Raw genomic sequence first — 53,780 nt, 5'->3', positions numbered from 1 at the left:
CTCATAGTTTAGGGTTAGGTTTGGTTAAAGATTGAAGGCACCATCAAAACGTTTGATGGTGCCTTCTACTTTATATGTGTTGTGTGATTCTGTTTTTGATGACCATAGCCCATAGGCCCCATGCGAAATCTATTTATTGCCAATATATGGGCAACGGTGACAATGAAGTGACCATATAATGACATACCCGTTCTCCCCTGAATCATTTAAGTGCGTACGGGTTTTGCTATATATCTGTTGGTTCGCAGGCATGATGTGTTTGAAGGGCTTGTTATAAAATGGATCAGTATTTTTTTTACAGGTAAAACAGCAGTTGTTAATTAAAACAATCAGGAGGGTTGGAAGGCGGATTTTGTATTTGTGCATGATTCTGTTCATGATTTTGTTCATGATTCTGTTCGTAATCGTAATACTTTATTATTACTTCCAAACTTCTGCTAACACCGTTAAAATTCTCAGGGTTTTTTGGTTCTATTTCTATCCTAATTTGTTGGGTTGTTCCAAGACTTATCCGAATATCGGTCGAGTAATTGTCCTTAGCATTATCCCATAGAACTATATTTTTGTCAGGTCTGATAATTTTCACTCGAATATCTCCGGGTAAATCTTCCTTGTTTAGATTGATATTGTATGCCCTTCCGCTATAAAAAACCTGAGCAATGTTTAGTTTCTCGTAAGGTTTAATCGTGTAACTTCGGCCGAACGATTGATTGTTAAATACACCGCCGTAGGACTGGGAATAAATTTGGCCACTGAAAAAAAGAAGAACCCCGATAAGGAACGCGTATGCGTTGTGTGTTCTTTTTGTTGTTTGCTCCATGTGATATGTGTTATGAGTTATAAATAATGCCATGCTTGGCTCAGTTGAGTTTGGATTTATTTCTTATTTGGTTGGTTTAATAAAACTGTATGCTTTTTGTAAAAGATGTTTGCCTAAATATATTTTTAAGCTCAGCGGTGATTCGGTGATTGTTGTAATATGTCTCAATATTCAATGGTATAGTATTGATTTTAAATATCTGCTAGCCATATGGTAGTTGGAAATGATCACGCATATTCTGAATGTGATATCGGTTGTGATAAGATTCAACGAATGCTTGATGTTCCATCAGTGAATTTATTGTGCTCCGCTGGCATGGTTTGCTGGTAACATTTTCCTCTTGTGTCGAGGTATATTTATCCTGCACTAATTTGTACATTTGTAGATAGCCCGAATACAATAGGACGCCTAGAAAAGATAGGAGAAAAAAAATAAATGCGATTAGAATACCTGCTGATATTCTGTTGTGTTGGATATTTAATTTTATTAGTTGCTCCACTTTTCTTGTTCTTTGTCTAACTTGCTCTTGAACCGCTGACAGTTCTTCTTTTTCTATTTTTTCCAGCGTAAGAAAGTGTTCTGCTAATCGGTCCAATTCTATTGATAATCTGCTATTGTAACCCGTGCTCCTTGAAAACTTTAAATCATGAATCAACCTTATTGATTTGTGGATGTCAGAGAGGATCCTGTCGTTCAATTTGTTTTCGTTTTCTTTAAAGCTGCCTGTTTCGTAACGCGTTGCGTTAATGGCTTCAGGTTTAACTATCTTGTTTTTTAAGGTGGCAATGGAATCTATTGTATTCAATAAAAAAAATGTACTCGTTGTTATACCCAGTAAACACCAAACAATGCCTATGGATAATAATATTAATCGGCTTTTGAACTTTAATGCTTTCATCTTCAGTTACTTTCTTTTGCCTCTGTTTGTTTTTGTATCAGCTATTTGAAGCAAAATTCATGTTTTCATAGACAGCATTTAGTGTGCCAATGTAGACAATGTAATGGTATTCAGAAGAATATGAGATTCAATAAAAGAGAAGGAGGGTTTTGGTGACCAAATGTTGACAGTAAACTAAATGTAGCGTGTTTTTTAGTTGTTGTTCATTTATTTTTTATTCAAACACATTTACGGGGTAATTTTTATTGCGCAGCCAACATTATAACCAACGCATTGTCTATTAGCCAGGATAAGTTGTATATGGAAATACCGTAAGGCATTAAAAAACACCTTCATGTTGCCAGGTAAAAGCCATCCCGATTCTTGTTGGGATGGAAAACCATACAATATTTTAAGGGACTAAATACTTAAACCCGGATTATGCATTAGAACTTCGTCGTGAACATTGAAAGTGCAATAAAACAAGGCTTTACTGAAATGAGGCATCACTTGTCCCGATTACTTTCGGGAGCATCGTTATGAAGAGTTGAAGTGAAGCAGCGAAGTGTCTTGTTTTGAAACAATTTCAATGTGTAATAGATTTTCTAATGCATATTGCGGGTTAAATCCGATTTTCCGGAACTGGAAGCTAGCTGATCGTTTTTTGGCAGTCTGATAATAAATTCGGAACCCTTTCCTTTTTGAGAATTAACCTCTATTGTTCCATAGTGGTTTTCAATGACCTGGTAAGATATGTATAATCCTAATCCGGTACCTTTGCCAACATTTTTTGTTGTAAAAAAAGGATTAAATATTTTATCTTTAATCTTTTCAGGTATGCCTGTTCCATTGTCTTTGATACTTATAATAAAAGTATCGTCATTCTCTTCCCACCAGGTTTTAATGGTAATGTTCCCACGCCCATCAATAGAGTCAATGGCATTGGATATTATGTTCATGAATACCTGATTCAGTTTGGTGGGTAGTCCATACACGCTGTCTTTGTTATGGTAGTTTTTTATTATTTTGATGTTGTTTTTATATTTGCTGTATAAAATAAGTAGTGTGGAATCCAGTAATTTGTTAATGTTCACTTCTATGAAATGGTTGGATGCATCCCGCGAAAAATTACTGATGCTTTCAATAATATTTACCACTCTGGATATTCCCTTTTCTATACTGTCAATCATAATTTGTGCAGAATCTATAGTTTGTGCAATATCCTTTGGGTTGCTTTGGGGACTATTATTTTTCTCAGTGTCTTTGATGAGATAATGGGTTAGTTTTTGAATGCATTTTTTTAACCCGGCAATACCACCGCTTATATAGTTAATGGGATTGTTGATTTCGTGAGCAATGCCGGCAGTCAGAATACCCATTGATGCCATTTTTTCAGACTGTACCAATTGATTCTGGGTTTCTTTCAGGTGCAGTCTTGCTTTCACTAGCTCCTCATTGTAATTTTCTAATTTAGTTACATAATGATTTAGCCATAACTGATCCTGTTCTATTTTTTCTTTGGCATCTGCCAATTCTGTAATATCCGTTGTTATGCCCAGCAGGCCATATATTTTGTTATTGTGGTCAAACAGCGGGATTTTTTCAGTTATAGTGGTTTTTGTTATCTCATCAGGGAATTCGTTTTTTACGGTGAGTTTTTGTGGTGACTTTTGGGCCAATGTTTTCTTGTCATTATTGTCGATTTGTTCCGCGACATCTTTGGGGAATAAATCAAAAGCACTTTTTCCAATCAACTCGCCCGGGCCAACAAGCATACTCTTTTCTGCATATTTGTTGTTCATTATATATTTAAGGTCGGTATTTTTAATAAACACAGAACTGTTGAGGTTGTCAAGAACAATGTTCAGCCACTTTTGGGATTCTACTAGTTGGATTTCATGTTCTTTATATTGAGATATATCGACAATAGTGCCTATCTTCCTTTCTACCTCACCCGATTTGTTGCGGATTACATGGCACGTATCCTTAACCCATTTAATGGTTCCGTCAATATGTTGTATTCTATATTCGGTTTCATAGATATTTACACCTGCAATAATATTTTCGTTCCATTTGTTTATGGTTTGTTCTCTGTCTTCGGGAAATATAAAATTTAAATATTCCTCCGTGGTGATTGGCATCTTGTCGGTTTCAATGCCGAATAATTCTTTAGAATATTTGCCACGGACAAAATTATTTTCATGGTTAGAATGAACGGAATATAAAATCATCTTATGAATATCCAGAATTAAACTATCTGTATTTGGAACTTCTTTCATTGTCGTATTCAATATTATCTGTAAACATTGAGCTGCTTATAACAAACTGAGCGTCTATATTAATTTCTGTTTTTTTTTTGAGTGCGAAAATCATTGGATTTCAGACAAAAGTATTATTTTTTTTTATTTGTTGAATCGAACAAGTATAGCGTTTATTGCGTTAGTGGTTATTCTAAAGCCTGCATAAAGCGAAATATAAAAATATAGGAAATTTTGAAAATTCCACTTGTGCAGTTATTGCTGACTAATGGACTGAAATACCAAAATGTTTTAATTTACGCTAAAAAAATCAAACAAAATAGTATGTTTAACTTTTAATATCTTTTTTTGTTCTAGAATTTTTCTGTAAGCAATCGAAAATGGCCATACGGTAATTCGATGAAAAGCATATTGTACATAGATGGCGAAAGGGCAAATCTTGATGTTTTTAAGCTTATTTCGGATAATGTGGATTTTGAGGTGCGAATTAAAATTGAAATGTCATTATATTGACAAATTCGATTCCGGCGTGATGAAATAACGACACTATTATTGGTGTTATAGCTAAAAGAATTTTATAAGATGTAGATTAACAAGCATCTGTGAAGTTGGCGTGGTATTTGTTAATCTGTTTTTTTTTGACCGGAATTCCTAAAGCTGGTTTTAAGAAAAACAGTACCAAATTAGAACATTTATATTCTTGTTTAGCAAAAAGGCGCTAACCTGGATGATTTTGACAAATTGAATTGCAATGAGAAGTGTATTGTACATAGATGACGAAAAGGCAAATCTTGATGTTTTTAGGGTTTGTTTTGGTGATGATTTAACTATTTATACCGCCACCTCCACAAAGGAGGGGTATGAAGTTTTATTGAGCAGGGATGTACAGGTAGTTCTTGTTGATCAAAGGATGCCGGGAGAAACCGGGATTGATTTTATATTAAGGGTAAAAGATGAGTTTCCGCATACCGTTTTTATGGTTGTTTCGGGTTATGCGGATTTTGATGTGGTGAAGCAGGCCATTGAAACGGGCAGGGTATATCGGTATTTGTCGAAGCCTTGGAATGAGGAAAAATTACGACTGGATATTCTTAATGCCATCGATAAATATAATGATGAACATAGAAACAGGCAGCTTTTACATGAGTTGGAAAAACGGAACAAGGAACTGGAATTATTGCAGCAAAGGTTGAAAGATGAAGTTGTTTATTTAAGAAAGGAATTGAAAGTCAAGCATGGTATCAGCAATATTGTTACCTGTGACTATCGTTTCCAATTGCTGTTAAGTAAGGTTAAGACCATAGGGCTGACCAAAGCACCGGTATTGATAACCGGAGAAACGGGGACCGGTAAAGAGTTGGTAGCTCGGGCAATTCATGAAAAAAGCAACAGGCCTGGAGCATTTGTGTCCATAAATTGCGCCGCGATTCCTGAAAATCTGATTGAAAGTGAATTGTTCGGACACGAAAAAGGGGCGTTTACGGGAGCTGTTAATCTGCGGAAAGGTAAATTCGAAATTGCCGATAACGGAACCCTTTTTTTGGATGAAATTGGAGAGATGCCCATGGCTATTCAGCCCAAGTTGCTGAGGGTCCTTCAGGAAGGGACAGTAGAGCGGGTAGGGGGCAGCAAAACAATGAAGTTGAACGTAAGGATTGTTGCGGCGACAAACCGGGTTTTAAGCGATGAGATAGCTAATGGCAATTTCCGATCAGACCTCTATTACAGGATTAACGTCATAGAGCTGGCTATACCCCCCCTTCGGGAAAGGAAAAAAGATATCCCCTTGTTGGTTAGTTTCTTTCTGAAAAAATATAACCGTATATATGGTAAAAAAGTTAAATCCATCTCGGCTTCGAGTTTAGATTGTTTGCAGCGGTACGAATGGCCTGGGAATGCGAGAGAATTGGAAAATGTAGTGGAACGGGGCGTGATAATTTCGAGTTCGGAAACCTTAAGCGTTGACCTCCTGGGTGATCATCATGCAGCAGAGGAGAAGGACAAACACCCTTACCGGCATGAGGAGGGCAAGAGCCTTTACCTGCATGAGGTGGAGAAGCGGCACATTGAACATGTGCTTGAGCGCACTTCGTGGAAGATAGGCGGAGATGCTGGCGCGGCCGAATTGTTGGGTTTAAAAAGAACCACACTGTTGGCGAAAATGAAGAAATTAAATATTGAAAAAGTATAAGTAGAGATATAGGTGCCACGTTCCCATTGGATGTGAATAATACAGTTCATGGGTGTGGTTTAACCTTCTGATCAACTACACGTTGCAGCTTTGCCTCCTTTCCTACCTTTCCCACCTTCAACAAAACCAGCATGGGATCATATTTTATGGGCTGTTTGATGGAACAGGGCCCTTCACCTACTGTCGTATTTGCCCAATCACAATAGCACTTTGTTTTCAGTATGACTTTTAAGATAGGGATGTCGTTATAGTGGCACTTTCGGTTACGTTGTGACGGAATAATGACTAATTATTTCATGCTATGTTTAAACGTAATTTGTAAGAACAAGAATAACAATATATTGGAATATTAGGCACGGTGTTTGACATTCTCGTTTTGAAATTGAAAACGAACGGCTAAAAAATAGTCAAATGATGTTGAATATTTTGTAGCAAAAAGCAACTTAAATGATAAATATAGATATTGACATATTGCTGGATTATATTGAAAACAGAACAGATGAAATATGTTATCAGAACGTTAAAGAGAATGAAGCGTTAGGCAAATGCAATCAGGATATTTGCGGGTATAACATGGAAATTGTGGAAATAGTAATCCACAGTACCCTGAAGGCACAGTTAATTCAGAGTTTGATTTACATAACCAATGAAATCGTTGCCATAAAAATGAAGGCAATATCAAAAACTCAAATGGCGGATCAACTACACCGGTTATTTCGTCGATATATTTCTTATACAATCAAAGGTGTGTACAAATATGATAAGCTTCATCCATTTTGGGGGTTTTTGCCATTTGAACAATTGGTAATTAGTGAACTAACGAGACTTGGGAAGTTTGAGGAATTAGGAAGTATCCAAAAAGTACGCAATAAGGAATATGGTTTAAACAAAGGATCTTATTCCTTCCGACAGCAAGATTTAGGCATGCAATGAATTTAAAAAAAACAGGAAACGCGTTTCATTACTTAAAAAAGATGACGCAAACAATAAATCTATCAAACCCAAAAATTGGAAGGAATCATATCCATTATATGGATATTGTTATAAATAATTCATCTGTAGATGCCTTAGGTGGTTCACATGATGAACTATAGGTAAAAACATGATCAACCTACATGTACCAATGCAAAGTAATTCACAAAGTAATCGACAAAAGAATTATCCCAATACAATAGAAGCCGGTACAAAGAAACACTCCATTATCGCAAATGGTCCGGTTTCCAAATATATTAAAATGCTCGGGGAAGACGAAAGCTTGAATACTGTCCACGAAAACAACCGATGCAGGGAGGAAGACTTGGAAATCATAACGTTAGAAGCAGCTTTTGAATACAGTGCGAATGCGGTAATAATTTCTAACAAAGAGGGTATTGTAAAATATGTTAACCCAAAGTTTACCGAGACTACGGGTTATTGCCCGCATGAAACAATAGGAAAAAATCTGCGATTACTGCTTGCCGGAAAAGATGCAGAACAGAAATATAATGCGATTGGAGATACCATGATGTCAGGGGACATTTGGAGGGGTGAGTTGAACACAAGGAAGAAAAATGGCGAATATTTTTGGGAACGCGTGACGATCACGCCCATAAAAAGCAGGCAAAACGTAATCACCGCTTTTCTTGTCGTAAAAGAAGATGTCACAACGCAGAAAGAAATGGAGCGAAAATTAAAGGTACAGGCCCAACAGCTGATTGAAACAAAGCTAAAGGCAGGGGAAAGTGATAGGTTAAAATCGGTTTTCCTATCCAATATAAATCATGAAATTCGGACGCCCATGAATGGAATATTAGGTTTTTCGAACTTGCTAAAAATCCCGGAGCTTTCAGGTGAAGAAATTGAAGATTATACTGATGCCATAATAACTAGTGGAGAACGATTGCTTAATGTCGTTAATAACCTGATTGATATTTCAAGAATAGAATCAGAGCAGGTTAGCGTTGTTAATGAAGAAATAGAAATATGCCAGCAAATGCGCACTGTTTACAACTATTTTAAGCCGGAAGCTGAACAAAAAGGTTTGCGCTTAATTTATGAGAAGAACATAGCCTCAGATAAATTAATCATAAATACAGATTTTGATAAAATATTTTCAGTTCTTACAAACCTTATACATAACGCGATTAAATTTGGTGACAAGGGCAATGTTACATTTGGATTCAGCAAGATGAACAATTGCCTTGAGTTTTATGTAAAGGATAATGGAATAGGTATAAGTGAAAAAAATAAGAGAGTGATTTTTAATCGGTTTAGACAAAGTTCTGAAACATTTACCAGGGAATATGAAGGAACAGGCTTGGGTTTGGCTATATCCCAGGCTTATGTGAAAATGCTGGATGGAAAAATTTGGGTGGAAAGCGAAGAAGGGGTAGGTTCAACTTTCTTTTTTACTATTCCTTATACTGCATCAGATGAAATAAATAAAATGGATATTGCTTATTTGAATCAATAAATGTTATTGATTCAAGATGTTTTTTTTAATGAGAAGAGTTAGAAGGGGTAAGAGTATCGGATTAATGACCAATATAATTTAGTGATGGAAACCTATAATGTACAAAACAAACAACCCGGTAACCAATCGGATGATCTAATGGCAAATTACAATCGGAAACTTAATAAAGAAATACATTTGATTTATGATAGGTTAATCCAACTGAAGAGGGAGCTTGAAATGGACCATTTAACGCCAAAGGTAAGGGAATACCATCATGTCAGAATCGATGAGCTGCAAACACTATTGAACCTATTGGGAATGTAAGCGTTTAGTAGGGTATGTGAACTGGGGAATGTAAGCTGAGCTCTGTCCTGTGATTTTGTTTATTATTTCAAATTAAATTATTTTTTTCTTTGAACCAATTTCTAAAAGCACAATTGGGAAGCTTTCAGGTTCTATCAAGGGCAGCTGAGGTACCAAGCCGTTTATAAACCCTTGACGGGTTCTGCAAGCGACTCACCTTCGCCTTTAGATTTAGGGGCATTAGCTTATTTCACTTCAGCCTGGCCAGTTCTTTCTTCACGTTTTCCTTTTCTTTCTTAATCCTCGAAATTTCTTGCAGAACAAAAGAAATCTCATATCCGTCGGCAATAGCGTCTTTATCGAACTTTTCCATGACAATGTAGTAGTGTTTTTTGCCAATAAACTGCACTTTTAAAGGTTTGTCCGTGTTTTGGGCAATAAAATCAATAATGCCGTTGTCGGCTCCTTTTTTGTAATTGACCACTTCCCAATACGTTCCCTGGTCTTCGAATTTTCTATTATCAAAGCCATCTTCGGGTATTTCTTCGCTCATAACGGATTGGCCCTTGTCGTACACTTTTATTTTTTTGTGGTAGATATAGTAATCGCCGGAATATCTGCTCGAGATGTAGAAATTACCTTCCATATCCAGGTGGGCTCTTAGGTAGGTTCTGTTGTATGAGTTTTGCGGTTTCTGGCGTTTGTGAATCAGAATCTGTTTTTTACCATATTCGTCGGACACAATAAAATTCTTCATTAAAACCTTAAGTTCATTTTCTTTAGCCACCAAGGCACTGTCGAAAAAGACCAGGTTCCGTTCTTGCTCGCCTATTTTAATGGTTCTCATCAGGTCTTCTGCCCGAGCTACAAATTCAATTTCCTTGGGAAACTCATCCAGAATTGAATCCAGGACCACTTTGGCATCGTTAAACTGATCTTGACTAAACAGGTGTGTTGCCCTGTCCAACTTCTCTTTGGCCATTTCTTGGGGAGTAGGCCCACAGGCATATACCATAAATATAAAAGCAACAATAAATAGGTGTTTGGCTTTTGCGCAACAAGGTGTTTTCATGCAGTTTTATAATATTCGTTTTGATTCCCGATATTGTGAATAATGTGCAATAGTACAAAAATAAAAAAACCGACAATAAATGCCGGTTTTCATGTCAATAAGTTGTGTAATATTTAATTTAAAAACTCAAAATCTTTTACTGTCACCTCTAGTGTCGATTGAATTTCGCCATTTTTGTTTTGGTAACCAGAACTGTGTGGTTCGCCTTCAATCAGTACCTTTTTGCCTTTTTTAATGTATTCGGCAAATTTGGTGTCAGAATCTTTGCCGCGCCATATAGCTGCTCTCACCCACTCGGTTTTTTCTACCTTCTCACCTTTAGAGTTTTTGTAATTCTTTGAAACGGCAACATCAAAATTTATTACTTTACCGTTGTTGGTTTCTTTTACTGTGGCATCATTACCAACATTACCACTTAAGATTAGTTTTAACATATCGAGTAATTTGTTTGATTAATACTAAAACCAATTTACCTTAATTTTAACAGAATGTCAATAGTGTTCTAAAAATATTGCTAGCTGCATATTTATTTGTTGCACTAGGTTAAATCACGCTGCTTGCCACGTAGAGGCAGGATCGCCACTTAATTTTGTTGAAATCTGTCCCAAAAGTCAAAATATTTCAATGTCCACTTGCAATTTTCGGATAAGTCAAGATTGTACACCGGGAGGTTTCAGGCTTGATGTTAGCTGCACCCCTAATATGTTGTAACCTTTGGTTGGTTTATGCTCCTATTAGATATATGTAGATTATGGATTTACATATTTAGCAATAAATTCCTGAGGAACTGGAACAGGGCGATTTTTTGCTTCGTTGATCATCACAACCAAAGTGTCGCCAACGGCATATACCTCATTACTATGTTTGTTTTTAAACGTGTAACTCACATTAAATTGAACCGCCCTTACCATGGTAAAAACCATTTCGCATAGCACACAATCTCCCAGCCGTATAGGATTTTTATATTTGCAAGAGGTTTCGGAAATCACAAAAGTCAATCCCTGTTCCCTGCAGCGCAAAAATTCGTTCATCAATAATTCCGTACGTGCATTCTCCATATAGGTAAAATACACCGAATTATTTACGTGATGGTTCATATCTATATCGAAGAACCTAATATTTACAGGTTGTGTGAATTTTTTCATGCCATATGTATTTTTTTCTGCAACAAATATACGCTGTTATTAAAACAAGCGTGTTGCCAAAGTAAGCTCAAACATAAAAGAAATACTACCTTTGCAAATAATTAAGGAATGTATTATAGGCAAGTGAAGGATATGGTAAAAGAGGCACTGTTTGGAAAAACATTAAAAGAACTGCAGGAAATTGTCAAAGAGCTTGGGTTTCCGGCGTTTACCGCAAAACAAATTGCAGACTGGCTTTACAAAAAGAAGGTGAATAGTATTGACGACATGTTGAACCTTTCCAAAAAGAATCGGGAAATACTCAACAAAGCATATCATGTTGGATTGAGTCCATTTGATAATGTTCAGGAATCCATTGATGGCACCAGGAAATATCTATTCCGTACCAGTACCCAAAAATTTATCGAAGCGGCCTATATCCCTTCTGAAAACAGAAAGACTTTATGTGTTAGCTCACAGGTTGGATGTAAAATGGGATGCTTGTTCTGCATGACGGGAAAACAAGGGTTTCAGAAAAACCTTACCGCAGGAGAAATACTTAATCAAATGGTGAGCATTGACGAACGTGATGTGCTGACCAACCTGGTATACATGGGGATGGGTGAACCTATGGATAACATAGATGAAGTACTCAAAAGCCTGGAGATTATCACCTCGGATTGGGGTTTTGCCTGGAGTCCTCGAAGAATAAACGTATCCACCATTGGTGTTGTTCCCGCCATGCGCCGCTTTATTGAAGAAAGTGAATGCCATCTGGCGATCAGCATGCACAGTCCCTATAACGATCAGCGAAAGGAACTGATGCCTATCGAAAATGTATATCCTATCGAAGCCGTCATTGAGACGTTAAAAGAATATGATTTTGGACGCCAGAGAAGGATTTCATTTGAATACATTATGTTTGAAAAGGTAAATGATTCCACTGAACATGCCAAAGAATTAGTTAGATTGGTGGACGGGTTAAAGTCAAGGGTTAACCTGATTAAATTTCATCCCATACCAGATACCCCGCTGACAGGTTCTAAGCATAAAACCATGGAGGCATTTAAAGAAGTGTTGGAGAAGAAAGGGATTATTGCGACGATTCGTAAGTCGAGAGGTGAAGATATATATGCGGCATGCGGCCTGCTTAGCACAAAAAAATTATTAAAAGAGGACAAGGAGAAAGACTTTTAACCCGCATTGTTCAACTTATATTATATTTGGGCTTGTCAATTTACTAATAGAACAAGGGGTGCGATGTACTCATAAAGCATTTTCAAAGTGCATCCGAAGAACTGATGCTAAAAATATATTTCGGCCATTATATGGTCAAAGTCAACACCCTTGCTTAATACTATATCTCTCACGTCCACTACCATATCAGGATTGCCACAAAGGAAATACTTCATATCTTTGGGCAGTTGGTCTTGATCGTTAAGCCAATGTGTTAGTCTTCCTTCGATAACATCATCTCCGGTTTCCTGCGTGCAAAATCTAAGGTAATTATCGGCTAGTTTTTCTTTGAAAAAATCCTGAAACAGAAAACCATCTAGCGTTCTGGAGCCATGCAAGAACTTTTGAGGTAAGGATTGGCCAGATTCCAACACCGATATAAATGGGGCAATGCCCGTTCCGGTTGCTATCCACCATTCTTCTGTCGCTGAAGGAGTGAATTTTCCGAACGGCTCCGAAACCAGGACTATATCTCCGGGATTTGCGGCAGACAAGGGAGGTGTGAGAAGTCCTTCGGGATATACATCAAACAAGATGCGCATGTTCTCTTTTTGATTGCCACTGGCAATGCTGTAAAGTCGCGGGTCATCCTGTAAATTTAACGAAACGGCCACTACCTGACCAGGAATAAAATTAAATTTCCTTTCGAATTCCAGCGTAAAATAACCAGGTGTAATTTCATTGACAGAAGTAACTACGTGAGGAAACAGTTCTTTTCTTTTTCTTGCCATGGATCATTAGTTTTTCTCCCAAACACAAAAATTCCGCACTTTGTTTAGCGGCTTCTGTATAATACATGTTAATATATCATTCGAATCAAGGCTGTACTATGCTTCCACAAACATACAGCCTTGATTCGCATAAAAAATTATTATTCCTTTACGGGCATATACACTTCTGTAACCCATTTTCTTGAGTCAGGTTCTTCCATAGGGCTGTTTAAATACATCTCGTATGGCGGAATATCCTTATTCTCTTTTATTTTATGGGTTCTGGTATAAGTCATACCGGCAGCCCAGGCATTGCCTATATGCTTATAGTCTCCTAAGAATTTTATCTTCAGTGCTTTGGTAGTTGGTAGTTTACTTACGTAAAATGGTTCTTCGGCCTCATAACCTTCATTTATGGGAACTGCGGCCGAATATTCAATATTTCCTGTTATAAAATCAAATACATGGTAAATAGATAGTGCTTTCTCAAATTCAATGGAATGGTCCATGGCATAGCTGCTAAGTGCAGAAAACGATGATTTCATATTAGATTCGACATCGTCCATGTTACAAGCTACCTTCTGACCCACGTAGTTTATGGCGGGAGCGTCAACAATACCAATAATCTCAACATTTGAGGCAACATAACCTTTCTCGGCCAATTCTTTAATCATCTTTAATCCGCGTTCATAGTCCATGCCAATCCAAGGTTCCATCATCTTGGTCATAAAACGCAGATAAAAAGGCATCTCACCTTTCATTCCCCAGGTAAGCTTGGTAGTTGAATCATTTAAGCTGCTGAATTCCCAATAAACAAATGAGCTTGATTCCATGGGCTGTTTAAATACGATATCCTGTTCAATCGATTTGCCTGCTTCTATTTTAGTATGGCTAATCGTCCCTTCGCCAACCAGTTCGCCAGCCCAGGTGTAGGTATCGTTTACGGTATTGCCATGGCCCGTTACATCTACCTTAGCATCTGGTTCCATGCACAGCCATGGCGACCAGGCCGTCCAATTATTAAAATCTTGAACCAAATCAAAAACCTCCGCGTTTGAAGAATTTACAGTAATGGACCTCTTAACGTCATACGCACCTTCAAGCGTAGCAAGCCAAATAGCTGCCGCTCCAAGTGCAACAATAACAACCACAAGAATGGTAATCAGGAATTTCTTCATGATAATTGGTTTTAGTATTTAAAAAGTATATGTTTTTATTAGACTAGTTCAAAATAGGGAATATATTTTATTTGTTCAATGTTTATCCCGGATTTGTCTTTACATAAGCCAAATCAATCAAGTTAGCACCGGGGGATCTCCGCAAAGCAGAATGTAAACAAATACCTGACTGATAGCAGGCAGGCCGATGACTTGTTCAGAAGTATTATAAAGTATCCATGAATATTGAAAGGAACGTAGTGAAACCGGTACTAAAATCATTGAATGATTGGTATTGGTCAAAAAGGGTTAGAAAATTTGTAACCTTATGCCTAATTTTCTCGAACAAACAAAATACGTACCTATTACTCGCTTAAATATATGAACAAATCCTCTAAATATATTTTATTCGCATGTAATGTCTTGCTGATCACCGCGTGTCATTTTTTTAATCCCTCCGAAAAAATTCCGTCTGTTCCTTTGTTATATTTTAATTTTGATGGAGATAACACCTCTTCGGGTATCGAACCTTTCCGGATATACGGGAATCAGGAAATGTCGTACAGTCAGGGATTAAAAGATTCGTGTTTAAACCTTACCGTGAACTCATTCCACCGCAAACCTATCGTTATCGAAACGAAGGGTGACTTTATCCCTCGGCAACAAAACGCTTTTTCTGTAATGGTGTGGGTAAAGATGCAAGAAAATGATGGTGAAGTGTATGGGATTATTGGCAATAAAAGTATCGGTAGTGATACCGAAAGGGGATGGGCAATTTCAAGCACAGCTTCGGGATCGTGGCAGTTAGATGTTTCTGATGGTTTTCAGCTGCAAAAGTATACAGCTACGCCTGTTCGTCAAAAAATTAATGATGGAAAATGGCATCAACTCGGTTTTATGATGGACAAAAACGAACAGGTGGCCCGCACTTATTTCGATGGCAAATTGGTTGGGGTTTTAAGTTTAAATGGAATTCAAGGTTTCGATGCGGATTATAATTTGTACATAGGGTGTAACGCAGGCTCGATGGACTATGCTATGGATACTTTTAACGGGATGATTGATGAGGTAGGGATATGGTCGCAGAAATTGTCGGATAGACAGTTTGCAGATGCTTACTTAGGTATTAAAAAAGAGAGATTGACCATGGCCGAAGAGGCAGAAAGTCCCATTAGAATAATGACCTGGAATATTTGGAACGGGGGCAGGCAGCAGGGGAGAATAGTTGGATTGGACAGGATAGCGGGATGTATTGAAGAAAATGCCGCCGATATCATCGCCCTTCAGGAAGAATTTGGTTCAGGGGAATATTTGGCCGACAAACTGGATTTCTATTTTTACCGGAGAAGTCATAATCTGTGTTTGTTAAGTCGATATCCCTTAGGAAAGAGTTTTAATATCTATAAACCTATTAATGCAGGCGGTATTGAGGTGTTGTTAAACGAAAACAAACATCTGGTAGTGTGTCCGGTTTGGCTCAGCTTTAAGCCAAATATAAAAGGCCTGTTGATGAACGAAAATATAAGCACCGACACTATTCTGAAACTGGAAGATGCTACACGAGGAAACGAAGTTCGTTTTATTTTAAGCGAATTGGGGCAACTGAACAATGATTTTAATTCCAGTCCTTTGATTTTAGCTGGCGATTTTAACAGCGGCTCTCATCTAGACTGGACGGAAAATAACAAATACAACAAATACAACAGAGTTATTCCGTTTCCGGCAACCCAAAAAATGGAGCAAGAAGGCTTTAAAGATGCCTTCCGCGAAATTTGGTCCAACGCATCGGAAATATCCGGAAACACATATTCTCCAATCTTTAAGGAAGGTTACAACGACCGTATCGATTTTGTTTTTTACAAAGGTAACCACCTTAAAGCTATTGATGCAGCGGTTGTAGATAGTACTACTGCATTATTCCCTTCAGACCATGCTGCCGTATTAATTACTTTCCAATGGCAATAAAAAAATGTAATTTAGAATAGGGGTAAATAAGCATTTACTTTGTCTTATTATAAATGTATATACATGGATGCGGCAAAAAACAGGTAAATATAACGACCAATTGCTTTTCGCACAGGTAAAAAAAGGTGATGAAAAAGCGTTTGAACAAATTTTTAGGCGATACTATGTGGGTCTTACGGCATTTGCGAAAACTTTTGTTCATGATATTGATATGTCGGAAAGTGTTGTGCAAAACGTTTTTGTAAAGCTGTGGGAAAAAAGGAAGCAGTACGAAATTACCTCGTTAAAATCGTATTTAATGATTGCGGTCAGAAACAGCTGCCATAACGAAATTAAGAGGGTACAGCACGAGAGGGACTTTAAAAAAGCAGTTCAATCCGAAGAGGCTATTGAAACGGTGAACTATCCTGATTCGGGTGCGATGGAAAGAATTGCTCAAACGATTGAACGGTTACCGGAGCAACGAAAAAGGATCTTTAAATTGAATAGATTAGAAGGACTAAAGTATCGGGAAATTGCCGAAAAACTTAATATCTCTCCCAAAACGGTTGAAACTCAAATGGGAAAAGCATTGAAGTTTTTAAGAGAGAATTTGTTAGAATTAAAAAAGCAAGTGTATAACATATTGCTATAACATGAAGATGATGAAGAACAGACAAAATATAAACTGGGATTTGGCAGCAAGGGTGTATTCCGGGGAAGCATCACAAAAGGAAGTGAATGACTTTGAGAAGTGGTTGGAAAAAACAGACCACAAAGCAGAGTGGATTAAAATTTCCGAAAGCTTGAACAAAGTGGACCATGCATTGCTATCGGACAGGGTGGATGTTAACCAAGCCTGGGATAGCGTAAGGAATAAAACCATTGGCCAGAACAAAGCAGGAATAAGGATGCTGTATGTTGGCTATGTGGCGGCGGCGGCATGTATAATTGTTGCCATAATGCTGTTCCTGAATCCTTTCCAAGAAAATGTAGTTGACGATTCACTGGTACTTGCGCAGAGCGAAAACTTAATTGAGCAAATTGATTTAAACGATGGTTCTGTCATCGATCTAAACAGAAACAGCAGTATCGAGTATCCTAAATCATTTGCCAGTGGTTCCCGGTTGGTTTCGTTAAAAGGAGAAGCCTTTTTTGATATTGCGGCTGATAAAACACGTCCGTTCGTTGTCAACACCAACCAAATTCAAATAAAGGTTGTTGGAACCTCCTTTAATGTCAAAGCTTTTCCCGATGCCAACCTGAACGAGGTAAATGTAAGCTCCGGGATTGTTGAAGTATCATCCTTGTCTAACCCAAACAACAAGGTGGTGCTAAATGCTGGAGATAAGGCTGTATTTAATGCGGAAGATCATTCGTTGGTGAAGAAGCAAGTGTCCAGCAATAATTTTATGGCATGGAAAACTAAAGAATTTGAGTTTAAACGGGACAAGCTGACTCAAGCCATTGCTTTAATTGAGGAGGTTTACGACGTAACCATCGAAATACCAGTAGGTTTTGATGTAGAAGACAATGTAATCAGTTCCACTTTCGATAAATATACCATCGAACATATTATTATCGTTTTAAATGGCCTTTATGGGGTCGATTTCCAGTATCAGGAGAATTAGATCCATTAAATTTGTTATATTAGTGTTTGTACAGAAAGAAACTCTTTTTGTTATTGTCTTTGGCAAGAGAAGCTTTGATGCAGCGTAATGATACGGTTGCGTTTGGCACATTACGTAAAAGACTGTTTGTCAGAACAACCATGACTAAATGAGAGCCACAAAGCGACTAATAAACATTTTAATAATTATACTCCTAAGTACTTATTGCTATTCACAGGATGAGGTATTGGACGAAAAAATTGATGTTAAGTATAAGTCCATTAAAATTGAGGCGTTGCTCGATTCTATTCATCTAACGTACGATTTTGATTTTTCCTATGATCCTTCCGATTTGCCTGTTGATTCAGTGATACATATTTATTACGAGCAACATTCCCTTTTTACCATCCTGCAAGACATCTTCAAGAACTACGATTTGAGTTTTAAAGGCGTTGGCAGACAGATTATCATTTCGCATCAAAAGCGGGAATTGGCGCTGCGTAATTATATCACAATTCAAGGAACCGTTATTTCATCGGATAACGGACAAAAGCTTCCGCTGGTAAATATAGCCGTCAAAGGAGAACCCCTTGGAACTACTACCAACATGGAGGGGGAATTTACTTTTCTTGTACCTCGTAAATTTGTCGATTCGGAAATAAATATGTCTTCGATTGGATATAGTCCATCCAGTATTCACATTCCTCATTCGGATACCTCTGTTATTGTTTCGCTCAAACCACAAACCATCCAAATAAAGGAAATTAAAGTGCGATTTATCCGTCCTGATGAAATAATTCAGCGCTTGATTGAAAATAGAGCGCAAAATTATTTTACAAGCCCTATGTTGTTAACGGCATTTTTTAGGGAAACCATTAAACAGGATGGTAAATACATCGAAGTGTCTGAGGCTGTTCTGGATATTTATAAGAGCTCTTACCTTAATACTTTTGATAAAGAAGAAGCCCGTTTTGTAAAAGGTAGAAAAAAAGTGGAGGACGAAGATATTTCCGTGGCACGGTTAAAGCTTGCCGGGGGGCCGGCCTTGTTCTCAACAATAGATGTGGCCAAACATCTCGATTTTATCTCGGGAGAAGAGGGCAATAATTATTTTTATATGTACAAAGGGAAAGACATCGTTCACGACAGGGTGGTGTATAAAGTCGGGTTTAAGCCCATTGTTGAGATGGAGAGCATTTACTACGAAGGGGAGCTATATGTGGATGTGGAGACTTTTGCCCTTATTAGCGCTGATTTTAGCATGACCAAGAAAACATTGCGTAACAGCGATAAGTATTTGATCCGGAAAAATGCCAGAAAAGTGAAGTCGATACCTGTTTATACACGATATCAGGTGGATTATCGACCTTATGGTGACAAGTGGATTTTAAACAGTGTGCGGGGTGAGCTGACAATTAACATGCGGGATAAACGAAATAAAATCAAGTCGGAATACCATGCATCCGCCGATTTACTGATCACCAATGCCCAGCATGGGAAAGGCCTGCGTATCAGATATTCCGAAGCCTTTAAAACTAATTATGTGCTGGCCGATAAGATAGTAGGATACGATCCTATGTTTTGGAAAGATTTTAATGTGATCCATCCCGAGGAGGAATTGGTGAAAGTGTTTAAGTCAACACCCGTAGAGATTAACCTGGTGCCACAACCCAAAAAAACCAAGCCGTAAAGCTTGGTTCTTTGTTATTTATAATCTGACATTGAAATGTATTAAGCGCAATGTTTTTGTAGATATTCTATGGTTGAACCTACTGAATTAAGCATGGGCAATTCCGAGTTTTCTATCTCAACTTCAAACTTGGTTTCCAATAAGAACAGAAAACAAGTCAAATCAACTTCATCCATCAACAACTCTTCAGTAAGAGCAGCGTCCTCTACAATCTTGTTCCTTGGCACACCTGTTTTTCTTAAAACTTTGTATAAGTTTCTTCTAATTCTCTCTTGCTTCATGATATTAAATATTTGGGCTTTTCAAGCTCATTCCTATATAAGACAATCAACACGAATAATACACGTATAAAAAATATGAATTTTCTCTAATAAAGTTCGAACTTGTTTTTGTAATGCCTGTAAACAGATGTATATGAGATATTAACGAAAGAGCCAAGTTTGTGTTTTTTTTTAAAAAAATTAAAATTACCCTGTTTACTCTAAATAATCCGGGATTTTTAATTTACCTTATTATAATATAACCGCAAATATATCATGGATGATCAGATGATAAATTATCTATTAATTAGGCAGTCTTAAGTTGGTTGTTTTTTATTAGGTGAATTACGGATAAGAAATTTTCTAATGACAATTTTGGAATTATCTTTGCTTCCCTCAGAAAATAATCATTAAAAGATATATAATAATGAATACGTGGTTTGAATGTAAAGTGAAGTACGAAAAGATTGACGAGCAAACAGGGAAGCAGAAAAAAGTGAACCTTCCTTACCTGGTTGATGCCGTTTCATATACCGAGGCCGAAAGCAGAATACATGAAGAGATGGAGCAATACGTTTCGGGGGAGTTTTCTGTGCCTTCCATCAAAAAAGCCAATTATACCGATCTGTTTTTCTATGATGACGGAGATAAATGGTATAAGTGCAAGGTGATGTTTGTTACCATTGACGAAGAGGCTGGTAAGGAGAAAAAAGTAGCTAACCAAATGTTGGTATTGGCCAATGATTTGAAAGAGGCCCACGAAAGAATTGACGAATCGATGAGCGGAATGACTGTTGATTACGATATTGTAGCTATTATTGAAAGTAATATTGCCGATGTGTTCCCTTATTTTAAAGATGAGGTAAACGAACCTATTCCTGATAATTTGAAGCCCTTGGCTGAGTTTGAGCAAGAACAAAAGAATGAATTTGATGCTGTTGAAACGGAAGAATCCGACGAGATTAAAGAATCTTTTGAGTAAATGATAAAGGAACGGTTCTATATAAGCGCTCTTTGAAGCAGAACCGTTCCCTAAAGCTTATTAAAAGATGCACCCAAGCCTAATGAATCATTTAAATAAGCGAAAGGTGTTCGATGTTATCCTGTCGATTAGAATTAAGCACTTATAGGGCAACTATTAATACCATGTTAACATTGAAGTTAACACTTGGTATCCCGTCTGTCGCCGGACAGGTATGCCGATAGCCTTCCGCTGTCCTGCGGAACAGGTCGCCCCGAACTCGATTCGGGGATTAATGATAGCGTTGAATTCGGAGTATATGTTACACTCGTATCATTAACATATCGTCATAACTAATTATATACTACTCATTCTCTATTTCTATCCAAATTTCTTCAAATACCCATATTTAGCTATTTACTAAGTCATATATTTCTTCTAAATTTACCTTTGTTACTGCAAAACCGTAAACAAATTATCGCATTGTATTGTAGTAATATTAGTGCCTTTTTTATAATCTGGAAATATTGACAAAACATGATGTGTAAATTAAATATCAATTTGTTTACTTTTTTTAAGAAAAGATGTTTTACAACCTGTTTTTGTTTCAAATTGTAGATTTTGCAGGGGTTTTAGTGTTAATACCTAAAACAATTAAGGATTATTTCATATTCCAATGAAGAAAAATATCTTTAATTGATTATTTTTGGCAACCGTAAATAAGAAGTCTTATAAAATCGAATATAATGAAAGAGGAAGTATTCAATTTAAAACCAACCAAGAAGGATCGTAAGGATATGATCCAGTACATCAACCTTCAATTGGCTGCCCTTGGTCAACCTCTGTTCCACGACGAAACCGATGCAATGAAAAAACTTTCCAATGCAAGGTTTCTGGATTTAACAGAAAGCCTGATCAGCAGTTTTAGGGAAAAATCACGATTGTTGTCTGATCACCTTTCTCCGGTTGATACCAGAATACAGAATTTTATCGATGATTATCTTAAAGATGTTGAAATTGGTAAATCGCTTCGTATTCCTAACAACACATTTGTGCTGAACCAAAAGGGACTGGCACGAGAGATCAGTTTGCCACCCAATGGGGATACCTTTAAAAATAAATTGGTAACATCTTATCGCGTAAAACAAGGTGTTTTAAATAATCCACTGCATGATAAAAGAACCACTAAAGGTACTTTTCATATTGTAGAGGGTGGTTTGCCTGTGCCTTTAGATAAAAAGGAAGTGCCTAAGGTGGCCTTTGCGCACCTATTACATGCTGCGTTAAACCCGCCAGAAGAGTATAAAGTACTTCCCTTCACCTCGAATCAGGAAAAACAAGCAAAAGTGATGCTTTCGTTATTGATGCGTCCTATTGTTTGTCCGCAAGTAAAAGGGGTAATCGAGGAAAAAAGTATGGAGATCCGTTTTTTTGCTCCCGGGTGCCTGGCAAGTAACCTTGATTTTGTGGAAAGTATTTTTGGTAATGCCGGTGACCATAATCTGGCTGAGAACGATGCAGCGCTTGATGTTGAGCATTGGACCGGACATACCGGAACTGTAATTTTAGCTCCACAGCTAACTACATTAAAGAAGAAAGATATTGGTTTGCCTCATATTTCCGAAGCCACAGAACGTCAGAAAAATGACGGAATGTGCTGGGAAAATGAAGATGAACTGTATAACGATGGTGGAGCATTTAAAATAACATGCCGCGACGACAGAGGGGTGGTAGTTACGCTAATTGCCGATAACTATTACGGTTATTCTAAGAAGGAAGTAAAAACCCAAATCGGATATTCTGCAAATTTATACGGTTTGGTTGAAGAGGAGCACGCAGGTGGTGCCGTTGCTTATCCGCGCGGAATAATGGGTGAAAACGTATTTGGCAAAAATTTCTGCGATAAATTCGATACCAAGTATTCTTTTAAAGAGGCAATGGATTTGCTTGGCGATAAGGTAGATGTGAAGCCAGAGGGCTATGCCGTGGACAATAAGTATGCGAATATTGTTTACATACCTGAAACCGCCAATATCGACATACAAAAAAGTTCTGTAAGCTGGAATAACAATGGCAGTGAATTTAAGCTTAAACTCTCTCCGAAAAAGACCTATGTGTACCCAACCGGGGATAAATTCGATTTGGTTAAGCATCCGGCACAGCCGCTTTGGAGAATGATCCATACAAACGCTGAAGGCATGTTCTGCCATAAGCCCTGCACTGTTTCCGGTGGTGGTAAGTCAGAAATCTCCAAGTCTCTTCAAAATGCCATTAAATATGGTACGTTTAACATTCAAAATCTTCAAGAAGACTTCAAACTTGCCGACGAGATCATTAACAAGGATTATTCAAAACGTTGGAAAAATATCCGTCCCGATGCTGGTGTATCCCGTCCGTTCCTTAGTCCTGAAAGAACCTTGGGTTCGGCAGTGAAGCTTCTTACTCCTTCCGATCAGTATAGCGATGAGTACAACAAGTTCCTTAAAGATATGCCGGAACATATTCGTACTTTGGTTCTTTTTGTAAAGCGTTTGTACAGAAACGACACCGAAAAAGGAAACTGGAAAGATTATATGACCGTTGAAATTGTGAACGGTCGGGCAGGAACCACATTGATGTATAAAAATAACCCGGTTATCGGTAGTTACGTTCGTATCGGATTTAGCAAGGACCAAAACTGGTTGGTACATAAATTGCGCTCTGACTTTGTTCCCAGTCATAAAATTCAGATGGAAGATGATATCACAGCTTCTATCACTTTGCCCGCTGAAAAAATTAAACACCTTAACCCGGAATTTACCAATAAGAGTGTTAAGGTAACCAAAAACTGCGAAAGCCACTTGTTCCAGCGCCCTGATGAGGCTGTTATTAGAGGATATGACGTGGATGCAGAGTTTGATATTGTTCAAAACGGTACATTCTTAACTAACTATGAGCCGCTTCGCAAAGCCGACGCTATTGAGCTGGTTGAGGATGCCATGAGTTTTGATAGATACACGAAGCCGGTTAAGGATCTAATTACCAAGGTGGCCGATAGCGATAAGGACGGATATTTCGTTACGCCTTCGCATACCCGTATTGTAGAGGATGGACCCACTAAAAACCCGCGTTATTTACAGAAAAACATTTATGCCATTGAAACCAAAGATAGCTATTTGGCAGATGTAGGTGTTCGTTTACGCAGAAGAATAAAACCGGATGAACCCGTAATAACTACGGTTAACGCGGTATTGCCCGGGCGCAGAAATAACCCCGCGGACAAAAAAGCCGGGATTAGATCGTTGAGCGTTTATAACCCAATTCACTATCAGGAGTTGCCGGAGTTGTTCATGGACTTTATTTGTAGTTTAACCGGTAAGTCACCATCTACTACGGGTGCTGGTTCGGAGGGTGCGTTGACCAAGGGGCCTTTTAACATGTTGGCGCCAACGTCCGATTTGAACAATGCATTATTGTCTTATATTTTAACCGAATACCAAGGCTTTAGTTCCGCTGCGGGTTATGTTGGGCAGGATAGATTCGACCATGATATCAGTCTTCTTATTCCCGAAATATGGGCTCGCTTGGTACCTGAAGACAGAGATCCTAAATTATTGATAGAAACAGGGTGTCTTGAAAAATTGGAGGATTTTGAACACAAAGGGCAAAAAGTTCTTGCGAGCCGTTTAGGGTATAGGATTACTGAGAACTTTGCGTTCAGATGTATGAACCGTCTGTTTGATGAGCCTAAGGCGGTATTTAATGAGGAGATGTTGAAGCCTGAATTGCAAGGTATCGAAGACTTTGTCGACGGAGTAAATAATATTGTTGAAGCACAAAAGAAAGTGGCTTTGGCGTATTTTGCCGATGGAAGTGTTAATGCCGCTATTCCTCCTTTGAAAATCCTATTGAGCATTATGGCTTATGGCGAATATGAAGGAAAAGATATTAGCGATCCTGAATTGCGTAAATTCTTCAACAGGGATTACGTGATTGAAAGCGATTGGTACCAGGAACGATTGAAACGTAAGCAAACAAAGGAACTTGAGTTTACAACTAAGCAGTTGGCAGACCTTGAGGATTTTGCAAGTAAACCGGAAAATCAGCTTCTTGTGGAAGAAATGGATATTAACAACAGGATTAATGTAGCCAAAGAAAGATTGGGCTATGTTAAATCAGATGATTTTATCAATAACATAGTAGGAACAATTGGTTTAGATCCATTGTATAGAGGGTAATCGACTACTGTTATTTTGTGATATTATAGGCAGCTTCTACGGGGCTGCCTTTTTTTGTTAATACCTTACCTCCAATGTTCAGCAAAATGGCAGAATATTGGAGGTATGGTACGTAAGCAAAATATTTTTTATGGAAGCGCATCGACTCAAAGACCAAAACTGTTAGATATGTTTAAACCCGCAATATACATTAGAAATCCTATTACACATTGAAATTACTTTAAAACAAGACACTTCGTTGTATCACTTCAACTCACCAGAACGATGCTATGCCTCGTTTCAGTAATGCCTTGTTTTATTGTACTTGCCATGCTCATGACGAACCTCCAATACATAATCTGGGTTAAATTGAAAACATATTAAACATGTACAGGCATCTTGGTCAAGACAAAAAACGCTTTGATTTTCGGCTTCGCCAGGTTGTATCATGATTTTTCGGTTTTGTAAATACGGCTTTTTGAGGGAGTATGTATCTGGTGGGTAACGTTTATAGATAAATGTAAAGTGCTCTTGGCACAAAGCCTTTTTATTGGGGTTTGTTTTTATGCGAAATTCATAAACAAAAAAAGGCCATCGAATTCCGATGGCCTTTTTAAGTATCTTAGTGTAATTACTAGAAATATTTTAACCTTTCGTCTTTAACCTCAGATTTTTCTCTGATAGAACGGGAAAGACCGTAGGATTTACTGCTATTGGTACTTTCAAGCTGTGTTTTAGTTGAGCTAATATCCGGTGTGTCGCTGATTGACTCGGAAGTTACCTTAACTACATAAACACCTTGGTTTCCTTTAACAGGGATTGATATTTTGTCAACATCGCTTAGCGAAGCTAAAGCTACCAATGCAGGCTCAACTCCGGCTCCTGAAACCTGGAACGATCCAAAGTTGATGTTGGCCGCTGACTGAACCTTGCTGTTCATCTTTTGGGCTAATGAAGTTAAACTTTGACTGGATGCCGTATTCTCTTTGAATTTCTTCATGATAATATCAGCTTTTTTGTCCTTCACCAAAATATTCCTGATTCTACTTTGTACAGAGGCATCGTCTACATCCTGGAATCCTTCTTCCGAAGCTTCGGTTACCACTGCGATTACAAATTGGTTTCCAAATTCGTAAATAGTAGGAGACATATCGTTAACTCCTGACTCAAAGGCCCACTGAACAAGTCTTCTTGAACTTTCCAATCCGCTAACGTTTCTGTCCGTAGCTTTTAAAGTAGCAAAACGAGGTGTTAAGTTTTCGGTTTTAATACCTTCCCTAAATTTGTCAGCTGTGTTATTTGTGGCGGCAAACTTATTGGCGTTAGAGTACACTTGCTGATATGTCTTAGAGCTATACTTAACTTCTCTGGCTAATGTGGCAATGTTGTATTTGGTGGTTAGTTTACCCACCGCCTGAATTTCGATGATGTGAATACCAAACTGAGTCTGAACTTTAACGACATCGCCTTTTTTGCTGTTAAAACAAGCATTGTTGAACGGCTTAACCATGGTTCCCTCTTTAAACCAGTTTAAGTCGCCACCATTGATGGCCGAACCGGTATCTTTTGAGTTGGTTCTGGCAAGGCTGGCAAAGTCAGCACCTTTTTTGATCAGGTTCATCAAGCTATCTGCTACGGCATTTCCTTTGGCAGGATCTTGTTCCTGAATTAAAATATGTCGGGCCTTAACAGAATCGGGCATTTGTTTAATCGCAACAACTCTGCTTAATTTGTAGGTTTCATCTTCGAAATAAGGTCCGTAGACATCTCCTTCATTCGCCTTTTTAACGAAATCTTTGATGGCGATCCTTACATCTTCAATCTTCAGGTTATTGTCTTCATAAGGAAGATCGGAGTTCATGGTCACGAATTGCGCAGCATCCGTTTCCGGTTTGGAAAACTCAGGCTTAATGTCAGTGATCCATTTTTCGGCCATTTCCTTGTCTTCTTGCGACGGATTTACCACAAATGTGACATATTGTATGGTGCGTTCGGCATCTTGCTTAAAGTCGTCCTTATTATCATTGTAATAAGCTTTAATTTCGCTTTTGGATACTTCAACAGTTGTGTCCGGAATAGTGCTGTAATTGACGGCAACAAAGTCAAAGTCTACATTACGCAATTTGGCCTCAGCCTCACTGTTGATTTGGCTTGATGTTACATAAAAACCTTTTTGGAAAAGGTTAGAATACTTTGTGTTCAGCTTTTCGTTTACCAGACTCTTTTGAAGAAAATGCCAGTAAAAACTTCTGTTGCGATCTGTTTTGCGTGATCTTAAAAAATTCAATACAGCGGACTGATTGAAAATACCGGTTTGCGGATCGGTAAACATCTGGCGAATCCCGGGATGAGGGTTTTTACCAGTTGCCATGTCAATTACCTCGTCGGTGGTTACATCAATCCCGACGTCCTCATATTTCTCGCCCATCACAATATCCATCACCATTTCCTCCCATACCTGTTCGCGAATCTGGTATTGCATATTTTCGTCCAGGCTGCTTTGTCCTGAGCTTAATTTACGAAAATCTTCAGCTTGACTGATTTCGTTCTGATACGCATCGTAACTAATGACGGTACCATTTACGTTTCCAACTTCAATACTACTTGGTTGCTGGCCACCTCCTTTTCCGCTGAAGAAATCTGTCAATATAAAAGCAAGTAAGGCGAATCCCACCATAAAAGCGACAAGGACTCCACCTTTTTTTCTAATTCTCTCTAATGTTGCCATTCTGTTTATTGTTAATTTTAAATTCTCAAAAATCAGGTTACGAATATACAAAAAAATGGAGAACACGATGTGCGCTAGCGCATGGAATGAGCAAAATCAGCAAAAAAACATTTTTCTTTGGTGCTTAAAATCTGTCGGCCAGCCTAAGGTGTAGATAAACAGTATGTTGATTCAAACCGAAGGAGTGCTTGAAACGTTTGCTAAAAGCAGTGTGGAAGCAGGGTTGCTAAGGATGGTTCAGGACAGTGAGGTTTATGAGGTCGATTCGGTTGTCAGAAGCGACCTGGATCTTCATTTTGAAGTTGTCTATTTGAATTTCTTCTCCGTTTTTGGGGATAGCTTCGTGATGGTGAAGAATAAAACCTGCTATGGTTTCGTAGTTGTCCGATTCGGGCATGTTAAGACTGTATTTCTCATTGACATAATCAATTTCCACTCTTCCCGAAAATATAAATTCGTTTTCCGAAATCTGTTTTTCTACTAAATCAGAAACATCGTGTTCGTCGTCAATTTCGCCAAATATCTCCTCCAATATATCCTCCATGGTAACAATACCTGCTGTACCTCCAAATTCGTCAACTACCAGCGCAATACTCCTGTGCTCTTGGGTGAATACTTCCAGCAGCTTATTGGCTGTCATGGTTTCGGGTACGATTGATAATGGATTGATGGCGTTTTTAAGCTGCTTGGGTTTTTTAAATAATTCGGAAACATGGACGTATCCTATTATATTGTCAATGGAGTGTTTGTAAACCAATATTTTTGAGTAGCCGGTTTCAATAAATCGTTGTTTTAAAATTTCCAGTCCTTCTCCAATCTCAATGGCTGATATTTCGGTTCGGGGAATAATGCACTCCCTGATTTTTATTTTGGAAAAGTCGAGCACGTTTTTCAGAAGTTTTACTTCCTTAGCTACCTCATCATCGATTTCCAACTTTTCATGGTGGTGCGATATCAGATTGTCCAAATCGATTCTTCCCAGTACCATATTTTGCGAGGTTTGCAAAGTAGGCGTCTTTAATACCTTTTTCATTAAAAAGTCGCTAAGCAGCAAGGTTAGTCGCGATATGGGATAAAACATTGAGTAAAAGATCAGCAAAGGTAAAGCTGCTATGTTTAACACCAATATTGGGTTGATTCTAAATAAAACCTTGGGAAGGAATTCTGCGGTTACGAGAATGAGAAGGGTGGATATTGCTGTTTGGGCAACAAGAATACCAGTAGGGGAACTTACATAGATTCCAATAAGAGGTTCAAGTATCCTACCCATTTGTAAACCGTATACAACAAGTGCTATGTTGTTGCCTACCAGTAATGTTGAAATAAATAAGCCTGTGTTTCTTATAAAAATATCTATAATATTGCTCAGTTTAGGAAACTTCTTTTTATTCAGCTCTATCAACAGTTTATTGGAAGATATAAAAGCCATCTCGCAACCCGAGAAGAATGCCGAAAACATTAAAGCAAGAATAATGATGGTGGTGTGATCCATTTGCCGCCGAGTAAATTAAAGTCGAAAATAATAATAATAAGGGTTCAAACGAAAATAATTAATGAAGAATATACCTGTCAGTTAATATTTAAAAACATTTTATTCTTCATCCAATCCGATGGTTCCGCTCATTTTCTTGAGGGTATACTGTTTCAAGTTTTCTGTAGCATTAAGGCCATAGCCTGTTATTATTTCGTCTTCGGTAGTGATTTTAACAAACTTTTCCGTGTAGATATGTTCGTTTTTCTGATCCCAAAAAAGCTGTTCGGTGTTAAATACAACGCCTTCGTCATTTACGGCTTCTACATTATTGCGTAAATCCCATAATTGTATTTTGTCGTGAAAGATAGCGTACTTGCATTTTATTTGAGCATCGATGGTATTCAGCGAATCATAAGTCATAATATGGCCACCCTTTGGATATTCTTTGTAGGGCTCTTCGGCTTTGTCGTAATTTAAGAGTAGTGGGGTGGTAACGTGATATTTGATTCGTCCAGAATCCGAAATAAAAGTTTCAAAGTCCACAATTTCGAGCGAAGGTGAATTTTGGTTGGCTTCCAATGCTTTAATTTCTTCTGGTTTGTTAGAAGTGCATGACAAGCTAAAAAACAAAACTGCAAGTGTCAACGCACTTGCAGTTTTGAAAAATTTATTAGTACTGATATAAATATCGTGGGATCTCATGATTTATAAAATCACTATTATTTAGCTCTAATCTTTGTGCTGATTCCAATCCATCCGCCTACAGAATAAGTGTCGCCAACTTTAAATCCCTGAAAGAATATCTCTTCGGTTCCGGGGAAGTGCTTAGAGTAAATACTAATTAGTCCGTTGGCTTCTTCAGCAACTTCTGCATCGATGCTCTTGGCTTTAACAAACATATCCACTGCAGCCCAATAAGCTGTTTTGTGTTCAAATTCGTTTGAACCAAAGTTGCTTGCGGATGCGGCAAAAAGTTTTCCAATTAATATGTAAGGTGAACCCCAGTCAGGTCTTAATTCGATTGCTTCTCTAGCCAAAGCTCTGGCCTCTTGTAATTTGCCCTGGCTTTGCTTAATTAGTCCTAACTGATAATTATACGTTCCTTTTTGAATAGGATCTTCCTCCAGTCCAATGGCTTCGGTGTAATATTCTGTGGCCTTTTCAATGTTTTGTTGTTTAAGGTAACCCCGTGCAATACCGTAGGCTGCGGCAGCTGATGGTTCAAGCTCATATAGGCTTTCAGATACATCATAAAGTAATTGTGCATCTTCGCAGTTTCCGCGAGCCAATAGTTTGACTACCAATTTTAACCAGTCTTTGTTATCATTGTTTTCGGTAAATTGAGGGCCAAAGATTTTTTCGATCGTTTGACAGTCTGCGGCACCGCTTGTTGCAAAAAGTTTCTCAACGTTAGTTTTAACGTCGGCTAATACCTCTTTGGTTTTTGCTTTAGTAGTGGCGTTTATTTGTGCTGTTAAAATATCGTTCACTGTAACGTAATTCTTAACCACAGATTCTGCGCCCGTTTGACCGGCTTTGTACATGGCAACTGTGTTAGTCATATATGTTGCCAACACCGCCACTTCACTTTTGTTTTTTTGTCCGGCTACCGATTTCTCGAACAGTCCCTGTGCTTGCTCCCTGTACTCAGGCATGGATCTTTTATACGCAAGCATTTTTGTTGCCTTACGGCCCAAAATATAGTTTTCGTTATATTTTCTATGGTTGCCCATATATTTGATGCGTTTGTCGTATACGCCCATCAGCTGTTGAAAAAGTTCTTCTTTTTTAGCTTTGTCTTTTTCGTTTTTGATGCGCCACTCCATGATTTTAATACCATCGGTATAAACCTTTGAACTTGAAAGGGGACATTCGTTATAGACTATTTCCCAAGAACTTACAGCATCCGCATAGCTTTTTTGTTTTACATATTCTGTAAACAATGATAAATTTTTAAGACATCTAAGACTGTCTTCGCCGTGGCCGTATTTCGAACCATCTTCAACTCCTTTTTGGGCAAATGCCTGAGCACCAATAAGAGTTATCATTCCCGCGATAAAAATCTTTGTTAAATTCTTTGACATGGTGTTATAGGTTTAAAATATTTGTTAATCAAATTGTCTTTTGTAAAACCACAGTTCATGTATACTAAAATTAGCTGTAATTTTTCCGTATGATTGTTTGTAATTGTTGCTTCCGTTTGCATCTCTTTTGCCAAATTCTACCGCTAGGTTAATCGATGTTTTGGATCTTTTCAATGGTAAACCCAATCCAAAAGTTATGCCATAATTTTTCAGGTCGCTGTTAATAACGTTGTTGTTAACATCACGATAGGAGCCGATGTTTTCGTCGCGAGCATAAGCGCCTGCTCTGTACCGTACTCTGGCCAAGTAACTTTTTGCCGATCTGTCGTTAGGTATATACTCAGCGCCTACCGAGTATTTGGTTGTGTTTTTGTAACTGAAAGTTTTATCGAAGTGCTTGGCATCCGACCAAAGTTCTGCAGAATAATCGGCAGCAACAGTAAGTTTGTTTTTAATATTATAGGAAAAACCAAAACCGTACGAGCCGGCATATTCGATTTCGTTGTTATCAAGGCTTTTGTTATGATGACGCAGTGTGTCCACGGTCGAACCCGGATAAAAAAGGTTATTGTCGTCGCCAAATATAGATCCGCGGGCAATATACGAGGTTGCATCTCCTTTAAGGCCTATTTTAGGACGGAATGTGACCCCCAGCGTTAATGACCTGGCATCGTCCAGCAGGTGTGTGTATTGGGCCCCAAAGTCATATACTATGCTGGAAATTCTTACTTCATTGTATATTCCATGATTTAAAGCCAGGGTAGAACCCAAAAACTCCGCTTTGGAAATATTTCTAAGATTTCCGAAAAGATAACCAAAGCTGGCACCCACGGATAAGTTTTCAATGGGTTTAACGGCCAGGCTGAAATAGGCTTGGGTTAAATTACCACTTCCGTTAAGTTGCGATTGGGAATTTATTTGCTCATCGGTTGTTAAAAATTTATACCCTGTGCCAGATATTGGTTTAAATCCAACGGAAGAAGTCACACGAGGTGAAACAGAGAATGCAAGCGCAATATAATCAAATACCATATCGCTATTTTCAATGTTACCGTCTTGCGTTTCCTGAGACTGCCAGAAATAAGACATACCTCCATCAAAATAAAAGGATAAGGAGTCAAGGGCAGATAAAGAAGCCGGGTTAAAATTGTTGATGCCGTATGAAGATCGCACTCCAATACCCGTTCTTCCCATCGCGCTGCTAGAGGAATATCCTATGGTTTGTGATTCTCCCAAACCGAAACGCGAAAGTGCAGAGAAGGTTCTCTGTTGAGCGGATAAATGAACGAGTGGATGAATAGATAAAAATGTTAGCACCAAAAGTGCTAATTTATTTGTTTTTAGCATTATATTCTAAAATTGTATTTAAACCGGTTTGTACCAAATTAGGATTTACAAAGATGGGATTTTTTAGATTTTTGGCAAAAAAATATGCGTCCCCTCCGGTTAAAATAGATTTTGCATTGATATTCAATCTGTTAAAGTGCTCAATATAGCTGTCAACCTCAAAAATTACGCCATTTTGAACACCAGACCAGATGGCTTCTTCGCTGGATAAGCCCATAAAAGGTGATTCCGGGTTCAGTTTTAACAAAGGCAGTTGCTTGGTGTTTTGGTGAAGTGCATTAAATCGGGTTTGAATTCCCGGGGATATATTTCCTCCGGTAAAGGTATTGTCAGCATCTAAAAAATCAATGGTAATGGCGGTACCGGCGTCTATAATTAATTTGGGATGTCCTTTGAATAAATTAAATGCTCCTACCAATGCGGCTATCCTATCCTTACCTAAAGACCGGGGCGTTTTGTAGATGCTTTTGATAGGTAATAGGCTGGTTTCGCTTAAAATATGTAAATCAATATGGCTGTTTATGCCCAACTCCAGCTTAAGTTCTTCTGCGTTAGAGTAATCGGTTTGAACAGATGATATGATCGTTTTGTTAATAGAATAATTAGACTGGACAATTTCCAGAACACTTTTATCAATTTTTTTTACGGAATCGGAATGAATCAAGTTACCCTTGTCAAAAACACCAATTTTTGTAAATGTATTTCCCTGATCTATGACTAAATTCACGGATTGTATTATTTATTATTGTAAACACGACGAATAATTGGGTAATTACATAGTTTGCTTCAAAGCAAGCCTGGCTGAAATTTATGGAGGTAAAAATACTAAAAAAAGCTTTGTAATGAAACCAAATAAATGGGCACATACATTATGAGAAAAGTATTTATTGTTGAAGATGACCGTTTTATAACAGCAATTTTCACCATGTTTTTACGTGATTTGGGACATGAGTTGGTGGGGCGAACAAGTTCGGGCAAGGAGGCGATTGACAAATGCAAGGTGCTTAAGCCGGATGTTGTTCTGATGGATATTCATTTAGACGGTGAATTAGATGGCATTCAGACTGCCGAAATGCTGAAACGCGAATTAGAGGTGCCGATTATTTATATATCAAGCGATACTTCTTCACCCGTGATAGAGCGTGCCATAGTATCAAACTCATATGGTTACCTGGTAAAGCCCATCAACAAAAAAGAACTGGGGATAAGTATTGACCTGGCGTTTTTTAAACATAAGGTGGACATTGAACAAAAAGAAAGAGAAAAAGGTTACAGGGAGTTTATCTCCGATTCGCCCATGCCTATTGTGGTGGTAAGGGACGGTAAAATAGCTTATTTAAACAGGTTAGGATTAGATGTTTTCAGAACGCATTATATAGAAGATGTAATGGGTTTGCCCATTAAAAACTTTGTGGCAGATAAGAGTTATGAAGAATTTTGTGAAATAATTGATTCTTCTATTTCACAGGATAAAAGGATAGATCCGTTTTTAGCCAAGATGAAAACCGTGCATGGGGATTATTACTGGGCAGAAATTGCAGGGTCAAAGGTGAAATTTAACAATCATCAGTCGGTTCAGTTAATTTTCAGGGATGTTTCGGTTCGTAAGTTTAGCGAGAGGAAAAATAAGGTTTACGAAAAAGTTATTTTCGAAAGAAAGAACATGTCGTTTGTGTTAAACGATAGCTTTGAGATCGTCAGGAGCAATGTATATACGCAGGAACAGCTAGGGTACGATAAGATCGAAGGAAGAAAGTTTAAATCGATTGTAAACTCCGATACCGGGTGGCTGGATGAACTGAAAAAGATGGATTGCAAAACCCACAAAGGTCAATCCGTGGAAGTTATTTTTACAAATGGTAGTTCTTCTGTGTTCGACCTTTATGTGGTATGTTCCGTAAACGGAGAATTAGATGAGATAATTCTTTTCGAAAATTGCGATTAATGTTCGTGAAAAATAGAACTGTAAATATCGTCGAAAACCTTCTTGACCGATGAAATATTGTCTACCGATGGAAATACCATACTTAATTTTTTACCCTTTTCACGCATTTTAATGTTTTTGGATTGTCTTTGAAGATATGCTAAGATGCCTGTAAACACCGGTGACTGGTAATATGGTGATTCTTGATTGGATACAAAATAGACAATCAGTTTGCTGTTTTTATAGATGATTTTTTCGATACCGAGGTCAATGGCATTCCAACGGATTTGTACCACCTGAATAAGTTCCAGGGTGGTGGTTGGGATAGCACCAAACCTATCCATCAGTTCCGATTTAAAGGCCTCCAATTCATCTTCGTTCTTTAATCCGTCGAGCTTGCGATATAGCTGCATTCTCTCCGCAATATTTTGTACGTAGTCATCGGGCAGCAATAATTTCGCATCAGTTTCAATGGTGCAATCCGAAACAAAATGGATGTTTTTGTCGGTAGCCCCATTAATTTCTTCCTGATACAGCTCTTTGAACTCGGTTTCCTTAAGTTCCAGAATGGCTTCGTTCAATATGCGATGATACGTCTCAAAACCTATGTCGGCAATAAAGCCACTTTGTTCGCCACCCAACAAGTTTCCCGCGCCTCGAATATCCAAATCTTGCATAGAAATATTGAATCCACTTCCCAAATCAGAAAACTCCTCGATAATTTTCAGTCGTCTTCTGGCCTCTTGTGTAACAGATGTCAAGGGGGGTGCCATGAGGTAACAAAAAGCTTTTTTGTTGGACCGGCCAACCCTTCCGCGTAACTGATGAAGTTCACTTAATCCGAATTGATTGGCATTATTGATTATAATGGTATTGGCATTCGGTATGTCTAAACCCGATTCAATGATGGTAGTGGCTATAAGTACATCGTAATCGCCATTGATAAAATCGAGCATTATTTTTTCTAACCGCTGCCCTTCCATTTGTCCATGCGCCACAACGGTTTTTACGGTTGGCAGAATTCTGTTGACCATCGCCTCAACCTCATGAATGTTCTGTACCCGGTTATTAATAAAGAACACCTGACCATTCCTGTCTAACTCATATGAAATGGCTTCTTTAATTATTTCGTCGTTAATGGTGTGAAGCTCGGTAAGGATGGGGTGGCGGTTGGGTGGCGGGGTATTTAAGATGGATAAATCGCGCGCTCCCATTAACGAAAATTGTAAAGTGCGCGGTATAGGGGTTGCGGTAAGAGTAAGCGTGTCCACATTAATCTTTATTTTTTTCAGTTTCTCCTTGATGCTAACCCCAAAACGTTGTTCTTCATCAATAATTAGCAATCCCATGTCTTTAAATTCCACATCTTTACCTATTAATCGATGTGTTCCGATAAGGATGTTTAATTCCCCGGTTTTTAACTTGTTCAGGGCATTTTTAATATCCTTGGTTTTACGCAAGCGGCTGATGTAGTCTATGTTGCAAGGGAAATCTTTGAGCCTGTCGGTAAAGGTTTTAAAATGCTGCATGGCCAAAATTGTGGTGGGTACCAACACCGCTACTTGTTTGTTGTCGGCCACTGCCTTAAAAGCCGCACGTATGGCTATTTCGGTTTTTCCAAAACCAACATCTCCACAAACCAGCATATCCATGGGGGTGTCTTTTTCCATGGCTTCCTTCACCAGTCGGGTCGACTTTTCCTGGTCAGGAGTGTCCTCATATATAAACGAAGCTTCCAACTCTGTCTGTAAATAACTATCAGGGGTAAAAGCAAAGCCGGGTTCCTGTTTACGCTTGGCATACAACGCAATCAGTTCGCGTGCAATGTCTTTGACTTTTTTCTTGGTTTTGTCCTTGATTTTCTGCCAGGCAGCAGTTCCCAGTTTATTGATACGTGGTGGTTCGCCTTCTTTGCTCTTGTATTTGCTAATTCGATGCAGCGAATGGATACTGACCAACAACACATCGTTATCCTTAAATACCAAACGGATGGCTTCTTGCTTTTTGCCGTTGACCTCAGATGTTACAAGCCCCCCAAATCGACCAATCCCATGATCGACATGTACCACGTAATCCCCCGGATTTAAGCGGCTGATTTCCTTGAGTGAGATGGCTTGCTTGGCTATTCTGGCTTTGTCGGTTCTAAGGCTGAACTTGTGGTATCGTTCAAAAATCTGGTGATCGGTATAAAAACAAAGCTGCAGGTCGTGATCAATAAAGCCTTCATGCAGCGTTTTGTCTTGTGCGATATAGTTTACTTCGCTACCCTTGTCCTCAAAAATGGCAGCTAATCGCTCGTGTTGTTTCGGGTTGTCTGCTAATATAAAAGTTTTGTAACCACTTTCTTGTTTGCGGATTAAATCTTCTTCCAGCAAGTCAAAGTTTTTGTTGAATACAGGTTGCGGCGTTGTTTTAAATTTTATTTCCTGCGCATCTTTAAATGTACTTTTTTTGCCGAATTCAATGCTTTGTCTATTGCACAGTTGTTTGTGGATTGTTTCGCCATTAACAAACTTATCAGGCGAAGGAACACTTGCGTCTTTTGATTTCTGGCTGTGGCGATGCACAATTTTAACGTGTACATCTTTTATTTTTTTTGCGATAAAGTCAATATCATACGCCCAAATCTTGGTTTCCCGATTCACGAAATCAAGCAAGGAAATATTGTCTTTATCATTAACAGAACTTAAGTTCGGTATGATGGCTATTTCGTCGAGCTTGGTTTTGGAAAGCTGGTTTTCCAGATCGAACGTGCGAATAGAATCAACTTCATCACCAAAAAAATCAATGCGGTAAGGATCTTCATTGGCAAACGAATAAATATCGATAATGCTTCCCCGCACCGAGAACTGACCAGGTTCGTATACAAAATCTACTCGCTGAAACAGGTATTCGTTCAAAACTTCCGTTACAAAGGATATATCCAGTTGCTCGCCATTTTTAATATTTAATGTAGAATCTTTTAATTGAGTAATGGTTGGAACCTTCTCGAACAATGCCAATGGATAGCTAACAACGATACCCGTTTTATTTGTGTTGGCCAGAAAGTTCAAGGCTTCGGTGCGCAATATAATATTCGACGATTCTAAGTTGCCGTACTCGGGAGATCGTTTGTAGGTTGAGGGTAAAAAATAAACGTTTTCTTCGCCTATCAACTGAACCAGGTCATTATAAAAATAAGCAGCTTCTTCTTTGTCATTCAATATAACTAAATGGGAGTCTTTATCTAGGCTAGCAGCCATTAAAATACTTTTAAAAGAGCCTGTTGTGCCTGCGATAAAGATATGCTGGGTAGTTTCGGCGATGGCAGTTTTTACTTGATTTATAATAGGGTTGTTCTGGTACTCTTTAAGAATGTTGGACTGATTCACGCTGCAAAATTTTTTTGCAAAAGTAATTAATTAACAAAAAGGTTAGCCATTAAGTTATAACTTATACAAAATTGATGTGGATAGGTTATTAAATAATGGCTTGTGATTGTAAGGATTGCAGTATTCCTTTTTTTATCATAAACAGATGGATATTGTCAGTCCAACCCGTTAGTTGGAACTATCGTTCGCTCATCGGCTATGGCCGCGGTGCCGTATAGAAGTGCTGATACTTCACTGAATAATATGGGTTCGACCCGGAGCCCATATCCTGTTAGTAATAAATAAGAATCGATGATGGGGTTTGTCTGAATTACTTAATTAAATCTTAATCTTATCATTCATATAATATCCAGGATATGAAAGTTTATACGGGTTAACCTCAAATTTGAAAGCCTTCCAAAATATATTCGAAACGACTTGTCAGGAACTTGATGCAGAAAAAACAATTTTGTGTTACAGGATTTGACCGATGTGGGCGAAAAAATCATAAGCCGTTTATCATTACATATTTTAAGAGTGATGCGGTGTTGGAAACCCCGGCCTTATTGAGTATGTTTTTACGATGTGTTCTTACCGTATTGTAACTAATGTGGAGGAAATCAGCAATTTTTTTACTTGTATATCCGGTCGTAAGTAACCTGATTATTTCTTTTTCCCTGGAGCTAAATACATCTTCTGTTTTTTCAAGTTGAAGGTTATTGTGATTAACATTAAATGTTTCTCCCGTTGATTTATTTAGTATCAAGCCATGAGGTATGTTAGTTGCATCCAGATAGCTGATGTCAGTACAAATGTTACAAAATATATAGGGTATTTTTTGTTCGTCAAATATTAACGGGATACTTTGATGTTGAACGGTGACGATATCTCCATTTGATTTTTGAGCTTTATAGTAATAAATGACAAACACCATCTCCCTTTGTTGGACCGGGCATAACACAATATATTCCATGGCTGATTTTACCGTTGCCATGTTGGTGGGTATATGCTCTTTAATAGGATAATCAAGCGTGAATTTTCCACCCATGGACAAAAGCTCTTCATTATTATAACCTGTCAAACTCATGGTGTCACCTGTTACCAACTCGATACTCCATTCGTGGGTATTGGCAATTATCACAAATGATTTGCCGGTAGTGAAAATTCCATTGATAAGAGGATGATTCATCAGTTTAGATTTATAGTTGTCATCTAAAATCTGATAATTCTGTTTGCCAAATACCTTTTTACAGGCCATGAGATCAGTAGAATTTGATGTCATGATTTCCAAGTTGATTTTTGAAGAAAGTTAAATTAAGTACAAAAATACCTCAATTGTAGTATTGAGTTCGCAAGCTAATTGCCATAAATTGGGTCTCGTCCATGATATAACACGTAATACCTATAAATGGTTGCATCGTTACATGGGACATAAACTTAAATCAATTACATTATGGGAAGGAATATTACTATTGTGATGATTTTTTTGATGGCAGGATTTCAAATTTTATCGCAAACATTGGCGGAAAGAGGGCTGGCGCCCAGTGGGCATGTTTTTGCAATGGAGCAAAAGGGAGATGTTTTGTATGTGGGCGGGAGTTTTAACAGGGTTGGATATCCCACAGGAGGTGCAGCCTTGCTGGAAAATAAGGATACTGTCCCGAACCTTCAACTTCCATACGTCCACGGGGAGGTGTTTGCCATAGAACCGGATGGACAGGGTGGTTGGTATTTGGGTGGAGATTTTGATCAGGTGGGTGTTGTTCCCCGAACTAACATTGTGCACGTTACTTCTACCATGGAAATCGATCCGGATTTCGATCCTCAGATAAACAACAAAATAAATACGCTTCTTTATCAGAACGGTATCTTGTATATGGGAGGACTGTTTACCGAAGTTGACGGAAATGCACGGACTTACCTGGCCGCGATAAACACATCAAGCAATAATCTGGAGTCTTTTAACCCGCAACCGAATGGTCAAATAAATAAAATAAGTACAAGTGGTGAAGTGGGCGTAGGTGACAAGATATTGATAGCCGGTTATTTTACACAGGTTTCTGGTGAAAATGTTACGGGTATTGCAAAAATAAATAGGTTCAATGGTACCGTGGAGTCTTTCCCGGACCTGCCCTCGGGGCGGGCCAATGATTTACTTGTGGATGGCAATGACCTGTATGTGGGAGGTGCTTTTTCGGGAGGGGTGATGGCGGTTGATTTAACTAACAATACAATTAAACCGTGGAGCCCGAATATAAAAGGTTTTGGTTTTAGCCTTCGGGTAAATGCACTGGCTAAAATTGATACCGTTATATATATTGGTGGTAATTTTAATAGTGTGGACGGTGTTAGTCGCAGAAATATGGCAGCAGTCAGTACACAAGGAAACCTGCTCGATTTTGCACCCGAACCCAATGCCGAGGTGTTTGAGTTGTACGAACATAACGGAGACTTATTGGCGGGAGGAGATTTTTTGAATATCGGCAACCACAACATTGCTCACGTTGCTAAGTTTGATGATTTAGGCAATATCGACCAGGATTTTAATTTGAGGCCGGATTGGTCGACGCATGTTATTGCGGGAATGGGAACACAACTCATGTTAGGTGGCGAGTTTTTGTTGCTTCAAAGTCACGAAAGAGACAATGCTTATGCCATGAAGATATCTAATGGTAGCCTATTGGAATGGGCTCCTATTGGAAATTTTCTGACAGTAAACCATATAAAGGCAGATGAAATTAATGATGTTATTTATTTGGCAGGATGGGATTCGAATTCCATGAAAAATATAAAAGCATTTGATGATACCCTGGGTGAGGAGCAGTTGTACTTTAATTTTGTTTTCAACAACAGCGTTAATTGCATCGACCAGGATAACCAGACTGGCAATTTATATGTTGGAGGAGCTTTTACTACGGTCAATGGTGAAAACCGAAGCAGGATGGCGGCTGTTGACCAGTCAGGCACCTTGTTGCCATTTTCAATTACGGCAGATGATGAAGTGCGGCATCTCAAGGTGTCGGAAGAAAACACGGGGATTTATTTCTCGGGTAAATTTACACAAGTCAATGATTCTTCCAGGTTTAAAGTGGCTTTTACCGATTTTTATGGAGAACTCAATGCATGGGCACCGGAAATAGATAGCCAGTCATTTGAAGATTTTATCTATGTACATTCCATTTTGCCCATGGGCAACCAGGTTTTCCTGGCCGGTACTTTCGAAACCATTAATGGTGAGAATAGGAATCGTATGGGCGCTGTTGATCCGGTTACGGGCAATCTCTTGCCCTGGAACGCCAATGTGGATGCTATGTCGATAGATTTTATGGAACCTTTTCAAAACGGGTTGATGATAACCGGAGAAAGCCTTAACCAGGTTGGAGCAACCAGTGTGAGCCACATAGCATTTATTGGGGCACAATCCGGCCAGGTGCTGGTAAATATCGCGGATTATGGTTTTGGGAACCTGCAGAAAATATTGACCATGGAAGCGGCCGATAACACTTTATATGTAGGAGGTACGTTCAGTATGCTGCGCGAAAAGCACCATCCACACATAGCCACTTTAACTTTTCCTGACCAACCAGATTTTGGAGATGTGGAGCGATACACACCAAGTAAGGGAGGGAATATAGGTGATGTGACCCTGGAAATATTCGGTTCGGGTTTTAAACCTGGTACCGAGATCATGTTAAGAGGGGATGGTATGGATGACCTGGTGGCCGTGGACGGATCTACATTTAACCATGATGGCGTCAGGCTTATGGCTACCTTCGATTTGCGGGGGCAACCGGCAGGACCAAGGGATATAGCCGTTATGATTCCGGATGGATCTACCATCCTATTGGGAGGAGCCTTTACCATAACCGAAGGCGTGGGTGCCAAACCTTGGGCCGATATTGTTGCCCCATCCTTGTTTACCAAAGGAGCCAGGGAGTTTTTCTATATCAGCTATGGAAATAGTGGAGATGTGGACGCGCTTGGCGTCCCAATGTGGATTACGCTGTCGCCTAATATTACGGTGAAGGATATAGGTTTTGATGTGATTCAATATTTAGAAGAAGATCACTTATATTACGACAGCATTCCCGAATATGTGATGATAGATTCATTAATCGATAAGCCTTACAATGCAAAAGCATATTCATTTATTGTTCCAAAGTTACCGGCTGGATCAAGTTTTGTGGTCGCCATGGAAGTAGAAGGTACCGAAATAGGAGATTTCTATTGTCGGGCTTGGACACAACGGCCCATGTACGGTTCTCCACTGAAGTATTGGGTGGGCGATTGCAACGATGCCATTTTTACGAAGATAATTGGTTACATACCGTATGCGGCGTGTGCTACTGGTGTTATCGATGCATTTGTGTCCCCTTATGTCGATTATGCATGGGATCCGGATTTTGCCAGCTTTTCTTATAATATTAATTATTTATCCGCATTGGTGGGTACTGGCCTTGATTGTGCAGGTGACGTTTTGTCGGGAGGAACGTACGGCTTTGCATCAAGAGTCGTTGGCGATCTGCTTACTGTTAAAGGTGATTTCGACCTGATTCAAAGTTGTACAGAAATGGAGGAGAAGGAAGACTCGTTAGGTCAAATTGTTGCTTCGTGCGATCCCAACGACAAAAGCGGTCCGATTGGGCAAGGTTCTCAGAGCTGGCTAAATACGCAAAAAAACTTTTCATATATGGTTCGTTTCGAAAATGAGGAAGAGGCCACTGCACCAGCCAAATTAGTTTTAATAAGAGATACCTTGGATTCTGATATATTTGATTTAAGCACTCTCAAATTACACGGCTTTACCATTGCCGATAATGTATATACTATAAATGGCGTAGGCAGTGAATACAACAGCATTGTTGATTTAAGGCCGCGGTTGCCATATTTGGTCAAAATTGACGTGAGCCTGGATTATAATATCGGCGAATTGGTTTGGACCTTCACCACATTGGATGTTACAACTGGACTTCCCGTAATCGGTCCATTAGAAGGATTTCTTCCCCCAAATGAGGATGGGGTTAGCGGGAGAGGTTCTGTTTTTTATGATGTTAGGGTTTTAGACGATCTTCCATCCGGGACGGAAATAAAAAATAAAGCAGGAATATTTTTTGATTATAATGATCCTATTATAACCAACGAATGGATGTTGAAAGCAGATAATGACAGTCCGGAAAGTCATATGCAGCCTTTACCTGAAACTGTTTACGGCGATGAAATATTGTTAAAGTGGACAGGTTCAGATGTCGGTTCAGGCATTAAGAACTATCGTGTAATGTACCGGGAAGTAGGTGGTGAATGGTATTATGTGACCTCGTTTATTTCTGATACTTCAATTGTTTTTAGCGGTACGCCGGGTAAACATTACGAATTTATGACCATTGCAGTTGATTCTGCATTGAACGTGGAACATGAACCTTTAGTTCCTGATGTATCTACGTATTTTCACGATGAAACAACAAATGTTCTGAATGGGCAGACATCAGGTATTCGATTCTATCCCAATCCGGCAGATGAAACGCTTTTTGTGGGTTTGAATGAGGCGTTTAATAAGTTTTTTTACCGGGTGTACGATATTTCCGGAAGGTTGGTGTTGAAGCAAAATTTATTTAACACAAATGAGAACGATGTTATAAATATTGATTTAAAAGGATTACGGCCCGGATTATATTTGTTGCAATGGCAAAACAACATGGAAAAAGGGGAATATAAGTTAATTAAGCGTTAGTTAACGGTTATCACTATTCCCGAAGCCTGAATTTTATTTTTTGTGGAAGCCGATCCGGAAGTATAAGGTTTGTCATCCAAATAAATCTGGATGTAGTATAGTCCTTTTTTCTTGAAATCAAATGCCAGTTCGGTAAATCCCCTGGCATTTGGTTTGGGTAATTCCCAGGGCAGTATTTTATAAGCCAGGTCATTTGTATAGTCGTCGTATTTCATCTGTCGGTTGATAGCTGAAGCGCTCATGGGGTTTGGGAACTTTTCGTAATATGCCAATATCATATGTACATACTTGCCTTTAATAGGTTTAACAGGAATTTTAAATTTTTCATTCGCCGTAACCGTAGTTTTGAAATCACCCGTGGTCATATAAAGGTCCAGGAATTCCTCGTAATATCTAAATTGCCCTTTGTGTAAGTGAAAACCGAGCCCCACGGAATTATGGTTTGGGTCGATGCAATTTTGCTTGTGACCGTCATTTGGTGCCCGTTCAGCCATAAAAGCGTTATGCGCCTGCTGCATATAAGCAGCGATATCTTTGGGTGCCGATGCCAAATGCTCCGAGGAGGACAGGGCAGAGGCATTCTCGGATACATGTGCTGTTCCTCCTGCAAAAGCGTAACGATGATAGGGTTTTTCGCCACGTGTGTTGAAATGCCCCATGAAATTTCCCAGTGCCGCTTCTTTGGCTATTTTGTTAGCGACTCTGGAAGCCAAAATATCCAATTGGACTGGCGGTTTGCGATACTTTTTTCGAGATGCATTAATATGTGCAAGCTGGTTCAGTTTTATAAGCAGGACACTTTTATCATCCTTATATTCGCCCAGCCTTATTTCTTGATCGTTAAGTTGATGGTATTTTTTTACCTCATGCTCCGGTATAGTATAGGTTTTTACTTGTTGCGCGTTGCCATGGAGACCGATGATGAGTAGGACTCCGGCAATTACAATAGTGATTATATTATTTAATATTTTCTTCGGCATCTGCGAGTATTGGTAATACAAAGTAAAATTTACTTCCCACATTTTTTCGACTTTCAATCTGAATTCTCGAATCATGCATTTTAAGAATGTCATTGCAAATAATCAACCCAATTCCGGCACCTTCTTCGTTGTGTGTTCCTTTTCGGGTAATGTGGGTGTTAGGGCTTAAAATTAATTCAATATCCTTCTTCGAAATACCAATGCCGCTATCAATAACGGCAATTTCCATTTCGTTGTCGGATACCTGTTTCCCTGTTAAAAAAATATCACCGCCCGCTTTGGTATACTTAATCGCGTTAAATATAAGGTTGCGTACAATGGTAACGATCATATCTTTATCACAAAATAGCTTTGCATCGTCAGGGAACGAATGCGTTATGTTGATTTCTTTCTGCTTGGCTATTTCCCTATATAACGATCTGTTTTCCGAAAATATTTCGTTTAGATCGTATTGTTTGGGTTTAAATGCATACTGGTTTAACTGTGCCTTGCTCCAATTGAGTAAGTTGTTTAGCAGATTATAGGTTCGTCTGGTGTGAAGGTATATTTTTTCGATATCGGATTTTTTAACCTTGAATTCCGTTTTGTCGTTTCGCAACAATATATCGAAATAACCAATTAATGATGTAAACGGACTTCGTAGATCATGTGAAATGATATTGAAAAAACGATCTTTGGTTTGATTCAAATTTTCCAGGTTATCTTTCTGTACGATGATTTCCTCTTTTTCTTGCGAAATATTTTTCTGAGCCCGGTATAGTTTTAAGGAAAAACGTTCTATTACAACGCCCGCCACCATAAACAAACCAGAGGCCACTACCACATATGCACTTGATGTTACAAACAAAAACATATCGTAAACATGCAGTTTGTGCACCAGGTACGATATTAGAATAAAGCTAAACGCTGAAATGCCGATGTAAATATTTATCAAAGTGATGCTGCTCATGGACAGCCCCAGTGTGGCGATGGTAATAATCAGACCGGAATAGTAGGTGTCAAAGCTTGTATCGGCAGGGTTTAACGAAGCATACATAAATAATATGCTAAGATTCATGCCAAGCAAAGCAGTTGCATTTATAATTCTCATGTAAATTTTGTACTTATTTACAAAGGTACTTATGTACGCTACAACTAGGAATGGCAAACCAGATAAAAGTCGTGGCGAAATCGAAGAATAAAACGAATGTGACGATCCATAATAATCCATTACCGCAAATAATGGATAAAAACTCATGTATAACAATAGTAAGTTGCGTATATATTGTTTGTTGCTATTGAAAAGCCAAAGCGTATAGTCCTGCTTGCTTTCCTTTCTCTCCCTGTTCCAAGCCATATAATTATCTCTATCTAGCCCAAGTAATGATGATTAACAATGCTGTAGTTTTAATATGGATTAGATGATATACATGCAGCGATATATATAACTGCCTTACTGTCCTGGTACGCATTTGTGCCAGAACAGTTTTTGGCTTTGTTACGTAATAGTATCGAAAAGGTTATTCCTTTTGAAATTTAACCAAATACGCGGATAAATTCTTCCACCTTATTTACCATGTTGGTTGATCCACAGTAAAATGGGGTTCGTTGGTGCAGCGATGTTGGTTTAATCTCCATCGTCCGTTTATGACCATCGGTTGCCTTTCCGCCTGCCTGCTCAATGATAAAGGCTATTGGGTTGCATTCATATAATAATCGCAGTTTGCCTTTGGGGGCACTTTCGGTGATAGGGTACATAAATATTCCGCCCTTTAATAAATTGCGATGAACATCCGATACCAAAGAACCGATATATCGCGACGAATACGGACGTTGTGTATCAACATCTTTCTCCTGACAATATTTGATGTACTGCTTTACGCCGGCAGGGAATTTTAAGTAGTTACCTTCGTTAATGGAATAAATATAACCGTCTACCGGATTTTTAATCGTTTTATGCGACAGGCAAAATTCTCCTATGGAAGGGTCCAGGGTGAAGCCGTTAATTCCTTGTCCTGTGGTATAAACCAGCATGGTAGAAGAACCATAGAGAATATAACCTGCAGCCACCTGTTCTGTTCCGGGTTGCAAAAAATCTTCCATAGTGGCCTTTTCACCTTGTTTGGTTTTGCGTTTGTAAATGGAAAAGATGGTTCCGATGGACACGTTAACATCAATATTAGAAGATCCGTCCAGTGGATCCATTAAAAAAACATATTTTCCGTTTCTGGCCATATCATCATCAAAAAGGATAAAACTCTCGTTTTCCTCAGAAGCGATCGCGCAAACTTCCCCACAGGAGTGAAGCGAGTTGATAAAATGGTCATTGGCGAATACATCCAGCTTTTTCTGGTCTTCTCCCTGTACGTTGGAAGTTCCCATTTCACCTAAAATGTCCACGAGCCCTGCTTTATTAACTTCCCGGTTCACAATTTTGGCTGCCGTACCAACATGGTGTAAAAGGTGAGATAGATCCCCCTCTGCTTGGGGGAATTGTGATTGGCTTTCAAGGATAAACTCGTTAAGGGTAATTACATCGAATTGATTCATAGAATTTTTTTTAGATTTAAATGGCCAACAAATCACGTTCAGTTTAATTCATCGTGCGATGATAAAAGTCACGTGGTAATGCTGTGCTTTGATTAATTTTAAAATGTCGTATTAATTAGGTTTGATTTGGCGATAAAATTAATGTTATGATTCAAGTGTATAAGTTTGGAGGAGCGTCGGTAAAAGATGCTTCGGGTATTAAAAATGTATGTAACATCATTAAAAACAATTCCAATCCTTTGGTAGTGGTTATTTCGGCTATGGGAAAAACTACAAATGCCATGGAAGTATTGGTGGAAGCCTTTATTCAACAAAACCAAACTCAAATAAAAAATGCCTATGAGGCTATTTTTGACTATCATAACCAGATAGTACAAAATTTGTTTGATGATGGTCATCCTTTTGTGTTGAAGTTTGACCAACAAATAAAAAAATTATGGGAAAGGGTACAGCGGAACCCTGGATTGGATTATGATTTTGAATACGACCAAATAGTTCCCTTTGGAGAACTTATCTCCACACAGATTGTTAGCGCATATGCAAATACTATTGGAATAGAGAACCAATGGTTAGATGTACGCAAAATGATTAAAACGGACGAGAACTATCGTGATGCCGATGTCAATTGGGGGTTGAGCTCGCAGTTTGTGCATAAAAATATGAATTTCGAAAAGCATCAGCTATATATAACACAAGGGTTTATTGGTTCTTCCATTAATAATATTACCACAACCCTTGGGCGTGAAGGGTCTGATTATACGGGTGCTGTCCTGGCTCATATTTTAGATGCCGAAAGTTTATCTATCTGGAAAGACGTTCCCGGAGTTTTAAACGCAGATCCACGTTGGTATCCTTTCGCACAGCAACTCAAAGAAATTTCATACCCTGAAGCTATCGAGTTGGCATACTATGGAGCACAGGTCATTCATCCTAAAACATTAAAGCCACTTCAAAATAAAAATATCCCTCTCTTTGTAAAATCATTTTTGGATGAACAACAAGAAGGAACCGTAATTCAATCCGTGGAATCAAAAGAGGTTGATGTTCCTGTGTACATTTTAAAACGGCAACAACTTTTTATCACCATCTCACCAAAAGATTTCTCCTTTATTCTAGAGGATAACTTAAGTGAGATATTTGCCATTTTTGGTCATTATAAGATTAAGATTAACCTGATGCAGAATTCCGCGCTTAATTTTTCAGTATGTGTGAATAATGTTCGCGACGTGAAAAAATTAATCGAGGCTTTGCAAAAAAAATTCGTGGTTAGATATAATGAGCATGTGGAATTGGTTACTATAAGAAACTACACCGCGGCAGCCATTCATGAGATGACACAAGGGAAAGAACTAGTGGATTCTCAGTTAAGTCGTAAAACGGCCAGGTATGTTTTAAAAGAGAGTGAGTGGGAATTTAAGTAAACAAAAGCCGGGGAGCACAATATGATGAGTCACCGTATTGGTACTCCCTTTGCTCATTTTGGGTTATACGTTCTCCAATTCCTGGCTTGTCTTATAATCGATATATCCTTTTTCCCCCGGAGTATAGAAGGTGTCAAAATCGGGATCGGTCAAGGCGATTCCGTTCTTCATTCTATATATTAAATCGGGGTTGGATAAAAACGGACGTCCAAAGGCTACCAAATCCCCATTGTTTTCTTCAATGGCAGCCTCAGCAGTTTCTTTTGTATATCCTCCGCTTGCAATAATAGTCCTCCCAAAAGCTTCTTTAATTTTTGCTTTTACGGATGCAGGTACTTCAGGAGCACCCATTGCCGAATGGTCCACAATGTGAATGTATGCCAATTGGCGTTTACCTAGCTCCCTGGTTAAATGTTCATAGGATTCTTCTAGGCCATCAAACACTTCCATATCGTTAAATGCTCCGTATGGCGAAAGACGTATCCCGGTCTTGTCGCTACCTATGGTTTCCGAAACTTTTTGTGCTATCTCAATTGCAAATCGGTTTCTTTTTTCAATGGATCCACCATAGGCGTCATTCCGTTTGTTTGAGCAAGGGTTTATGAATTGATCTATTAAATAACCGTTTGCGCCATGCAGCTCCACACCGTCGAACCCTGCCTCCATGGCGTTTTTTGAAGCGGTTACATATTCATCTATGGTTTCTTTAATTTCGGTACCTGTCATTTCTTGCGGGATAGGATACGCTTGAGGGCCACTCTTATCTGTATACATTTCGCCGCTGATCCCAACTGCTGAAGGGGCCAATATTTTTGAGCCGTCAGGCATGTTATCGGGATGCGAAACCCTGCCGGTATGCATTAATTGAATAAATATTTTGCCACCTTTGTTATGCACCGCTTGGGTAACAAGTTTCCAGCCGTCAATCTGTTCCTGATTAAAAATGCCTGGAATTCGGGGATAACCCAGTCCATTTGGAGATGGCGTTGTTCCTTCGGTAATTATTAATCCCGCGGCCGATCTTTGTTCGTAATAAGTAGCCATCAAGGTGTTGGGAATGTTGTCGATAGCTCTGCTTCTTGTCATGGGGGCCATTACGATTCTATTCTTCAAAGTAATTGAACCAAGGTTAAACTCGTTAAATAATTGCATGATGTTATATTTTGGTGAAACACTGTCTTAACTTAAGCGTAATTGAATACTTCCTGTAATCAGGAACAACAATTTCAAAACAAGCGTGCATTCAAAAAGTTTATTTACAGAAGCTGTAAATCATAGCATGCCCCATTGTGCGGTGCGAATCCTATTGTGTGGCAGTCGTACGGATGCATATTATAATGTTCTGGTATCATGCGGGTCACAGAACTCTGAGGTTAGAAATCTTTAACGAAAAATGCGGCTTTATAACCCCGTAAGTTGTCAGAGTCGTCATACAATTCATAAGCCAACAATATAGCGTGAGTATTCTTGTTTAATTTCTGAATACTTTTATTGTAGATCCAAGTCTCGGTAAACTGCAGTTTCCCAACTTTTTCCCGGCTGAAACGATCGTCGGCTTCTAGGTCTTTGATCTCATCAATGCTCAATGCTTGATGGGTATAATAATCGTATGCCTTTTTTTTACCAGTATAAATCATTTCAAACAGGTCGTCAACCAATTTACGATGTCTTACGTTTTTTAGCTTAGCAGTTTCCCATTTATTCAGAGTATCAGGATTGGAGATTAGGACTTCGTAAATGATGGTGTCTGCCCAAATCTCCAAATTTTCACCAGAGGAATGGTGGACCTTGTTACTATCACCGCAACCTATCAGGCCTAGAAATGAAATGGTAAAAAAAACAAGGTAATTAAATATTGTTTTCATCATTTTTTTGTTTCTAACGTAAAAAATACTGACTGATTATCCCGAAAAATACTGAGTTTCGATTTGGGATGTTTTTCAGCCTGATTAATTCATGAATTTTCGTAATAGAATAATTTAAGAAGAGGTCAGGCTAGGTTCCCTGAAAAATTATTAAAAATATTGTTTTGAAATTTTTGGGAATTACCAATGTGAACTTCAAACTGACAATTACGACAGTTTATTGTAAATGTCAATTAAGCCGTAAGTGCAATTGATAAATGACAGATGCACTAATTAAAGCTGACAGTTGCCATACCGCAGAATATGAACACCGTAAAGTGGCGGGATGTATTTCGTTGTAACTGCCTATCGTCTAATGAATTCAAGTCTTTCACCCTTTTTGTCATCATTAAAAATACCGTTGTGATAAGCCAGGTGACCGTTCACAAAGGTATGACTGACATAATGGGCAAATTTCTGTCCTTCAAACGGACTCCAGCCGCATTTCGAGTAAATGTTTTCGGGCGCAACCATCCATGTCGATTCCGGTTCAACAATAACCAGGTCGGCTTTATAACCTTCCCTGATAAATCCACGTTCTTTCACACGGAATAATTTAGCAGGAGCATGACACATTTTATCCACCACCTGCCCGTAGGTGAATACACCCTGGTTGACCATCTCCAGCATGGCCACCATAGCATGCTGGACCAACGGACCGCCTGATGGTGCTTTAAAATAAGTGCCTTGCTTTTCTTCTTTGGTGTGAGGGGCATGGTCTGTGGCAACCACATCGAGGTTTCCGTTTTTCAACGCCTGGCGTAAGCCATCCCTATCGTTTTTCGTTTTTATGGCGGGATTCCATTTAATGTAGGCACCATATTTTGCGTAGTCCTCATTGGTAAACCACAAATGATGAACACAAGCCTCTCCGGTTATCTTTTTCTCCTCCAGTGGCATATCTTTATCCAGGAGCTCCAGCTCTTTAGCTGTGGTCAAGTGCAATATATGCAATCGGGCTCCATGCTTACGCGCCAAGGTGGAGGCTTTTAATGACGACTTATAGCAAGCTTCTTCCGAGCGGATGAGGTGATGCATTTCAAAAGGAACCTCTTCACCATATTTTTCTTTGTAGGCTTTTAGGTTAGCCTGGATGGTATCTTCGTCTTCGCAGTGGGTAGCTATTAAGGTAGGCGCCTGCGAAAATATTCCGGCTAAAGTATCCTCATTATCAACTAACATATTGCCTGTTGAAGAACCCATAAAAACTTTTATTCCACATACCCTTTCAGGATCCGTTTTTAGCAGTTCATCCAAATTATCATTGGTGGCACCTAAATAGAAGGAATAATTGGCAATCGATTTTTCTGATGCTAGTTTATATTTATCCTCCAATATCTCTTGTGTGGTTGCTTGCGGTTTTGTGTTTGGCATTTCCATATAAGAGGTGATACCTCCTGCAACCGCAGCCCTGGCTTCAGTAAATATTTCAGCTTTATGGGTGAGACCCGGTTCGCGAAAATGGACCTGATCGTCAATGGCACCGGGTAACAGGAGTTTGCCTTCGCCATGGATTAACTGGTCAGCTACAGGCAATTTTTCGCCATGCTTATAAATACGCTCAATTATATCCTCAGCAATTAATACACTGCCAATAAACGATTCGCCTTCGTTTATTATTTTTATATCTTTAATTAAAGTTAAGCCCATAGCCTACGTATATATGTTGAATAAATTATTAGCGTTCGTATTTTTTAAACCAGCTCGCTATTTTCATTTTAATCACACCCCAAACTGCCTCGGTAAAAATTCCCCCACTCATTTTTGATGTCCCTTTCTGTCTCTCAGTAAAAACAATTGGAACCTCCGAAATGTTGAAACCATATTTCCAGGTTGTAAATTTCATTTCAATCTGAAAAGCATACCCCTTCAGTTTAATCTTGTCTAAAGGAAGAGTTTCTAGCGTAGCTCTCTTGTAACATTTAAAACCTGCAGTGGTATCCATAATCTTCATGCCGGTGATAAACCTTACATATACCGATGCAAAGTACGACATTAAAACACGACCCATTGGCCAGTTCACAACATTGACGCCTGATTTGTATCTGGATCCGATTGCTAGGTCAGCCCCATTTTTACATGCGTCATATAAAGCTAATAATTTTTCAGGAGGGTGCGAAAAATCTGCATCCATTTCAAATATATAATCGTATTTTTTGTCAATGCCCCACTTGAATCCGGTCAAATAAGCTGTTCCCAATCCTAGTTTTCCTTTTCTTTCCAATATATGAAGTTTTCCCGGGTACTTCTCCGTCATTAATCTTTTTACAATTTCTGCGGTACCATCAGGTGAGTTGTCTTCTATTATTAAAATATGGAATTCCTTGGGTAAAGCAAAAACCACCTCAATAATGGCTTCAATGTTATCCTTCTCGTTGTATGTGGGTATGATCACTAAACTGTCGCTCACGGCTGTATATCTTTTCAAAATTAAGCTACGAATATAATAACAACATATATACTTATAGTACCATTTAAACAAAAAAATGGTTGTTGTCATTCATGTTGTGGTTTTGCCATCTTATGCAAACAGGTTATTGTTTTAAGCCGGATTATGTATTGGATGTTCGTCATGAGCATTGCAAGTACAATAAAACAAGGCATTACTGAAACGAGGCATAACATCGTTCTGGTGAGTTGAAGTGATGCAACGAAGTGCCTTGTTTTAAAGTAATTTCAATGTGTAATAGAATTTCTAATGCATATTGCGGGTTTAACCTGTTTAGCAGAAATGCGGTAGGATTAATGCGCATAGGCCTTGGCTTGAGTTATTGGAGATAAAGGCTGGGAGTGAGGTATTGCTACCTTTGGTTGATACGTATGCCTAGTCTGTAAAGTATCTGCTGCTATCGTTAAAATAAATTGGGATGGCATAATTCCAGGTGTTGTGCCTTTTGATTTTATATCCTGTAAATTAACCATGTGGGTTGTGTTGCAAATAACTTGATAACTCAGACCGCTTTTTTTAGAAAATAAGCGATTACTTGTATAAGTCGAAAAAATTATCAGGAATCCCCATAACCAGAGTTTAATTGATAGCCTAATTATATTCGCACCATTTTCTGTAAATTTTAAAGTCGAACAGGTAACTATGTAATATTTTGTGATGATAGATTAAGAAAATATTAACGCTAATAGTTTGAAGTTAAGGGTTATAGATCGTGGGTTTGAAATAAGTTGAAAAAAAGTGGGTAGATTGTTTTGAAATAAAAATAAAAGTAGGTTACCTTTGCAGCCGCTTTTAAAGAAAGGCACTATTCATTTTGATATTTTGATCACGAGAAGCTGGGAGTAGATGTTATTATTGCATTGAATGGACGTAGGAAATTGTAGATCAAATTTTTCTAAAAAAATGAAAAATTAGTTTGGAAGTTAAAGTGAAAAGTGATTATCTTTGCAGCCGCTTTGAAAAACACGGATGGGTTAACGGGCCCGTTTTTCAAGCCTTCCCTTGCGGGTCGCCCTTTA

38 protein-coding genes are annotated in these 53,780 nt (G+C 38.6%); 14 read left to right on the top strand and 24 right to left on the bottom strand.

The window, feature by feature from the left end; all coding sequences use genetic code 11:
- Nucleotides 1-316: 316 nt before the first annotated feature.
- The 3 genes from ACT29I_RS22330 to ACT29I_RS22320 all read right to left on the bottom strand — a co-directional run bounded on the left by ACT29I_RS22330 (nucleotide 317) and on the right by ACT29I_RS22320 (nucleotide 3,976).
- Nucleotides 317-820: a hypothetical protein gene (locus ACT29I_RS22330; RefSeq protein ID WP_430935294.1), complete on the bottom strand. Its 504-nt coding sequence runs from the start codon at nucleotides 818-820 to the stop codon at nucleotides 317-319.
- 202 nt (nucleotides 821-1,022) lie between these two features.
- Nucleotides 1,023-1,718 (bottom strand): hypothetical protein, encoded by a 696-nt coding sequence (locus ACT29I_RS22325; protein ID WP_444794459.1) that lies wholly within the window; start codon nucleotides 1,716-1,718, stop codon nucleotides 1,023-1,025.
- 584 nt (nucleotides 1,719-2,302) lie between these two features.
- Nucleotides 2,303-3,976, bottom strand: a complete 1,674-nt coding sequence (locus ACT29I_RS22320; RefSeq protein WP_444794458.1) for a PAS domain-containing sensor histidine kinase — start codon at nucleotides 3,974-3,976, stop codon at nucleotides 2,303-2,305.
- Between the two features lie 730 nt (nucleotides 3,977-4,706).
- Here ACT29I_RS22320 and ACT29I_RS22315 point away from each other — a divergent pair.
- From ACT29I_RS22315 to ACT29I_RS22300, 4 genes are all read left to right on the top strand, one after another.
- The gene (locus ACT29I_RS22315) at nucleotides 4,707-6,146 is read left to right on the top strand and encodes a sigma-54-dependent transcriptional regulator (protein ID WP_444794457.1); all 1,440 of its coding nucleotides are present in this window, start codon (nucleotides 4,707-4,709) and stop codon (nucleotides 6,144-6,146) included.
- Between the two features lie 447 nt (nucleotides 6,147-6,593).
- A complete protein-coding gene (locus ACT29I_RS22310; RefSeq protein ID WP_430935908.1) occupies nucleotides 6,594-7,079 on the top strand; it encodes a hypothetical protein in 486 nt (161 codons plus the stop codon).
- Between the two features lie 169 nt (nucleotides 7,080-7,248).
- On the top strand, nucleotides 7,249-8,598 hold the full coding sequence (locus tag ACT29I_RS22305; RefSeq protein ID WP_444794456.1) for a PAS domain-containing sensor histidine kinase: 1,350 nt from the start codon (nucleotides 7,249-7,251) through the stop codon (nucleotides 8,596-8,598).
- An 84-nt stretch (nucleotides 8,599-8,682) separates the two neighbouring features.
- Complete coding sequence (locus tag ACT29I_RS22300) at nucleotides 8,683-8,904, top strand: hypothetical protein (RefSeq protein ID WP_430935912.1); 222 nt, start codon at nucleotides 8,683-8,685, stop codon at nucleotides 8,902-8,904.
- Nucleotides 8,905-9,133: 229 nt separating this feature from the next.
- Here ACT29I_RS22300 and ACT29I_RS22295 read toward each other — a convergent pair whose 3' ends face one another.
- The 3 genes from ACT29I_RS22295 to ACT29I_RS22285 form a co-directional block, all read right to left on the bottom strand.
- Nucleotides 9,134-9,955, bottom strand: coding sequence for a hypothetical protein (locus ACT29I_RS22295; RefSeq protein WP_430935914.1), 822 nt, complete (start codon nucleotides 9,953-9,955; stop codon nucleotides 9,134-9,136).
- A gap of 113 nt (nucleotides 9,956-10,068) precedes the next feature.
- Nucleotides 10,069-10,389, bottom strand: coding sequence for a single-stranded DNA-binding protein (locus ACT29I_RS22290; protein WP_430935916.1), 321 nt, complete (start codon nucleotides 10,387-10,389; stop codon nucleotides 10,069-10,071).
- 315 nt (nucleotides 10,390-10,704) lie between these two features.
- Complete coding sequence (locus ACT29I_RS22285; protein WP_430935918.1) at nucleotides 10,705-11,100, bottom strand: acyl-CoA thioesterase; 396 nt, start codon at nucleotides 11,098-11,100, stop codon at nucleotides 10,705-10,707.
- 108 nt (nucleotides 11,101-11,208) lie between these two features.
- On the opposite strand from ACT29I_RS22285, the gene rlmN reads away from it, so the two are divergent.
- Complete coding sequence (gene rlmN / locus ACT29I_RS22280) at nucleotides 11,209-12,276, top strand: 23S rRNA (adenine(2503)-C(2))-methyltransferase RlmN (protein WP_444794455.1); 1,068 nt, start codon at nucleotides 11,209-11,211, stop codon at nucleotides 12,274-12,276.
- A 107-nt stretch (nucleotides 12,277-12,383) separates the two neighbouring features.
- On the opposite strand, the gene ACT29I_RS22275 is transcribed toward rlmN, so the two are convergent.
- Entirely contained in the window at nucleotides 12,384-13,046 is a 663-nt protein-coding gene (locus tag ACT29I_RS22275) for a ferredoxin--NADP reductase (protein WP_444794454.1), read from the bottom strand.
- 140 nt (nucleotides 13,047-13,186) lie between these two features.
- Complete coding sequence (locus ACT29I_RS22270; RefSeq protein WP_430935924.1) at nucleotides 13,187-14,203, bottom strand: SRPBCC family protein; 1,017 nt, start codon at nucleotides 14,201-14,203, stop codon at nucleotides 13,187-13,189.
- A 360-nt stretch (nucleotides 14,204-14,563) separates the two neighbouring features.
- Between ACT29I_RS22270 and ACT29I_RS22265 the strand changes: the two genes are divergently transcribed.
- From ACT29I_RS22265 to ACT29I_RS22250, 4 genes are all read left to right on the top strand, one after another.
- A complete protein-coding gene (locus tag ACT29I_RS22265; protein ID WP_444794453.1) occupies nucleotides 14,564-16,147 on the top strand; it encodes a LamG-like jellyroll fold domain-containing protein in 1,584 nt (527 codons plus the stop codon).
- Nucleotides 16,148-16,214: 67 nt separating this feature from the next.
- Nucleotides 16,215-16,781 carry an RNA polymerase sigma-70 factor gene (locus ACT29I_RS22260; RefSeq protein WP_430935928.1) on the top strand — a complete coding sequence of 189 codons (567 nt, stop codon included), beginning with the start codon at nucleotides 16,215-16,217 and terminating at the stop codon, nucleotides 16,779-16,781.
- A 7-nt stretch (nucleotides 16,782-16,788) separates the two neighbouring features.
- Nucleotides 16,789-17,757 (top strand): FecR family protein, encoded by a 969-nt coding sequence (locus tag ACT29I_RS22255; protein WP_444794452.1) that lies wholly within the window; start codon nucleotides 16,789-16,791, stop codon nucleotides 17,755-17,757.
- A 148-nt stretch (nucleotides 17,758-17,905) separates the two neighbouring features.
- Nucleotides 17,906-19,426: a carboxypeptidase-like regulatory domain-containing protein gene (locus tag ACT29I_RS22250; RefSeq protein WP_430935932.1), complete on the top strand. Its 1,521-nt coding sequence runs from the start codon at nucleotides 17,906-17,908 to the stop codon at nucleotides 19,424-19,426.
- 41 nt (nucleotides 19,427-19,467) lie between these two features.
- Here ACT29I_RS22250 and ACT29I_RS22245 read toward each other — a convergent pair whose 3' ends face one another.
- Nucleotides 19,468-19,707 carry an acyl carrier protein gene (locus tag ACT29I_RS22245; RefSeq protein WP_430935934.1) on the bottom strand — a complete coding sequence of 80 codons (240 nt, stop codon included), beginning with the start codon at nucleotides 19,705-19,707 and terminating at the stop codon, nucleotides 19,468-19,470.
- A 406-nt stretch (nucleotides 19,708-20,113) separates the two neighbouring features.
- On the opposite strand from ACT29I_RS22245, the gene ACT29I_RS22240 reads away from it, so the two are divergent.
- On the top strand, nucleotides 20,114-20,668 hold the full coding sequence (locus ACT29I_RS22240) for a DUF4494 domain-containing protein (protein WP_444794451.1): 555 nt from the start codon (nucleotides 20,114-20,116) through the stop codon (nucleotides 20,666-20,668).
- Between the two features lie 725 nt (nucleotides 20,669-21,393).
- Nucleotides 21,394-24,864: a hypothetical protein gene (locus tag ACT29I_RS22235; RefSeq protein WP_430935938.1), complete on the top strand. Its 3,471-nt coding sequence runs from the start codon at nucleotides 21,394-21,396 to the stop codon at nucleotides 24,862-24,864.
- Between the two features lie 613 nt (nucleotides 24,865-25,477).
- On the opposite strand, the gene ACT29I_RS22230 is transcribed toward ACT29I_RS22235, so the two are convergent.
- The 6 genes from ACT29I_RS22230 to ACT29I_RS22205 all read right to left on the bottom strand — a co-directional run bounded on the left by ACT29I_RS22230 (nucleotide 25,478) and on the right by ACT29I_RS22205 (nucleotide 33,203).
- A complete protein-coding gene (locus ACT29I_RS22230; RefSeq protein ID WP_430935940.1) occupies nucleotides 25,478-27,571 on the bottom strand; it encodes a peptidylprolyl isomerase in 2,094 nt (697 codons plus the stop codon).
- A gap of 226 nt (nucleotides 27,572-27,797) precedes the next feature.
- Complete coding sequence (locus tag ACT29I_RS22225) at nucleotides 27,798-29,063, bottom strand: hemolysin family protein (RefSeq protein WP_430935942.1); 1,266 nt, start codon at nucleotides 29,061-29,063, stop codon at nucleotides 27,798-27,800.
- A gap of 99 nt (nucleotides 29,064-29,162) precedes the next feature.
- On the bottom strand, nucleotides 29,163-29,747 hold the full coding sequence (lptC, locus tag ACT29I_RS22220; protein ID WP_430935944.1) for an LPS export ABC transporter periplasmic protein LptC: 585 nt from the start codon (nucleotides 29,745-29,747) through the stop codon (nucleotides 29,163-29,165).
- Between the two features lie 17 nt (nucleotides 29,748-29,764).
- Nucleotides 29,765-31,129: a tetratricopeptide repeat protein gene (locus ACT29I_RS22215; RefSeq protein ID WP_430935946.1), complete on the bottom strand. Its 1,365-nt coding sequence runs from the start codon at nucleotides 31,127-31,129 to the stop codon at nucleotides 29,765-29,767.
- A gap of 24 nt (nucleotides 31,130-31,153) precedes the next feature.
- On the bottom strand, nucleotides 31,154-32,476 hold the full coding sequence (locus tag ACT29I_RS22210; protein WP_444794450.1) for an OmpP1/FadL family transporter: 1,323 nt from the start codon (nucleotides 32,474-32,476) through the stop codon (nucleotides 31,154-31,156).
- Nucleotides 32,460-33,203 carry a type III pantothenate kinase gene (locus ACT29I_RS22205; protein WP_430935950.1) on the bottom strand — a complete coding sequence of 248 codons (744 nt, stop codon included), beginning with the start codon at nucleotides 33,201-33,203 and terminating at the stop codon, nucleotides 32,460-32,462. The genes ACT29I_RS22210 and ACT29I_RS22205 overlap by 17 nt, the downstream gene beginning before the upstream one ends.
- A gap of 144 nt (nucleotides 33,204-33,347) precedes the next feature.
- Here ACT29I_RS22205 and ACT29I_RS22200 point away from each other — a divergent pair, with 144 nt between their 5' ends.
- Nucleotides 33,348-34,421 carry a response regulator gene (locus tag ACT29I_RS22200; RefSeq protein ID WP_430935952.1) on the top strand — a complete coding sequence of 358 codons (1,074 nt, stop codon included), beginning with the start codon at nucleotides 33,348-33,350 and terminating at the stop codon, nucleotides 34,419-34,421.
- Here ACT29I_RS22200 and mfd read toward each other — a convergent pair.
- Nucleotides 34,418-37,771 (bottom strand): transcription-repair coupling factor, encoded by a 3,354-nt coding sequence (gene mfd / locus ACT29I_RS22195; RefSeq protein WP_444794449.1) that lies wholly within the window; start codon nucleotides 37,769-37,771, stop codon nucleotides 34,418-34,420. The genes ACT29I_RS22200 and mfd overlap by 4 nt on opposite strands.
- A 484-nt stretch (nucleotides 37,772-38,255) precedes the next feature.
- On the bottom strand, nucleotides 38,256-39,032 hold the full coding sequence (locus tag ACT29I_RS22190; protein WP_444794448.1) for a response regulator transcription factor: 777 nt from the start codon (nucleotides 39,030-39,032) through the stop codon (nucleotides 38,256-38,258).
- A gap of 171 nt (nucleotides 39,033-39,203) precedes the next feature.
- On the opposite strand from ACT29I_RS22190, the gene ACT29I_RS22185 reads away from it, so the two are divergent.
- Nucleotides 39,204-43,478 (top strand): T9SS type A sorting domain-containing protein, encoded by a 4,275-nt coding sequence (locus tag ACT29I_RS22185; RefSeq protein WP_444794447.1) that lies wholly within the window; start codon nucleotides 39,204-39,206, stop codon nucleotides 43,476-43,478.
- Here the strand turns inward: ACT29I_RS22185 and ACT29I_RS22180 are convergent.
- The 3 genes from ACT29I_RS22180 to fbp all read right to left on the bottom strand — a co-directional run bounded on the left by ACT29I_RS22180 (nucleotide 43,475) and on the right by fbp (nucleotide 46,987).
- Complete coding sequence (locus ACT29I_RS22180) at nucleotides 43,475-44,458, bottom strand: CAP domain-containing protein (protein ID WP_444794446.1); 984 nt, start codon at nucleotides 44,456-44,458, stop codon at nucleotides 43,475-43,477. The two genes, ACT29I_RS22185 and ACT29I_RS22180, sit on opposite strands and share 4 nt — an antisense overlap.
- Nucleotides 44,436-45,548, bottom strand: a complete 1,113-nt coding sequence (locus ACT29I_RS22175; protein ID WP_430935962.1) for a sensor histidine kinase — start codon at nucleotides 45,546-45,548, stop codon at nucleotides 44,436-44,438. Before ACT29I_RS22175 ends, ACT29I_RS22180 begins: the two co-directional genes overlap by 23 nt.
- 425 nt (nucleotides 45,549-45,973) lie before the next feature.
- Nucleotides 45,974-46,987: a class 1 fructose-bisphosphatase gene (gene fbp, locus ACT29I_RS22170; RefSeq protein ID WP_430935964.1), complete on the bottom strand. Its 1,014-nt coding sequence runs from the start codon at nucleotides 46,985-46,987 to the stop codon at nucleotides 45,974-45,976.
- 146 nt (nucleotides 46,988-47,133) lie between these two features.
- Between fbp and ACT29I_RS22165 the strand changes: the two genes are divergently transcribed.
- Nucleotides 47,134-48,408, top strand: a complete 1,275-nt coding sequence (locus tag ACT29I_RS22165) for an aspartate kinase (RefSeq protein WP_444794445.1) — start codon at nucleotides 47,134-47,136, stop codon at nucleotides 48,406-48,408.
- Nucleotides 48,409-48,471: 63 nt separating this feature from the next.
- Here the strand turns inward: ACT29I_RS22165 and ACT29I_RS22160 are convergent, their stop codons facing one another.
- The 4 genes from ACT29I_RS22160 to ACT29I_RS22145 form a co-directional block, all read right to left on the bottom strand.
- Nucleotides 48,472-49,560 (bottom strand): alkene reductase, encoded by a 1,089-nt coding sequence (locus tag ACT29I_RS22160; protein WP_444794444.1) that lies wholly within the window; start codon nucleotides 49,558-49,560, stop codon nucleotides 48,472-48,474.
- A gap of 221 nt (nucleotides 49,561-49,781) precedes the next feature.
- Nucleotides 49,782-50,276, bottom strand: a complete 495-nt coding sequence (locus ACT29I_RS22155; RefSeq protein ID WP_430935970.1) for a hypothetical protein — start codon at nucleotides 50,274-50,276, stop codon at nucleotides 49,782-49,784.
- A 342-nt stretch (nucleotides 50,277-50,618) separates the two neighbouring features.
- Nucleotides 50,619-51,962 carry a dihydroorotase gene (locus ACT29I_RS22150; RefSeq protein WP_430935972.1) on the bottom strand — a complete coding sequence of 448 codons (1,344 nt, stop codon included), beginning with the start codon at nucleotides 51,960-51,962 and terminating at the stop codon, nucleotides 50,619-50,621.
- A gap of 28 nt (nucleotides 51,963-51,990) precedes the next feature.
- A complete protein-coding gene (locus ACT29I_RS22145; protein ID WP_444794443.1) occupies nucleotides 51,991-52,722 on the bottom strand; it encodes a polyprenol monophosphomannose synthase in 732 nt (243 codons plus the stop codon).
- Nucleotides 52,723-53,780: the final 1,058 nt, after the last annotated feature.

The organism is Saccharicrinis sp. GN24d3, assembly GCF_052400645.1.
Classification (GTDB): Bacteria; Bacteroidota; Bacteroidia; order Bacteroidales; family Marinilabiliaceae; genus Saccharicrinis.
The sequence above is the reverse complement of the archived record's forward strand: the minus strand, read 5'-3'. Positions and strand labels throughout refer to the sequence as shown.

Bases quoted from the DNA above. Each gene is read 5' to 3' on its own strand.
- ACT29I_RS22165 (WP_444794445.1), top strand. From the start codon at position 47,134: ATGATTCAAGTGTATAAGTTTGGAGGAGCGTCGGTAAAAGATGCTTCG.
- ACT29I_RS22225 (WP_430935942.1), bottom strand. From the start codon at position 29,063: ATGGATCACACCACCATCATTATTCTTGCTTTAATGTTTTCGGCATTC.
- fbp (WP_430935964.1), bottom strand. From the start codon at position 46,987: ATGAATCAATTCGATGTAATTACCCTTAACGAGTTTATCCTTGAAAGC.
- ACT29I_RS22240 (WP_444794451.1), top strand. From the start codon at position 20,114: ATGAATACGTGGTTTGAATGTAAAGTGAAGTACGAAAAGATTGACGAG.
- ACT29I_RS22265 (WP_444794453.1), top strand. From the start codon at position 14,564: ATGAACAAATCCTCTAAATATATTTTATTCGCATGTAATGTCTTGCTG.
- ACT29I_RS22320 (WP_444794458.1), bottom strand. From the start codon at position 3,976: ATGAAAGAAGTTCCAAATACAGATAGTTTAATTCTGGATATTCATAAG.
- ACT29I_RS22300 (WP_430935912.1), top strand. From the start codon at position 8,683: ATGGAAACCTATAATGTACAAAACAAACAACCCGGTAACCAATCGGAT.
- ACT29I_RS22210 (WP_444794450.1), bottom strand. From the start codon at position 32,476: ATGCTAAAAACAAATAAATTAGCACTTTTGGTGCTAACATTTTTATCT.
- ACT29I_RS22230 (WP_430935940.1), bottom strand. From the start codon at position 27,571: ATGGCAACATTAGAGAGAATTAGAAAAAAAGGTGGAGTCCTTGTCGCT.
- ACT29I_RS22215 (WP_430935946.1), bottom strand. From the start codon at position 31,129: ATGTCAAAGAATTTAACAAAGATTTTTATCGCGGGAATGATAACTCTT.
- ACT29I_RS22150 (WP_430935972.1), bottom strand. From the start codon at position 51,962: ATGGGCTTAACTTTAATTAAAGATATAAAAATAATAAACGAAGGCGAA.
- ACT29I_RS22160 (WP_444794444.1), bottom strand. From the start codon at position 49,560: ATGCAATTATTTAACGAGTTTAACCTTGGTTCAATTACTTTGAAGAAT.
- ACT29I_RS22245 (WP_430935934.1), bottom strand. From the start codon at position 19,707: ATGAAGCAAGAGAGAATTAGAAGAAACTTATACAAAGTTTTAAGAAAA.
- ACT29I_RS22315 (WP_444794457.1), top strand. From the start codon at position 4,707: ATGAGAAGTGTATTGTACATAGATGACGAAAAGGCAAATCTTGATGTT.
- ACT29I_RS22175 (WP_430935962.1), bottom strand. From the start codon at position 45,548: ATGAGAATTATAAATGCAACTGCTTTGCTTGGCATGAATCTTAGCATA.
- ACT29I_RS22155 (WP_430935970.1), bottom strand. From the start codon at position 50,276: ATGATGAAAACAATATTTAATTACCTTGTTTTTTTTACCATTTCATTT.
- ACT29I_RS22290 (WP_430935916.1), bottom strand. From the start codon at position 10,389: ATGTTAAAACTAATCTTAAGTGGTAATGTTGGTAATGATGCCACAGTA.
- ACT29I_RS22255 (WP_444794452.1), top strand. From the start codon at position 16,789: ATGATGAAGAACAGACAAAATATAAACTGGGATTTGGCAGCAAGGGTG.
- ACT29I_RS22180 (WP_444794446.1), bottom strand. From the start codon at position 44,458: ATGCCGAAGAAAATATTAAATAATATAATCACTATTGTAATTGCCGGA.
- ACT29I_RS22325 (WP_444794459.1), bottom strand. From the start codon at position 1,718: ATGAAAGCATTAAAGTTCAAAAGCCGATTAATATTATTATCCATAGGC.
- ACT29I_RS22285 (WP_430935918.1), bottom strand. From the start codon at position 11,100: ATGAAAAAATTCACACAACCTGTAAATATTAGGTTCTTCGATATAGAT.
- rlmN (WP_444794455.1), top strand. From the start codon at position 11,209: ATGTATTATAGGCAAGTGAAGGATATGGTAAAAGAGGCACTGTTTGGA.
- ACT29I_RS22250 (WP_430935932.1), top strand. From the start codon at position 17,906: ATGAGAGCCACAAAGCGACTAATAAACATTTTAATAATTATACTCCTA.
- ACT29I_RS22305 (WP_444794456.1), top strand. From the start codon at position 7,249: ATGATCAACCTACATGTACCAATGCAAAGTAATTCACAAAGTAATCGA.
- ACT29I_RS22310 (WP_430935908.1), top strand. From the start codon at position 6,594: ATGATAAATATAGATATTGACATATTGCTGGATTATATTGAAAACAGA.
- ACT29I_RS22295 (WP_430935914.1), bottom strand. From the start codon at position 9,955: ATGAAAACACCTTGTTGCGCAAAAGCCAAACACCTATTTATTGTTGCT.
- ACT29I_RS22270 (WP_430935924.1), bottom strand. From the start codon at position 14,203: ATGAAGAAATTCCTGATTACCATTCTTGTGGTTGTTATTGTTGCACTT.
- ACT29I_RS22185 (WP_444794447.1), top strand. From the start codon at position 39,204: ATGGGAAGGAATATTACTATTGTGATGATTTTTTTGATGGCAGGATTT.
- lptC (WP_430935944.1), bottom strand. From the start codon at position 29,747: ATGAGATCCCACGATATTTATATCAGTACTAATAAATTTTTCAAAACT.
- ACT29I_RS22190 (WP_444794448.1), bottom strand. From the start codon at position 39,032: ATGACATCAAATTCTACTGATCTCATGGCCTGTAAAAAGGTATTTGGC.
- ACT29I_RS22235 (WP_430935938.1), top strand. From the start codon at position 21,394: ATGAAAGAGGAAGTATTCAATTTAAAACCAACCAAGAAGGATCGTAAG.
- ACT29I_RS22330 (WP_430935294.1), bottom strand. From the start codon at position 820: ATGGAGCAAACAACAAAAAGAACACACAACGCATACGCGTTCCTTATC.
- ACT29I_RS22200 (WP_430935952.1), top strand. From the start codon at position 33,348: ATGAGAAAAGTATTTATTGTTGAAGATGACCGTTTTATAACAGCAATT.
- ACT29I_RS22260 (WP_430935928.1), top strand. From the start codon at position 16,215: ATGCGGCAAAAAACAGGTAAATATAACGACCAATTGCTTTTCGCACAG.
- ACT29I_RS22275 (WP_444794454.1), bottom strand. From the start codon at position 13,046: ATGGCAAGAAAAAGAAAAGAACTGTTTCCTCACGTAGTTACTTCTGTC.